Here is a 57,671-nt window from a genome sequence, read left to right on the forward strand (position 1 = left end):
GGTCGGCGCCGTCGCCGCGTCCATGAGCAGCCGCCAGCGCAGGCCTGGGGCTTCCGGCGAAAAGGGCCGGATGGACGGCGTGAAAGGGTGTGAACGGCTCACACCCGGCGCGTGGACCGCTGCCGCGTCACCAGAGGTGCGCGGGGACCAGCGAGGGCGCGTCCGGCACGGCAGGCCGGCCGGTCGTCTCGGACGAGGGTTTTCGCCTCGGGGGCGCACTGGGGAGAGCGGGCGCATGAAAGCGCCCCGTTCGCTGCCATTCCCAGAAACGCGGTAAAAGGGAATGCATCCCTCCGCCCCCCCGTGTTCTCAAGAAAGTGCGCCATGCAAAGATTTTTTCGGCGGGCGTCCTACTTGACGACGCCCCCACTTTGCGCTTCGCAGGCTACTGCCGGCCGGGTGGACGCCGCAAGACAAAGGCCGAATGTTGCCCGCGGGGCCGGGAAAATACCGTGCGACTGCTGTTGTCCCCGGGAATTCACCAGGTCACCGGGAGGCGGAAGAGGCCGTTGATCGGTGCGTGGAGCTTGAACGGGAGTTCGGACTCGGGCATGGCCAGGCGGAGGCCGGGGACCCGGCGCAGCAGCGTCTCGAAGATGATCTGAAGCTCGATCCGGGCCAGCGGCGCGCCCAGGCACTGGTGGACGCCGAAGCCGAAGGCGAGATGGTCGCGGGCGGCGCGGTGGATGTCGAACCGGTCCGGGTCCGGATAGTGGTCGCCGTCCCGGTTCCCGGAGAGGTTCAGCGGGATGATCGCCTCGCCGGCCGGGATGGTGGTGCCGCCGATCTCGATGTCCTCCTTGGCCACCCGGACGATGATCAGGTGGACGATGCCGAGGTAGCGCAGCAGTTCCTCGACCGCGCCCGGCACCAGCTCCGGCCGGGCGGCCAACTCGGCGCGCTGCTCCGGATGCTGAAGCAGGGTCAGCACGCCGAGCGAGGTCATGTTGGCGGTGGTCTCGTGCCCGGCGACCAGCAGGGTGATGCCGGCGTTCAGGACGGCCTCCTCCGGGATGGTCCCCGCCCGGACGGCGGCGACCAGCTGGCCGAGGATGTCGTCGCCGGGGTCCGCCAGCCTCCCCTTCGCCGCCACCAGCTCGCCGAGGTAGTCGTGCAGCCGGCGGCGGGCGGCGGAGGCGGCCTCCGCCGCGCCCGGCCGGTCCGGGTCGCCGCCGCCCAGCAGCTCCTCCGAGGCCCGGTTGAAGAACGGCCGGTCCTCGCTGGGCACGCCCATGATCCAGGCCAGCACCGTGGACGGGATCGGCAGCGCGAACGCGTCGACCAGGTCCACCGGGCGGTCGGTGCGGGCCAGCATGGCGTCCAGGGTCTCGTCGACCAGTGCCTGGATCCGCGGGCGCAGTGCCTCGGCCCGCCGGATCAGGAAGTTCTTCCGGAGCAGCCGGCGGAAGACGGTGTGCTGCGGCGGGTCGGTACGCAGGAAGGAGAGCTGCTCCGGGGGGATCGGGGGGAGGTCGAGCCAGGGGTAGCCGGGCAGGCTGCCGTCCGAGCTGGCCCGCGGGTCCGCGAGCACCGCGCGGACGTCGTCGTAGCGGGTGACCAGCCAGCCGGGCCGGCCACCGGTCAGGGTGACCCGGCGTACCGGCTCCTCGGCGCGCAGCCAGGAGTACACCGCGGGCGGGTCGATCGGCGGGCGCGGCCAGGGGAAGGGCGCGTCCAGGTCCTGGGCGGGCCGGCGCAGCGGCGGCTGGGGGAGCTGGGCTTCCGTACTCATCCGGGCACCTCGTCCTGATCGGGCCGTCCGGCCGTCGGGCCATCGGGCCGTCGTGGGTGGCCACCGTCCCGGGCGGGCCCCGGACGCCACGGCCGCCAACATGACGCATCCGGAGCCCCCGCGCAACGGCCCCCCGTCCCGACCGCCACGTTCCAGCCGCCCTGCGGGGACGCCCGCTCGCGGGCGTGCCGGCCGGAGGTCGGCCACGCGGGGGGGAGGAGGACGCCGCCGGCTCGGCCGGCTCAGGCGCCGCCGCTCGCGAGGGCCTGGACGAGGCGGTCGACGAACTCCGCCTGCGCGGGGTTCAGCCGCCGCCCGGCCTCCGCCGGGTCGAACCACTCCGCGCGGTCCACCTCGGGGAACTCCCTGGTGGTGCCGGACCTCGGCGGCCACTCCATGGTGAAGGTGTTGCTCTTCAGCGCGGAGACGTCGAACTCACCCTCGGCGGCCCAGGCGGTCACCAGCTTGCCTCCGCGGAGCCTGATCGTCCCGAGCTCCAGGAGGCCGTCGCCTCCCACCCGGGCCCCGGTCTCCTCCTCGAACTCCCGAAGCGCCGCCGCGAGGGGATCGTCGCCCTCCTCGTACTCGCCCTTGGGGATCGACCACGCGCCGGCGTCCTTCTTCGCCCAGAAGGGGCCGCCGGGATGCACCAGCAGCACCCGTGGCCCGGCGCCGTCCTGGACCCGGTACAGCAGGATTCCGGCACTGCGTTTCGGCACGTCCGCGTCCTTTCCTCGGCGCCCCCGCGGTTCTCCTCGGCCCGCCCCGAGGGGATGGTATCGGCGCGACCCGGTAATTCGGTTGCGCCGCCGCGAGGGGCGGATAGGGTCGGCACGTCCTCGCAGTGGACGAGAGTGGACGAGAGAGAGGGGGGTGAGTCGCATGGTCGCCGCCGACACGCGGCGCGCCCCGGTGTGCGCGCCAGACGACTTCCCTCTTCCTCAGCCCACCGGCTGACCTCGTCGTACGCGGTGGGCCCATTCGCAGGAGACCGCCGCAGTGCGAGAGTTCGACCGTGAGAGCGACAGTTTCACCCGTATCCGGCCCAAGGGCGGCGACCGTCGGGAGGGCGGCAGCGGCCGCGGGGAGGCGGCGCTGGACGACGCGTTCGCCGAGTACGCCGCGCAGTTCTGGCCGCAGGCCGCCGAAGAGGCGGTGACCGCCCCCGAGGTGCTGCCGGACGGCGTCCGCTGGACCACCTGGGACCAGTCGTCCCCCACCGAGCGCGGCCCGCTGCCGCACCCCGACTGGGTGATCACCGAACTGGGCGCCCAGGACACCGAGTTGGGGATCGTGAAGACCGGCAAGGAGGCGGACGTCTTCCTGCTGGAGCGGGCCGTCCCCGGCACCGGCCGCCGCACCCTGCTGGCCGCCAAGCGCTACCGGGACGGTCAGCACCGGATGTTCCACCGCGACGCCGGCTATCTGGAGGGCCGCCGGCACAAGGAGTCGCGGGTCAGCCGAGCGATGGAGAAGCGCACCGCCTTCGGCCGGCAGGCGATCGCCGGGCAGTGGGCGGCGGCCGAGTTCGGCGCGCTGTGCGGCCTGTACGAGGCGGGCGCGGCGGTGCCGTACCCGGTGCAGATCGTCGGCACCGAGATCCTGATGGAGTTCATCGGGGACGAGGACGGCACCGCCGCGCCGCGGCTCGCCCAGCTGCGCCCCGAGCCGGACGAACTGGAGGACCTGTGGTGGCAGTTGGGCGCGAGCCTGTCGGTGCTGGCCCGGGCCGGCCACGCCCATGGCGACCTGTCCGCCTACAACATCCTGGTCGACCAAGGCCGGCTGGTGCTGATCGACGTCCCGCAGATCGTGGACGTGATCGCCAATCCGCAGGGCCGCGGCTTCCTGGAGCGCGACGTGCGCAACGTCGGCGCCTGGTTCCGCTCCCGCGGTCTGCACCCGGACCGGGTGGCCGGACTGCTGGCGGATCTGGCCCTGGACGCCGGCCTCGACTGACCGGGGCCTTTGGTAAAATGCCTGGTCAGTCGCCGTAAAGCCGCTCTGGAAGGATCGCCGCTCGTGAGTGCGACGTTGGTGGCCAAGGATCTCGCCGCGGGCCACGGCGAGCGGGTGCTCTTCTCCGGACTGGACCTGGTGGTCGCACCGGGCGAGGTGGTCGGCCTGGTGGGCGCGAACGGCGCGGGCAAGTCCAGCCTGCTGCGGCTGCTGGCCGGGGTGGACGCCCCCGAGGACGGCACGGTCCGGCTCAGCCCGCCCACCGCCACGGTCGGCTATCTGCCGCAGGAGCCCGAGCGCCGCGAGGGCGAGAGCGTACGGGAGTTCCTGGCCCGCCGCACCGGCGTGGCGGCCGCCCAGCGCGAGCTGGACGCCGCCACCCAGGGCCTGGTGGACGGCGCTCCGGGCGCGGACGACGCGTACGCCTCCGCGCTGGACCGCTGGCTGGACCTGGGCGGGGCGGACCTGGACGAGCGCGTCGAGGAGGTCGCCGGGCAGCTCGGTCTCGGAGTGGACCTCGGACTGCCGATGACCGCGCTGTCCGGCGGTCAGGCCGCCCGCGCCGGCCTGGCCTCCCTCCTCCTCAGCCGCTACGACGTCTTCCTCCTCGACGAGCCGACCAACGACCTGGACCTGGACGGGCTGGAGCGGCTGGAGGCGTTCGTCGCCGGCCTCCGCGCCGGGACCGTCCTGGTCAGCCACGACCGCGAGTTCCTGACCAGGACGGTCGACCGGGTGCTCGAACTCGACCTGGCCCAGCAGCAGGTGAACCTCTACGGCGGCGGCTACGCCTCCTATCTGGAGGAGCGCGAGCGGGCCCGTCGGCACGCCCGCGAGGAGTACGAGGAGTACGCGGACACCCGGGCCGGCCTGGAGGCGCGGGCCCGCACCCAGCGCAACTGGATGGAGCACGGGGTGCGCAACGCCCGCCGCAAGGCGAAGTCCGGCACCGACAGTGACAAGCTCGGCCGCGCGACCCGGCTGGAGTCCACCGAGAAGCAGGCCGCGAAGGCCCGGCAGACCCAGCGGATGATCGAGCGGCTGGAGGTGGTCGAGGAGCCGCGCAAGGAGTGGGAGCTGCGGATGGAGATCGCCGCGGCCCCGCGTTCCGGCGCCGTCGTCGCCACCCTTCGCGGAGCGGTGGTCCGCCGCGGCGACTTCACCCTGGGACCGGTCGACCTGCAGATCGACTGGGCCGACCGGGTCGCCGTCACCGGCGCCAACGGTTCGGGAAAGTCCACCCTGCTGGCCGCGCTCCTCGGGCGGCTGCCGCTGGACGAGGGCTCGGCGGCGCTCGGCCCCGGCGTGCTGGTCGGCGAGGTCGACCAGGCGCGCGGCCACTTCCTGGGCGACGCCCCGCTGGCCGACGCCTTCCAGGCCGCCGCCCCGGCGCTCGAACCGGCCGACGTCCGCACCCTGCTGGCGAAGTTCGGCCTGAAGGCCCAGCACGTCCTCCGCCCGGCCGGCTCCCTCTCACCCGGCGAGCGCACCCGCGCGGCCCTGGCGCTCCTCCAGGCCCGGGGCGTCAACCTGCTGGTCCTGGACGAGCCCACCAACCACCTCGACCTGCCCGCCATCGAGCAGCTGGAGTCCGCCCTCGACTCCTATCCCGGCACGCTGCTGCTGGTCACCCACGACCGCCGGATGCTGAACGCGGTCCACCTCACCCGGCACCTGACGATCGAGGCGGGCCGGGTCGGCAGCTGAGTGCGGCGGGCACCGCCTGCTTCCGCCGAGGGCATTCGGCGCCATATCCGTGGTGCGATGGGCCGAGGCGGCCGGAATTCCGGTGGCCGCCGGTTGTAGGTTCGCATGAATCGCGGTCGGAGCCCGGGCGCCGCCTTGACCGGTGGAGCCGTCGCGGCCTAGCTTCTAGCGCACCGGCTCGGGAGTTGCCGAAAGGGGGCGAAGTCGGATGTCCACCATCTCCGACCTGCATCGCCTCGCCCAGCTCACCGTCTGGGTCCCGGGCCGGGTGGCCCACGGCCGCTGAGCGGCCCGCCCGGAGCGCCCCTTCGCGGTCCCGGCACCGCCGGTATCCGCGTTATCCGGTATACCCGGTATATCGGGTGTGCCGATGTCCAGGCGCTTCTCCGATGTCCTGAATTCCGAATTCCCGGCGGGCTGCGCCGCCGAAACAGAAGGCACCTGAAATGGCGACTAGGACAGGTATGTCGATCGCGCCCGGAAACGAGGCCCGGCCATGGTAGCGGCGCGCATCGCGGTCAACGGCGAGGAGACGCCGATCTCCCCGGCCGCGCCCCACACCTCGCTGCTGGACTTCCTCCGCGAGCGGGGCCTCACCGCCACCAAGGAGGGCTGCGCCGAGGGGGAGTGCGGCGCCTGCTCGGTCCTGGTGGCCCGCCCCGGGGTGGACAGCCCCACCGACTGGGTGGCGGTCAACGCCTGCCTGGTCCCGGTCGCGGCGCTGGACGGCCAGGAGGTCGTCACCGCCGAGGGCCTGGCCACCGCCGGCGAGCCCGGCAGCCCGCCCGCCCTCCATCCGGTGCAGCGGGAGATGGCGGTCCGCGGCGGCTCCCAGTGCGGCTACTGCACACCCGGCTTCGTCTGCAGCATGGCCGCCGAGTACTACCGGCCGGACCGCTGCCCCCGTCCGGCAGGGGCCGACGGCGCCGACCCCGAGCACGGCCCGAACGGTTTCGACCTCCACGCGCTGAGCGGCAACCTCTGCCGCTGCACCGGCTACCGCCCGATCCGCGACGCCGCGTACGCCGTCGGCGCGCCCACCGAGGACGACCCCCTGGCGCGGCGCCGTGAGCAGTCCCCGCCGGAGCCGGTCGCCACCCACTACGCCCAGGGCGGCGGGGAGTTCCGCCGGCCCGGCACCCTCTCCGAGGCGCTGGGACTGCTGGGCGAGCGGCCCGACGCGGTGGTGGTGGCCGGCTCCACGGACTACGGGGTCGAGGTCAACATCCGCTCCCGGCGGGCCCCCTGCGTGATCGCCGTCGACCGGCTGCCCGAACTGCGGGAGCTGCGGGCCGAGTCGGACTCGGTCGTGATCGGGGCGGCGCTGACCCTCACCGAGATCGAGCGGCGCCTGGACGGCTCCGTCCCGCTGCTGGCCGAGCTGTTCCCGCAGTTCGCGTCCCGGCTGATCCGCAACAGTGCGACCCTGGGCGGCAACCTGGGGACCGGCTCGCCCATCGGCGACAGCCCGCCGGTCCTCCTCGCGCTGGAGGCGTCGGTGCTGCTGGCCGGCCCCGAAGGGGAGCGCGAGGTGCCGCTGGCCGACTACTTCACCGGCTACCGGCAGAGCGTGCGCCGGCCCGGCGAGCTGATCCGCGCGGTGCGGATCCCGCTGCCGCTGTCGCCGGTCACGGCCTTCCACAAGATCGCCAAGCGGCGCTTCGACGACATCTCCAGCGTGGCCGTCGCCTTCGCGCTCGACATCGGGGACCCGGGGGAGGGGCCGGCCGGGGAGGCCGGCATCGTCCGCAGGGCGCGGATCGGCCTCGGCGGCGTGGCCGCCACCCCCATCCGGGCCCTCGACGCCGAGGCGGCCCTGGAGGGCAGGCCGTGGACCGAGGAGACGGTCCGGGCCGCGGCCCGGGCGCTGCGGGCCCAGGGCACGCCGATGAGCGACCACCGCGCCAGCGCCGAGTACCGCTCCGCGATGCTCGGCCAGAGCCTGTTGAAGCTGTACGCGCAGACCACCGAGGCGGTGTCGGCATGAGCCATCTGTCCGAGCGTCCCGAGAGGCCCGTTGTCGGCCTCTCCATGCCGCACGAGAGCGCGAGCCTCCACGTCACCGGCGCCGCGCTGTACACCGACGACCTGGTCCACCGCACCAAGGACGTGCTCCACGCCCACCCCGTCCAGGTGATGAGGGCGCACGGCAGGATCACCGCGCTGCGCACCGCGCCCGCCCTCGCCGTGCCCGGCGTGGTCCGCGTGCTGACCGGCGCCGACGTCCCCGGCGTGAACGACGCCGGAATGAAGCGCGACGAACCGCTCTTCCCCGACGAGGTGATGTTCCACGGCCACGCCGTCGCCTGGGTGCTCGGCGAGACGCCGGAGGCGGCCCGGCTCGGCGCCGCCGCGGTGGAGGTGGAACTCGACGAACTCCCCTCCCTGATCACCCTGCGGGACGCGATCGAGGCCGGCAGCTACCACGGCGCCCAGCCCGTGATGCTCCACGGCGACCCCGAGGCCGGCTTCGCCGAGTCCGCGCACGTGTTCACCGGCGAGTTCACCTTCTCCGGGCAGGAGCACTTCTACCTGGAGACCCACGCCTCGCTGGCCCAGGTGGACGAGAACGGCCAGGTGTTCATCCAGAGCAGCACCCAGCACCCCTCGGAGACCCAGGAGATCGTCGCGCATGTGCTGGGCGTGCCGAGCAACGAGGTGACCGTCCAGTGCCTGCGGATGGGCGGCGGCTTCGGCGGCAAGGAGATGCAGCCGCACGGCTTCGCGGCCGTCGCCGCGCTGGGCGCCAAGCTGACCGGCCGCCCCGTCCGGTTCCGGCTCAACCGGACCCAGGACCTGACCATGTCCGGCAAGCGCCACGGCTTCCACGCCGGTTGGCGGATCGGCTTCGACGCGGACGGCCGCATCCAGGCCCTGGACGCCACCCTGACCGCCGACGGCGGCTGGAGCCTGGACCTCTCCGAGCCGGTGCTGGCCCGCGCGCTGTGCCACATCGACAACACCTACTGGATCCCCAACGCCCGCGTCGCCGGCCGCATCGCCAGGACCAACACCGTCTCCAACACCGCCTTCCGCGGCTTCGGCGGCCCGCAGGGGATGCTGGTCATCGAGGACATCCTGGGCCGCTGCGCCCCTCGACTCGGCCTGGACCCGATGGAGTTGCGGGAGCGCAACTTCTACCGCCCGGGCCAGGGCCAGACCACCCCGTACGGGCAGCCGGTCACCCAGCCCGAGCGGATCTCCACCGTCTGGCGGCAGGTCCAGGAGAACGCCGGCGTCGCCGACCGCCGGCGCGAGATCGCCGCGTTCAACGCCGCCCACCCGCACACCAAGCGGGCGCTGGCGCTGACCGGCGTCAAGTTCGGCATCTCCTTCAACCTCACCGCCTTCAACCAGGGCGGCGCGCTGGTGCTGATCTACAAGGACGGCTCGGTCCTGATCAACCACGGCGGCACCGAGATGGGCCAGGGCCTCCACACCAAGATGCTGCAGGTGGCCGCGACCACCCTGGGCATTCCGCCGCACCGGGTGCGACTGGCCCCGACCCGGACCGACAAGGTGCCCAACACCTCGGCCACCGCCGCGAGTTCCGGCGCCGACCTGAACGGCGGGGCGGTGAAGAACGCCTGCGAGCAGTTGCGCGAGCGGCTGCTGCGGGTCGCCGCCGGCCGGCTGGGCGCGAACCCCTCGGACGTCCGGATCGTCGAGGGCGTGGCGCGGGCCCTGGGCGGGGAGGAGGAGCTGGGCTGGGACGAGCTGGTGCGCACCGCGTACTTCCAGCGGGTCCAGCTGTCGGCCGCCGGCTTCTACCGGACCGAGGGGCTGCACTGGGACGCCCGGTCCTTCCGGGGCTCCCCGTTCAAGTACTTCGCCCACGGCGCCGCCGCGACCGAGGTGGAGGTGGACGGCTTCACCGGCGCGTACCGCATCCGGCGGGTGGACATCGTCCACGACGTCGGCGACAGCCTGTCCCCGATGATCGACATCGGCCAGGTCGAGGGCGGGTTCGTGCAGGGCGCGGGCTGGCTGACGCTGGAGGACCTCCGCTGGGACACCGGCGAGGGCCCGCACCGCGGCCGGCTGCTCACCCAGGCCGCCAGCACCTACAAGTTGCCGAGCTTCTCCGAGATGCCCGAGGAGTTCACCGTCACCCTGCTGGAGAACGCCACCGAGGAGGGCGCGGTCTACGGGTCCAAGGCGGTCGGCGAGCCCCCGCTGATGCTGGCCTTCTCGGTACGGGAGGCCCTGCGGCAGGCCGCCGCCGCGTTCGGCCCCGCCGGGGTCGAGGTGGAACTCGCCTCCCCGGCCACGCCGGAGGCGGTGTACTGGGCGATCGAGGCGGCCCGCGGCGCCGCCGCCGAACCCCCCTCCGGGGCGGGGGCGCGGGGAACCGGCGCGAACGCCCTGAGCAATGCGTGACCTGACCGGGGTGGGGCCTGACCTGACCTGGGCGGGCCCTGACCTGACCTGGGTGGGCGCGGTCGCCCGGTTGCGGGCCCGCCGGGAGCCCGGCGTGCTGGTGACCGTCGCGACCGTGCGCGGCCACGCCCCCCGCCGGGCCGGCGCCAAGCTCGTCGTGGGGCGGACGGAGAGCTGGGGCTCGATCGGCGGCGGCAACATCGAGGCCGCCGCGACCGACCGGGCCCGCGAGCTGATCGGCAGGGCCGGAGCGGAGCCGGAACTGATGGAGTTCGCCCTCAACGACAAGGCCGCCAACCGGCACGGCGTGCAGTGCTGCGGCGGAGCCGTCACCGTCCTGCTGGAACCGCTGCTGGTGGTCGAGGCGGTGGCGGTCTTCGGCGTCGGCCACGTCGGGCTGGAACTGGCGCGCATCCTGGCCCGGCAGGACCTCGACCTCCACCTGGTGGACACCCGCGCGGAGGTGCTCACCGAGGAGCGGCTCGGCGTCCTCGCGGACGCCGTGGCGCGGATCCACGTCCGCCACACTCCGCTGCTGCCGGAGGAGGTGCTCGCGGAACTGCCGCCGGGCGCCCACGTCCTGATCATGACCCACGATCACGCGGAGGACGCGGCGCTGTGCGACGCCGCGCTGCGCACCGAGGGCCTCGGCTCGATCGGACTGATCGGTTCGGCCGCCAAATGGGCGCGCTTCCGCAAGCGCCTGGCCGAGGAGGGCGGCCACGACGCCGCCGCCATCGACCGGATCAAGACCCCGATCGGCATGCCCGAGATCACCGGCAAGGAGCCGGCGACGATCGCCCTGAGCGTCGCCGCCGACCTCCTCAGAACCTTCGAGGCCGCCGCCTCGTAGGCGCCCTTCACCTCATATCGAACCGGGAGGACCCCACCCATGACCACCACCACGCCCGGCCCCGGCGTCCAGGAGTTCGAACTCGCCTCCATGGCCGCCGCGATCGACCTGGCCTGCGCGAGCGTCGCACGTGGAGGCGGACCGTTCGGCGCCATGATCATCAGGGGCGGCGAGGTCGTGGCCCGCGGCAACAACCAGGTCACCGCGAACCTCGACCCCTCCGCCCACGCCGAGGTCAGCGCCATCCGCGCGGCCTGTCAGCAACTGCGGACCTTCTCCCTGGAGGGGTGCACCCTCATCACCTCCTGCGAGCCCTGCCCGATGTGCCTGGCCACCGCTCTGTGGGCGCGGGTCGACCGGCTCGTCTTCTCGGCCGACCGCCACGACGCCGCCGTGGCCGGCTTCGACGACCGCAGGTTCTACGACCTCTTCGAGAAGCGGCCCCAGGAGATGTGGCCGATGGCCGTCGAGCACCTCGACCTCCCCAACCGCACGGCACCCTTCGACGCCTGGGTGGCCAAGGCAGATCGCGTCCACTACTGAGTGCTGGGGCGGCGATGGGGGCCGCGCCGGACCGTGCCGGGCGGTGCCGGGCGCTCTCGGCGCTGCCGGGCGCTGCCGGGCACGGCCGGGTACTGCTTGGCACGGTCGGGTACTGCTTGGCACGGGTGGGCACTGCCGGGCCCGGTGGCCCGGTGCTTTGGTGCTTCGGTGCTTCGGTGGCCCGGTGGCCCGGTGCCGGGTACGGGACGCCGCCGGTCAGGCGTAACGCGGGGTGGGCGGGATCGGGCGGCCGGCGCGGACCGCGTCCACCACCCGCCGGGCATCGGCGAGGCGGTACTCCTCGCCGTAGACCGCGCCCTCCCGCCGCGGTGCCTCCATCACCGCGCAGTCGGCGGTGCCGCCCAGATCCACCGGGACGAACCCGGCGTCCTCGATCAGTGCGGCCACCGTCGCCTTCGCGTCCGGGTCGTCCCCGCACAGCCACTGGACGACCCGCTCGGCACCGGTACGCCCGGCGGCCTGCGCCTGGAAGGCGGCGGTGAGGGTGTTGAACGACTTCGTGTACCGCGCCCCGGGCAGCCGGCCGGCATTGAAGTGCGCCGCCGTCTCACCCGGGGACGGCAGCGGCGGGCCGCCGAACTGGTTGGTGGTGTCGATCACGATCCTGCCGCGCAGCAGTGGCCCGATCCGCTCCAGGACGCCGGGCAGCTCGTCCCACGGGACGGAGACCACCACCACCTCGCCGAAGGCCGCCGCGTCGGCCGGCGAGCCGGTCGTGTGCGAGGGGCCCAGTTCGGCGGCCAACTTCTCCAGCCGCTCGGGATCGCGGCTGAACGACACCATGATCTGGTGACCCGCGTCGGCCAGCTGCCGGGCGATCCCACTGCCGATCCGCCCGGCGCCGACGATTCCGATCCGCACCGTCCCGCCCCCTTCGAGAGCCCGAAACCCTTCTGGGTACACGGTCGCCGCCCGGGCTGCGGGGGACAAGTTCCCGCACCCGAAATGACGTCGGGCGTTCCTCATCGACGCGACGCGGCGCCGTGTGGTGCGGCGTGGTGCCGCGCGGCCCGACGCGCCGGCTCAGTCCGCCAGGTCGACGCGCACCGTCAGCAGATTGTTCCCCATCGCCCGCACCGCCGAGCTGTTCATCCGGGGCAGCGCGCGTAGCCGGGCCTTGGGGTCGTCGTCCGGAAGCAGGTGGGCCGTCCCCGTGTGCCACCGCCCCTTGAGGCGGACCCGCACCGCCGGGTCCGCCTGGATGTTGCGGACGTACTGCGACTTCTCCCCGAACTCCGACACCAGCCAGAAGGAGCCGCCCACCCGGCGGCCCCCCACCGGTGTCAGCCGGGGCAGCCCGGTCTTCCGCCCGGTCGTCTCCAGCAGCGTCTGCAGCGGCAGGCGGCGGGAGAAGGGGTTGGCGACATGGCGCTGGAAGGCCGTGACGATCCGGTGCTTGCGGTCGGTGCGTCCTGACATCGATCAAACCCCCCGCTGGGTATCGGTGTGCGCTTCGAGGCGAAATCCTAGTCAGTCGCCCACCGATCCGCCGGGACGCGGCCGTCCGGCGGGTGCGCGCGGGCACCCGCCGGACGGCCTCCTGAGCACGAGGCTGCCAGGTCAGCCGCTCTGCTCGGCGGTGAGGACCCGGACGGAGGCGGCGCTCGCGTACAGGTCGACCGGGCCGCTGCCGCCGGTGCGCACCTGGAGGTGGGTCGAGGCGCCCGGGGCGACCGCGCCCTCCACCGTCAACGTCTGCGGAGTGCCGGTCAGTTGGACGGTCTGGCTGGTCAGGTCCTGGCTGCCGTTCCAGAAGTCCAGGTAGACCGTGCCGGTCCCCTCCAAGGTGACGGAGGCCCGGTAGCTCTGGCCGCCGGCCAGCGGGGACGGCGGGTCCACCCAGATCCAGGTGTTGGGAGCCGCGTCGGCCTCCGTCCAGTGCACCGCGCTCGCGCCCTCCGGGGTGGTCGCGCTCGACACGCTGCCGGGCACCGAGCCGACCCCGTTCTCCACCGGCCCGGACCAGTTCAATTGGCCGGTCGGGGTGTCACCGAGGAGGTTGGGCCCGGTCGGAGTGAGGATCACCGGCTTGCGTCCCGGCGGGAACCGCAGCGTCCCGGACGGGTAGGACGGCGGGGCGTCGGCGGCGGCCGCCGCCCAGCCGGTGTCCGGGGTGTCGGACAGGGTGAACGCGAGCCGGGTGGTGGCGGGCTGCCCCTGCGGGGCGTCCGTGCCGGTCAGCAGCGAAGCGTCCAGCCAGGCCGGCGCCCAGGACTTTCCGTCCACGGCCAGGCTGTGGACGTACGCGCTGGTGGAGGCGCCCGGCGCGGTCAGGTCCAGCTGGTGGCCGCCGGGCAGGGTGAGCAGCGCGCGGGAGAAGATCGGCGCGCCGAGGGCCAGCACCGGAGTGCCCGGGGTCGCCGGATACATGCCGAGGCTGGACCACACGTACCAGGAGCTCATCGAGCCCAGGTCGTCGTTGCCGGGCTCGCCGCCCGGCGTGGCCGCGTAGACGGAGTCCAGCAGCCGGTGGACGGTCGCGGTCGTCTTGTACGGCTCGCCCGCGTAGTCGTAGATCCACGGGGTGCCGAAGGCGGGCTCGTTGCCGGCCCACTCGTAGGGGAGGTTGGGGCCGGCCTGGAGCTGGGTGAAGTAGTCGTCCAGCCGGCTGATCGCGGCGGCGTCGCCGCCCATGGCGGTGATCAGCCCGCCGATGTTCTGCGGCACCGACCAGGTGTACTGGGCGGCGTTCCCCTCCTGGAAACCGGACTGGCCGAAGGCGCCCATGCCGTCCGTGGTCGGGCCGAACTCGGGGAACTGCCCCTGGGCGTCCCGAGGTTGGATGTAACCGGTCGCCGTGTTGAAGATGTTCGTCCAGTTCTGCGACCGGTCCAGGAAGGTGCGGTAGGTGGAGGTGTCGCCGAGCGCCTTGGCGACCTGCGCGATGCCGAAGTCGGCGGTGGCGTACTCGATGGTCTCGGAGGCGCCGTTCGGCTCCGGCGAGAGCGAGCTCTGCGTCGTGTTCGGTATGTAGCCGAGCTGCTGGTAGGCGTCCAGCTGCGGCCGCTCCACGTACCAGCCCTGGCCCTTCTGGGCGTCCGTGGGGACCGTGGTCGCGCCCTTGACCATCGCGGCCAGCGCCGCCTTGGCGTCGAAGTCGCGCGCGCCCAGGGCGTAGGCCTCGGCGATGATCGAGTCGGCGGCGTCGCCGTTCATCACGTCGGTGTAGTCGTTGGCGAAGCCCCACTTGGGCAGCCAGCCGCCCTGGGCCTGGTCGTTGAGGAGCGAGGTGACCATCTGGCTGGTCTCCTCCGGGGCGACCACGGCCAGCAGGGGGATCTCGGAGCGGTAGATGTCCCAGCCGGAGAAGTTGGCGTACTGCGCCTTGCCGGGGGCGGTGCGGTGGACCTGGTCGTCGAAGCCCGGGTACTGGCCGTTCGCGTCCGAGAAGACGCTCGGTTCGAGCATCGTGTGGTAGAGCGCGGTGTAGAACTCCTTGCGCTGGTCCGCGGTGCCGCCCCCGATCCGGATCCGGGAGAGCAGCGCGTCCCACTGCGCGCGGGTGCGCTCGGCGACCGCGCCGACGCTCCAACCCGGGTCCTCGGCACGGAGGTTGGCGGCCGCGTTCGACTCACCCACGTAGGACAGCGCGACCTTCATGGTCACCTGCCGCTGCACGGCGGTGTCGAAGGTGACCCAGGCCCCGGACTGGAGCCCCTGCGTCTCCGCGACCTGGGTGCGCGACTGCGCCCCCTTGGCCTCGGTGCCGCGCGGGGCGACCGGGGTGCGGGTGCGGCCGGCGGGCTTGCCGTCGGGGCCGGCCGGCACCCGCTGCGCCCCGGGACCCCGGGTGCTCGCCTGGGTGCTGCCGGCGGTCTTCACCACGGCGTCCTTGCGCAGCGACACGGCGGAGGCCACCAGGTCGACCGGGCCGTCGCCGGCGGTGCGGACCTGGAACTGGGGGGTGCCGATGGAGCCGGTCGGAATCCCGGCGTCGAGGGTGAGGGTGACCGGGGTGGAGGTCAGCTTGACCGGCTTGCCGCCGACGTCCTGGGTGCCGTTGTAGAAGTTGAGGTAGACGTAGCCGGTGCCCTGGAGGGTGACGCTGGCCTGGTAGGTGGCGCCCTGCGCGAGGGTGGGCGGCGTGGCCTGGATCCAGGTGTTCGCGAGGGCCTCGGACTGCTTCCAGGAGACGGCGCTGGAGCCGTCGGAGGTGGTGGTGGGGGAGATGGCGGCCGTGGTGCCGCCACTGGCCACCTCGTGGTAGCTCCACGGCAGTGAGCCGGTGGGCTGGGTGAAGAGGTTGGGGCCGGTCGGGGCGGTCTGCCAGGTCCCGTAGGAGGAGAACGGGCGGGAGAAGGTGGCCACGAAGTGCACCGGGTAGGTGCCGGGCGAACCGCAGAACTGTCCGGCCGTCTCGGTGCCGACCACCTCGTTGTCGCCGACCACCTTGACGTCGGCGGCCTGGTTGCCGGACTGGGCGTCGCCCATCTTGAAGAGGAGGTTCGCGGCGGAGCTGCTGCCGCTGCTGCTGGGATACGTGAAGGTCCCGATGCCGGTGCGGGTGGTCGCCGCCAGGTCGGCCTGGACGGACTGCGCCGGGGTGGACGGGTTGAGCTTCACCGAGTACGAGCCGGGGGAGGCGTGCTCGTCGCTGTGCGAGAAGGAGTCGGTGGTGTTCACCGGGTCGTCGCCGATGGCTCCGACGGTCGGCAGGACGGGGAAGTCGCCGAAGGCGCCGCAGCCCGGCCCCGACATGTGGGTGAGGCTGAAGCCGGTGGTGGACGAGTCGTCGTAGTTGTAGCCGCCGCCGTCCGGCCGGGAGGGCGTGTCCGGGCTGAAGGACATCATCCCGAACGGCGCGGAGGCTCCCGGGTAGGTGTCCACCTGGCCGACGGTGGCCCCGCCCGACCCGGTGCCGATCAGCGGGTCGACGAGCGCGGCCGGATCACCGACCAGGGCGTCGCCCGCGGCCGGCCCGGCGAGGGTGGGCACGCCGGCCGCCGAGGCCATCCCCCCGCCGGCGAGCAGCCCCGCCGAGGCGGCGGCGACCACGACGGTCCGCAGCCACCGTCGTCTGAATTCGTCTCGAAGGCGCATCTGAGGCGACTCCTCTTCTGACAACGTTATCGAGGAGCGTTCTACAGTTCCGCGCCACCACCCCACAAGCCCCCGGACGCAACCAAATCCCCGACATTCCCCCCAACCGCCCCCGCCATCCCCGAACCAGGCCCTCACGCGCGCGCGGCTCGCAGGCGTCGCCACGCCGGCACCGTGCTCAGCGGTGCACGCCGTGGACGAAGGCCAACTAGATGCCGGCACCGAGGGATCCGGCTACGGATGTCTCCGTGCCGGAACTGGAGCAGGACCCCCAGGCTCTGGCAGCGGGGGATATCGGCACACCACCGACGAGGGCGAGGGCGCCTTCCTCGAACCGTGCCTGCGCACCTGGTACTCCGACGATCCCGCGTGACGACCCCGCAACGGGCGCGCACGCCGCCAGTAACCTGTAACCGAGCCCGGCGCCGCCACGGACGACACCCGGCTGATCGCCTCCCGGCAGGCTGGAAGCCAGTGACCGCCGGGACCGGGGCTGCACTCGACGCTGGTCCGGCCCAGCCGGGCGGCGCGTCCTATAGGAGGGCAGTTCCGCACCGGCAGTTGCTCAGCGTTCGGGATCGTGTCGCGGGGTGCGGCGCCTTGGGGAACGCTGTCGCTGGCGGGACGCAGCACTGTCCGGAAGAGGCGGGGGCGAAGGCAGGAGGGGTTGTACGGGCGGGCGTTCCTGGCTGTCGAGGTTCTCGAGCGTGGGCAGCACGGCGTCGTCAGTGGTGGGCCGGGGGGCTCGCGCTCGGAGTGGTGGCGCGAGAATGTGGCGGCGCGTCAGTTCTGCGACGTCGATCAGCGGCCGCGACAGTGCTCGTTCGAGCAGAATGCCCTGCTCCGACTCGATGGCGGTGAGGTGGGCGAGGGCGCTGAGGATCTCTACCAGCTCGTTACTCCACTCCGGAAGCCAGTGTTCGCTGTGCACGCGGTCCAGCGGGCTGCCGATCCGGCCTCGGGGGTGGGCACTCCGGGCGGTGAGCCAGCTGTCCAGGACGTTGCGGCCGCCGACCTCGTAAGACCGCATCCGCTCGGTGACACCGGTGAAAACACCGGCGCCGACGCGAAGGAGCCCGGATTGCGGATCGTGGCTGTGATCTGCGGGCAGGGAGCGTGGATCGACCTCGCTGGTGTAACGGATCTCTGGATGCGCCTGTTGCCACAGGCCTCGTCTGCCCGGCGGTCTTCCGTCGGTGGCGTCCGCACAGCGGCGGCCGAAGGTGGAGGCCCAGATGACATGCCTTCCCAGCCGGGCCGCTTCCTCCCATATCTCCCGATCGGCGGTGAGTGGAATGTGCACTCCGGGCGTGTTCAGCTCATCCGAGAAGTGATCGGTGAAGCTGGGATGGCCGGTGATTCCAGCGATGTAGGCAATCAGATCCTCGACGGAGATCCTTTGAAGACCGTATGAGTTGGCGAGATGTTCAAGCAGGCCCGGCGCAGTGTTCGCTGTACCGTCGGAATGCTTCATGGGCAGCACTCGGCCGCCGTTGCCATTGAAGTAGTGAACGTCGGGTACTGCCGAGGAGAAGAGGAGCGCCGGCCCGGAAGTGATGGGTTGGCGGTGCTGTTCGACCAGGAAGACTTGCCCTTCCTGCTGGGCTGCGCGCCAAAGGGGACGCCGTGGGAAGTCGACGACCCGGCTGTCAGGAATGAGCCACTGCCGGTCGAAGGCCCGGCGAGCGATCTGGATCGGAACCGGACACGGTCCGTGTTCCGCGTCGAGGAGGGCGGAAGAACGATCCATTCCTGGGAATGGAGCCGGATCGCTGGTCAGTGTTCGATCCCTTGTCGTCTTGAGAAGCGACGCTTTCGCTTGCGGGTCGGGCTCACGGACCAGACGGTCCCAACGCGTGTTCAAGACCTTGGGATCCGGGTGCACCACCCAGGTTCGGTTGGGGGTGACCCCGGGGCTGTACCAGGGCAGGAGGGCATCCAGGGCGGGGAAGCCCTCCCAGTCACTGGTGGTGGCCGGCGTGAAGGGCGCGAGGGGGTCTGCGTGTGTGATACGCCATTCCGGTCCGCCGATCTTCAGCCGCGAGAGTTGGAGCTGCTTCTCCTCGCGCGTGCCGGTGACTGCGGCGTAATGGACGGGCGCGGACGCGTGGGGATCGGCATCTTCTCGGCGGACGAATAGGGCCACAGCCATCTCCTGCTGAACGCCCGGGAAGAAGCGGCTGTTCTGGGGTGGCCGTTTCCGTTCTGGGGTCAGATCGACGATCCAGCCTTCGCTGCAGGTGCGTCGCAGATAGGCGCGCATCCCACTGAAACCCGGCCCTCGAATGAAGCCCGCTGCGCTGAGGAAACACACCACGCCGTGTTGGTGATCGTCGTGAAGCTCGAAGACCTTGTGTGTGGCCCAGCGCCAGAAGTAGACATATAGATTCTTCAGCTTGTTCTCGAATCGTGCGAACTCGCCACCGAGGCGGAAGTCGTCCAGGGGCGAGGGACCTTGGCCTTCGCCCCTCTCCTCGATCCAACCGCCCTCGCCTCGGGCGCGCTCGCGCGTCGGGGGGTTGCCGATCACCACGGTGATCCGTTCTTCACGTTTGATGAGGCTGGCGGCCTCCGCGTCCTCACGTAGGGGATCGAAAGACGATCCGGGATCGTCGAACAACGTGCTCGGCTGCCACGGATCCGCCAGTGTGTCCGTCACGTGCAAGCGCATGTCAGGGAGGCGAAGCCGGGCATTCAGTCCACGCAAAGTTTGCGCGATGCGCATCTGCGCAACAGCGAATGCGCCCATCTGGCGCTCGAATCCCATGAGCCGGCGAGCGAGCTCCTCGACCGCTTCGGCACGAAAACCGAGGTTGCCGTCGGAGCTGCGCCGCTCAGCCACCAGTTCCACGATGGCGGACAAGAAAGTGCCAGTGCCCATGGCCGGGTCGATGATCGCCACTGCGGGGTCTGCGAAACCATCGGGGCAATGCAATTTGTCGATTAGTACCTCGTCGACGAGGCGGATCATCTCCTGGACGAGGCTGGCTGGGGTGTAGTAGGTTCCCGAAGCCCGACGGAGGTCTGGGTCGTACTCCTGCAGAAAATGCTCATACAAGTAGACGTGGACGCCGGGCTCTCGCGTCCGCACAGACACCCAGTCGACTGCGTCCGCGACCCGCACGATCATGTCGAGGCTGTCCCGGAATGGCTCTTCGACGTGATCGGTGAGGAGTTGGAGCGTGCGTCCCATCACCGAGTGCTCAATGCTCAGTTTTCGGCCGACCTCGTGCAGACTCTGGCCACTGAGCGGGATGTCCTCGGAGCCGGCCAGCAGCAGGGCGAAGGTGACAGTCTGGGCGTACCGATCTGCGAACGCTGAGTTCTCCTCGCGTTCGTCGGTCGAGGGGAAAACGCTACGCTCCAAGGCACGCGCGAGGCGCGTGAAAGGACGCCGACCTCGGGAAGCCATCGCCTCCGCGGCGAGACGATCTTCGACTTGCTCGCGCAGGAATCGGCACAGCGGAGCGATGGATGCGACGACCTCCCGCATTGTGGTGAGCGGCTGGGGCTGCCAGATGAAGAAGGCGCGAAGCAGGGCTTCAAATGCGTCCTCCAGCCCAGCGAGCACGCGTAGTCGGCTTCCGGACCGGTAGAGATCGCCCTCGAAATATATTGTTTTGCCCTTTTGCTGGCCGAAGCGGTATAGGATCCACGTTCGGCCGTTGGTGTAGATGAGGTTGGGCAGTTTGGACATGCCCTCCCACTGCTTGCGGTCGCGCCCCGACAGGCCGCCAGGTGTGATATCCGCCTTGCGCGGGCCCTTGAGCTCGACATAGCCCACGATGTTGCGACGTAGGCTGCCGACTCGCGCCGCTAGGTCGGGGCGGATTCGGTACTCCCGCACGGGAGTCTCGGCGTGAAGGTACACCTCTAAGCCGATCTCGTCGGCGGCGGCGAGGAGTAGGTCCTCCACTGCCCTGCGGATTCCGGCTTCGTCTTGACCGTGTGCCAGGGCATCCTTGCAGGCGACTCCGAATTGACTGACTATCCGTGCGATCCAGCCTGTACCCGTCATGGCGCCCCCGGGGCTGATGACTGGCCCTAGATATGCCAGAGTCATCACGTTAGATGATCGCGCGTGGGCCGTCGAGAGGGCGGTTGGCGCCAAGTTGCGCTGACGGGAGCTGGACAGGTTTTCGATCACTGGCTGACGCAAACGTTGCCGAGGGAGGCTGGAGCGGCCCCGGAGTACTTGACTACTGACTTTCAAAGCGTGGTGTCGTGAGGCTGACGGTTGGTGATCGCTGCGGTATGCCGTCTGTGTGAGGTATGCGCAAGGTGGCGGGCTGACCGCTGAGCGGCGGGCCTTTCGCGAGCGGGTGCGAAGGGAGGCGGCCGAGCGGTTCGCCCGGGGCGAGGAGAACGCGGTCATCGCGCATGACCTGCGGGTGAGCGTGCGCTCGGTGCAGCGGTGGCACCGGGCCTGGGCCGAGGGCGGCGCATCCGCGCTGGCCTCCAAGGGGCCGGCATCGCTGCCGCTGTTGAGCGAGGAGCTGTTCGCGGTCTTGGAGCGGGAGTTGGACAAGGGTCCGCTCGCCCATGGCTGGCCGGACCCGACCTGGACGCTGTCGCGGATCAAGACCGTGATCGGCCGCCGGTTCCACAAGAGCTACACCGTCCAGGGGGTGGCCGCCCTGCTCAAGCGGCACGGCTGGTCCTGCCAGATGCCGGCGGGCCGGGCCATCGAGCGGGACGAGGCGGCGGTGGCCGGCTGGGTGAGGGAGACCTGGCCGCGCGTGGAAGGACGGCGGCGGCGCTCGGGGCCTGGCTCGTCTTCGAGGACGAGGCCGGCTTCTCGATGACGCCGCCCACCTGCCGCACCTGGGCCCGCCGCGGGCGCACCCCCGTGGTGCGGGTCAGGGGCCGTTCCCGCCGCCGGCTGTCGATCGCCGCGCTGGCCTGCTACCGGCCCGGCCGAGCTTCCCGGTTGCTGTTCCGGCCGAGCGCCGACGCCCGCCCCGACGGGCGCAAGAGCTTCGCCTGGACCGACTACCGGGACCTGATCCGGGCTGCCCACACCCAACTCGGCGGACCGATCGTGCTGGTCTGGGACAACCTCAACACGCACCTGACCGCGGGGATGCGCCGGTGGAGTGCCGGACAGGACTGGCTGACGATCTACCAACTCCCCGCCTACGCACCGGACCTGAACCCGGTGGAGGGAATCTGGTCGGTACTGCGCCGCACGACGCTGGCCAACCGGGCCTTCGCCGACCCCCAGGACCTGATCACCGCCGTCCGGCGGGGCCTGCGCCAACTCCAATACCGCCACGATGTGCTCGACGGTTGCCTTACCGGGACCGGCCTCGTCCCGACCCCACCATGACGACATCACGCTTTCAACGTCAGTAGTGCTCGTGTCCTGGAACGGGCCGCAGTCGCCGTCGTCTCGTCGATGCGTCGGTCACTCTGAGCAGCGGCCCGAGTTGAGTGCAATGACCGGTAGTTTTACAGATCATCTGAACATTGAAGAGCCGGTCGGTTTGGCCACGAAACGTGTGGTACGTTCCGTGCCGTTCCCAGAACTGAAAAGAGTGACCCCGGCGGTGCTACCAACACCCCGGGGTCCGGCACAAGGAGCAGGACCTCCTCATGCACATTCATCGTAGCGCGCCCAAGCGCGCCTTCACGGTGTTGCCCAACCAAGCCCTCCAGGACCGACGGCTGTCCTACACCGCGCGCGGCCTGCTGGCCAACCTCCTGTCCCGCCCAGACGGCTGGCGTGAGGACGGCCGCCGCATGGCGGACACCAGTCCGCAGGGCCGCTGCGCCGTCGCCAAGGCGCTGCGCGAGCTGGCCAGGGCCGGGTACTACCACGTCGTGAAGATCCGCCGCCCGGACGGGACCTTCCGAACCGAGACCCACGTGTACGACACCCCCACGGCAGCCGCAACGGGCGAGCCGCCGAACACACCACGCCCACCGGCTCCCGCCATCCCGGGACCCGGCGAGTCGCCTACCGGTCGTCCGGTCGGCCAACCAGAACAGAACCGGAAGAAAGGAACCACCCTCCCGGCCGCCTCCCCTGAGCTCAGCCACGCCGCACGCGTCCTCGCCCGCATCGTCGGCCCGGAGCCCCGCCTCCCACTTGGTGCCAGCGAGTCCTTGGCCCTCGCGCCGCTGGTGGATGAATGGCTCCAGGGCGCCCGATCCGAAGGGCAGTTGGCATCCGCCCTTCTCTGCGGCCTGCCCGCCCGGGTCCACTCTCCGATGGCGTTCCTCAGCAATCGCCTCGTCCGAAAGCGCCCCGTTACGCCGGCCGAACCCCCGCCTCCGCGTTGGACGGAATGTCCCACCTGCGGAGACCCGGTCGCCCTTCAGGGGCCTTGCCGCTCCTGCGCCGGACTCCACCCCAGCCCGGCTCCCGGGTCGGCGGCTTCCGCCGATGCCACCGCCCGCGGCTTGACCCGGGTCCGGGCCGCGCTTCGCGGCCCCAGCCGCGCCGCGGCGGCCTGATGGATCGGCCACCGCATTGCCGCCAGGCGTCCAACCACGCCGGGATCCAGGTACGTTGACCGGGACCGTCGACAAGACGGCCGATTCCTTCCCCCGGGCGGACGCCGTGAACCTGGGCGGCGTCTGGCGGTGGCTCCCGGGCGGCCAACCGGCAGCCGTCGGCCGAACCGCGTCGTCCGGCCCAACGGTGCCCGCGTCGTCATCCGGCGAACCCCGGTGAGAAGAGGAATGCGCTGCTCCAGGGGCTGTGAGTTGTATCACCTGAAAGGGGGAGTCCGCTTTTGGGTACTGACGCGAGCGAGAGCCGCGGCCGACAGTGAACCCGCTGGTCAAAGCCGACGCAGCGTCACCAAGCGGGCGGCCAGCGGTGGTTGGGATCAAGTTGGGGGCTGGGGCAGCCGGGGCCCGAGTGACCTTTTGTTCGGTCCTGAGAATGCACGGAACGCCCTCGGCGGACGCCGTAGAGGCACAGGATGCACCAGCGTCCTGGCGGGGACCCGAGGACCCCGGCCGCCGAACGAAGGATCAACCACCCCGTGAGTCATCACCTCGATGCCCTGGCGGTAACCGCCCTGGCAGTACGAGTACTGGTGCGCGACCTGGTCGCGCTGCTTCGCCGGTTCGCCGCTGCGGGAGTCCGGACGGGCCTGCGCGAACTCCGCAGTACCGCGGACGTGGAGCTGGGAGAGCGCCGGTGAGTGAGGAGTCCCTGGCCCCGTCATCCCCCTCCGACTCGCCCTCGGAGGTCGTCGCGTCCGCAGAGATCGGCGCCGACCCGGTGACGTCGATGCCGCTCGACCTTTCGGCCTTCCACCAGTACCACCGCACCGAGTACGTCCAGTACGCCGAGCGACAGCTGGGCTGCCGCAGTGACGCTGAGGAGGCGGTCGACCAGCTCTTCGAGCAGCTGGCCCGCACCTGGGCCGAGGTGCTGCGCAAGGAGAACGTCGCCGCCTACGTCTGGCAGGCCCTCAAGCACCGCGTGATCGACCTCGCCCGGGCGCGCAACCGGCGCCCGCGGCTCTGCGAGGCCCAGGTCTTCGACACGGTGGGCGTGGTCGCCGCAGAGGACCCGATCGCGGCTGTGGAGAACGCCCTCGCCGTCCGGCAGGCCCTCAGGGCCCTGTCCGAACGCCAGCGGGACGTCGCCCACCTCCGCTACTTCGAGGGGTACAGCACCGCCGAGACCGCCTCCCTCCTGGGCATCAGCCCTGCCGGCGTTCGTTCCATAGAGCGCTATGCCCTCCGCCACCTCCGCCGGCTCCTGGACCCGGAACACGAAGGAGAGACCCCCTGATGGCATCCCTGGAGAGCCTGCTGGCAGACCTCCGCCTGATTCCCACCGCCCCCTACACCAACGAGGACATCGCAGCCGCGGAGGCTCGGATAAACGCCCGCCTGGCGCGGTGGGTAGCTGCTCCCGAGTCCAAGGCGGAGCCCGAGCCGGCGGCCCCCGTCCGCTCGGAGACCGGCCGGCCGGGGGGCCGCCGCGAGGACGCGGAGCTGGATCTCGCGGAGCTCTGCCATACCTTCCTCACCAGCCCGGGCAGTCGCAGAGAGCTTCGGGTGTTCATCGACGACGCCCTGCCCGACTCGGGTGGCGCCCGCATGCTCGGCTGCGTCCTCGCGCTCACCGGTGGACTGGACGGCGCCCGCTTCTGGTGGCAGTACGCCGCCGGCGCGGGCGACCGGCCGGCCGCCTACTGCCTTGCCCTCTACCACCGCGCGCACGGGGAGGAGCGCGAGGCGGACTGGTGGAACACATGGAACAGGCAGTACCCGGCCCCGGCCGAGTCCACCGGCGGCGATCTGGAGCAGGCGCGCGCCGACGCCCGGCAACAGCTCCGGCGGGCGCTGCTCGAACTCGGCATACAGAACGTGCAGAAGCCGCCGACGACCGGCTCGCTGCTACGCGTCCTGCGTCGGCTGCGCGAGCCAGGGCAACTGCCCGCACGGGGCGCCGTGGCGGCGCTGGTCGCCTACGTTCCCGCTGCGGTGGGCTACCGGGACGAGGACGTCGAACTGCCGCTCCCCGACCCGGACTTCCTCGAACGCGTCGAGCAGCTCCTGCTCATCGACGAGGCCGAGGAGGTCCCCGCACCCCCAGAGGGCGACACCCCCGAGCCGCTGCCTGAGCGTCCCGTCCAGCGCCGCCCGGCGGTCTGCGGACGATGAGATGTGGTCGGCCCCGCAAGCGCCGGCCTCGGCATCAAGGGCATCGGCGAGATCGGCATCGTCGGCGCTGCCGCTGCCGCTGCCGTCGCCAGCGCCGCCTGGCACGCCAACGGCGTCCGCCGCCGGCACCTTCCACTGCGTCCCGACCGCATCTCGCAGGCGACCGAATCAGCCCCGAACGCTCGAGCACTCAGGCGAGTTGAACCCGAACGGCCCGAGCCGCCGGCGTGGACGGTTCGCCGCCCGTCGGCGGCCGCTGTCACATTCCGAGGGTGTCGGACGTCTTCTGACCGAGCGGGCGTTGCATCGACCGGCGCCTCGAGCTTGGTGGCGCAACAAGGAGTTGACCCAGTGCAGGCAGCAGACAGTACGCGCAGGCGGTGGCTGGTCCTCGCCGTGATCGCGCTCGCGCAGCTGATGGTCGTGCTCGATCTGACCGTGATGAACCTCGCCCTGCCCTCGGCGCAGACCGCGCTGGGGTTCAGCAGTACCGACCGGCAGTGGGTGGTCACCGCCTACGCCCTCTCCTTCGGCGGGCTGCTGCTCTTCTTCGGCCGGCTTGCCGATCTGATCGGCCGCAAGACGACCTTCCTGACCGGACTGATCGGCTTCGCCGCCGCCTCAGCCGTCGGCGGAGCCGCGGTCGACTTCCCGATGCTGGTCTCGGCCCGCGCCTGCCAGGGGGTCTTCGGGGCACTGCTGGCACCGTCCGCGCTGTCACTGCTGGCCACCACCTTCCGCGAACCGAAGGAACGGGCCAGGGCCTTCGGGGTGTACGGTGCGGTCGCGGCAGCGGGCGGGGGTCTCGGGCTGCTGGTTGGTGGGGCGCTGACCTCCTACCTCTCCTGGCGTTGGTGCATGTACATCAATGTCGCTGTAGCAGCCGTCGCGGTTGTGGGTGGCGCACTACTGGTCGACCGTCAGCAGCGGGTGTCCGGCGGACGCCTGGACCTCCCCGGGGTGTGTCTGGTCTCCAGTGGGATGTTCGCCTTGGTCTACGGCTTCGCCAACGCCGCCTCACACGGCTGGAGCACCCCATCGACGGTGGGCTTCCTCGCGGCCGGTGCCGTACTGCTGCTGGCCTTCGCGCTGTGGCAATTCCGGGCGGCGCAACCACTCCTGCCACCCCGGTTGGTGCTGGACCGCAACCGCGCCGGCGCGTATCTCACCGTGCTGGTCCTGGGCGCCGGAACCTTCGGTGTCTTCCTCTTCCTGGTCTACTTCATGCAGTCGACGCTGGGCTACTCGCCGATCCGCTCGGGCATCGCGCTGCTGCCGATGGTGGTAGTCAGCGGCATCATCGCCACCCTGGGCAACACCAGGCTGCTGCCCAGGTTCGGCCCCAAGCCGATGGTGATCGCAGGTCTGCTGCTGGATTCGGCCGGGATGGTCTGGCTGACCCGGATCGGCGTGCACTCCGGCTATGCCGGGGCGCTGCTCGGCCCGATCCTGGTGACCGGCGCCGGAATGGGCCTGGTCTTCGGCGTGATCGCTGCCACCGGCACCTACGGCGTGGAGCCGCGGGACGCCGGAGTCGCCTCGGCGAGCATCAACACCGGGCAGCAGCTGGGCGGTTCGATCGGTACCGCCCTGCTCAACACCATCGCCGCAGGCGCCGCGGGCGGCTATCTGGTCGCCCACGTGCACGGCCGTCCGACCCCGCAGCTCCTGCAGGCCGCGGCCGTGCACAGCTACACCACGGTCTTCTGGTGGTGCGCCGCGATCTTCGCGGCGGGCGCGATCCTCTGCGGCGCCCTCCTTCGCCGGGGGCCGTTGACCGGCCCGGCCCCGCTGCCCGCGGGGCAGGCCACCCCCACGGTTCAGCCGACCGGGCGCCCGGTCAGAAGGTAGTGGGTTCAGGGTGGCCTGCCGGTGAGCCGCGGCTCGGTGAAGCCGACGTGGGCGCGGTGCACCGGCGCTCCGCCGCACAGCACTTCGCGTTGGAAATGGGCGCGGCCCCGGTGGTGGTGGCCGGCAGGAGGACCGGACCGAGACCCAAGCCATTCGACGCGTCGCCGAGGCCCGCACGCCACGGGAGCCAACCGTGGAGCAAAGGAAAGTGTCCGAGGTGGGAGTCGACCAGTAAGCCCACCTGCTGGCGCGGCAGACGACGCTGCGGGTCGGGGCCTGATCGGTGAACTTGTCGTCGTCGGCACCGTGTCAGGGGAGGGTGGTGTCCAGAGACGGGCATGTGTCGCAGGTTCCTCAAGACTGGTTCTGGATCACTTTTGGTGCCAGGGCCACGGAGCGTCACTGCAACCGAGATCATGAACGGTCGTGGCTCACGCTCTCCTCCGCGACCTCTGGTTCCACCACACCGACGACGTCGCACTCCGCACCATCACCCCGCGTGGAGTATGCGGATGGAGGAGGCCGGCGGCGAACGTGTGCAATGCCGGGACCTGGTCTCTCTGGACCGCGGCGATCCACGCCGTCGTGGGCGCCGACTCGCGCGGCTTCGACGGCGGCAAGGAGATCAATGGCCGCAAGCGCCACCTGGTCGTCGACTGCCTCGGCCTGCTGCTCGCCGTGCTGGTCACCCCCGCCTCGACCACCGACCGCGACGCCGCGCACGCCATGCTGCCACCCCTGCGCGCCCGGTTCTTCCGCTTGAAGCTCATCTGGGCGGACGGCAGCTACAGCGGGGCTCTGGTGGACTGGGCCGCCACCGCACTGCGGCTGGCGCTTCGGGTCGTCAAGCGCACGGAGGCCACGGCGGGTTTCCAGGTGCTGCCGCGTCGTTGGGTGATCGAACGCACCAACGGGTGGCTGATGCGCACCCGCCGGCTGGCCCGCGACTACGAGCGCACCACCGCGACAGCCGAGGCGATGATCTACTGGTCGATGACCGCGCTCATGATCCGCCGCCTGGCCCGACGCGCGCGCTGAAGCGGCCGTCCGGCTCCTTGACCAGCCAGTCCCGCTCGGTCATCCGCCGCGACTTGGCGCGCACCCGCTCCACCCGGGCCGCGGTGGTCTCCCAGCCCAGCCGGGCAGCGATCTGACGGCAGTTCGGCGGCCCGACCCCCTCCCTCGCCACCGCCTCGAGCGCCCCGATGATCCGCTGGTAGTCCGGGGCGAGCACCGCCGGCTCCACGCCGGGCCGCCGCTGGGGCACGGTCGTGCCCGGCGCTGCGGCAGCAACCGCCCCCGCGCCCTGCGACGGCGGAGCATCCTTCGTCTGGGCCTCGGCCAGCGCCGCCGAGAACTCCTCCTTGGCGATCACCGCCCGCTCGCAGGCCCGCTCGGCCTCTGCCAGTGCTGCAGCGGCACGCTCCGCCTCCTCGCGGCACTCCTCCAGGCGCCGACGCGCACCCAGCTCCCGCTCCTCCAGCAGTCCCATGGGCGACGGCATCCGGTCCTCCACCAGCGCGGCGACACAACGCCGTCATTTCTGACACCCGACCACCCGCACCATGCCTGACCTGCAGAAATCAAGAGACCATGTCCGAATTGATAACGGCCTCTGACCCCGTGCACCTCATCCGGACCCTGAGACGCAGCGCCCGCGAGATCCAGTACCGCAGCGACCTCATCGACGGCTGCCTCGCCGAAACAGGACTCGCCATCACGACATCACGACCGCAAGGTCAGTAACCCGAGGCTGATACAGGTCATGGGCATTGCTCTGACCCTGTTTTGTCGCAGGCGTGTTCGGGGTGCGTCGTCAGGGGCTGCTGATGCGCAGTACGACGGAATGTCCGGTGACGCGCAGGAGTTCCAGTCGCACGCCAGGGGCGTAGCCGAGGTCGCCGTAGGTCTGGCCCATGATCAGCCAGCCGTCGTGGGCGATGCTGCCGTCGGTGTCGAACTCGTCGTAGATCAGGGACGGGTTTGGTGGGGTGAGGTTCACCGAGGTGATTCGAATGCCGCTCACGCCCCCGGTCCCACCGAGCGGGATCTGGGCCGGGCCGGCGACGGCGACCTCACAGTGCGCGTCGGCGCAGGCACGGTAGTCCGTCCTGTCGGCGGCAGGCGGACCGTCGCTGAGAGTGGGGGTGTCCGACGTCGGCACCGAGACTGGGGCCGTGGAATGTGCTGAGGCTGAGCAGCCCGTGAGCGCGAGGGCGCCCAGGAGCAGCGCCCAGGGTGGAGGCGGCCGGTGGCCCCGGGGGCGAGGATCGCTCATGCGCCAGGGGGTGGGAGGCGTGAGCGCCAGCGGGGCAGGCCTTCCGCGTCCAGCGGAACGTGGGCTTCCCCGGCGTGCCCAGCGAGTACGACGGCGTCTCCGCCGGGGTCGGCTGCGGTCTCGGGGGCGGATTTCGCTGCCGGCGTTACCTGCACCTGCTCCACGGGGACGGAGCTGATCCGCGGGTGTTCGCGTTCGGCGGAGTCGGACTCAGCCACCCATACCCGGTCCCCGTCCAGCACCAGGCAGGTCACCCGGGCATTGTCCTGGCCGGAGCGGCGGGTGGCGAGCACGTCCTCGGGCAGTACGCCGAACTCATGCGACCAGGCCACCCGGAAGAGCGGCGCGGACGGGGCCTTGGGCAATGGCGTGACCTCCAGCCCGCCCTCCGGCATCGCGCCGTCCGGGGCGGTCACCAGCGCGCCGATGTCCAGGGCCACGGCCTCCACGAGATCCGCCAAGTCCGCTTCGGCCCCTTCCGGGGCGCCCGGGGAGAGCACCACGCCCCAGGAGGCCCGTGCGCCGGGCCGCCACGGGACGTAGCTCACCACCGCCTGGACGCCTGCGACCTCGACGCGGCGGTGGCACATCGGCATGGCGAGCAAGCTGCTGCGCAGAGCCGCGCGCACCGCACCGGTGGTGCCGCGGTTCTCGCCGATCGCCACCCGTTCCCCGTCGCTCAAGGTGATGTCGAGCGCGCCGCCGTGCACCAGAGAAGCGATCCGGGTCAGACCGATCTGTCGCACCTCGGCCGCGCCCGTGGCGACGTACAGTCGGCGTTCGCCCATCATCAGCCCGGCGGTCCCGCCGTCCGGCAGTCGCCCGACGTCCCTGGCCAACAGCCTCTCACCGGCGGTCAGATGAGCACGGAAACGCCGCTGAAGGATACGCAACCCCAGCCCCATGAAACCCACCATAGACGACATCGGAGCAATGATCTCCAGTGGACCTGAACCCGCGTCAGAACGGGGCCTCGCAGGTTGGAGCTGTCTTCGACATTAGGGCCGGGTTTCCAGCCGCGCCAGGTGCCGATTCCGTCCAGGCCGTCTCGGGTCTGCGTAAGAGGTCGTTTCATCCTTCTGTTTCATCCCTGAATATGGCTTTCATGTGCTGGTGTCGGGTCGCGTCAGGAGATGGTGTTCTCGCCGGTAAGGCGGCGGGCCATGAGGTCGGTCATGGCAAGATGGATCATGGCTTCGGAGCGGGTGGGGAGGGTTTCGTAGTCGCGGGCCAGGCGGCGGTGCAGCATCAGCCAGCCGTAGGTCCGCTCGACCGTCCAGCGTTTCGGGATCGGGGTGAATCCTCTTGTTTCGGGGACGCGTTGAACGATTTCGAGGTCGATGCCGAGGGTGGCGGCGTAATCGATGAAGTGCTTGCGGTAGCCGCCGTCGACCCAGACCTTGCGCAGACCGGGATGGTCGGTGGCGGCCTGCTCGAGCAGGGTGCGGCCGGCGGTGAAGTCCTGCACGCTGGCCGCGGTGACCAGCACGGCCAGCAGCAGCCCGAGCGTGTCGGTGAGGATGCTGCGCCTGGGGCCCACGATTTTCTTGCCCGCGTCGTTGCCCTGGCTCACGGTGGGGACGCTAGTGGAGGTCTTGACGCTCTGCGTGTCGATGACGCAGGCCGACGGGTGGCGGTGCCTGCCCTCCCGTAGGCGCACCAGCTCCGGCAGCAGGCCGCCCAACTGGGCGAAGACGCCGTCCTTCTGCCACCGAGCGAAGTAGCCGTAGACGCTTTGATGCGGCGGGAAGTCGTGCGGGAGATAGGCCCACTGGCAGCCGGTGCGGTCCACATGCAGGATCGCGTTCATGATCTCGCGCAGGTCATGCCTCGGCGGCCGGCCGAAGTCCAGGGCCCGCCCGCGGCGCTCAAAGCGCCACGCGGACAGCACCGGCTCGATCAACTCCCTGCGGGCATCGGACAGATCACTCGGATACGCGCGTCGTTCCGTCATGCCCTGGGCATATCGCCGCCCGGGGGCGTGCGCCCAGGCGCGCATCGCACCTTCTCGAAGCACAGGACAGAGCCGGGCGTCCTGGAATGAGACAGGCGCAAGCCGACGCCCGCCCCAGCTGCCACAAACACCGTACTAGCTGTATTGCCCACCAGCGTTGTTGACGGTGAGCTGTCCCGAGTTTCGTAGAGTCCGGTGGTGGTGGTTCAGGCGGACTGCGGGGTTTGCTCCTTGCTCTGCCAGAAGGCTTGCTCGTACTCGGCGGGGGGCACGTAGTCGAGCGCGGAGTGGAGGCGTTCTTCGTTATACCACGTGACCCACTGGAAGATCGCCCGCTCGACCTGGGCGACGTCTTTCCATGGGCCCTGCATCTCGATCAGTTCGGCCTTGAACGTGCCGTTCAGCGCCTCGGCCATCGCGTTGTCGTAGCTGTCCGCGACGGAACCGACCGAGGCGGAGGCCCCGATGTCGGCAAGCCGGTCGGTGTACCGAATTGATACATATTGAGGCCCTCTGTCGCTGTGGTGGACGAGCCCGGAGTCCTTCTTGATCCTCCGCCGCCACAGCGCCATCTCCAGCGCGTCCAGCGGCAGTTCGGTCCGCATGTGGTTCGAGACCTGCCAACCGACGATCATCCTGGAATGCACGTCCAGCACGAACGCCACATACGCCCACCCGGACCAAGTGCGCACATACGTCATGTCCGCCACCCACAGCCGGTCCGGGCCGGCCGCGGGGAAGTGGCGGTCGACCAGGTCCGGCGGACGCGGCTCCGACGGCTCCGGCACCGTGGTACGTCGCCGCTGCCCGCGGATGACCCCTTGTATGCTCAGCTCGGCCATCAGCCGCTCGACGGTGCAGCGGGCCGCGGCCACGCCCCGGCGCCCGAGCGCGCGGGTGATCCGCCGGGCCCCATAGGTGCCGCCGGATTCCGCGTGGATCTCCTCGATCAGCGGCAGCAGCTGCTCGTCGCGCAGTCGGCGGGCCGACTTCGGCCGGCTCTTGCGGGCGAAATACGTCGAGGGCGACAGGTCCAGCACCCGGCAGACGGGATCGACCCCGAGGCCCTTCTCACGCAGGTGGTCGATCACCTGCTCGGCCTCGTCCGGGGACGGTCGATCTCCTGGGCAAAAAACACCGAGGCGGCTTTCAGGATCTCGTTCGCCCGCCTCAACTCGGCGTTCTCCACCCGCGTCAGCCTCGGCCGGGCGGACCCAGTTGCGCAGGGCCTCCTTGTGGATGCCCAGGTCGCGGGCGACGTGCGCAACGGGACGGCCGGTGGAGCGGACCTCGCGGATCGCGCGCTCCCGCAGCTCGTCCGGGTACTTTCGTGGTGCTGGCACAGCTCGTGGATCTCCTCACGCCAAGATCATAGACCTGGCTTCGAGGACTCTACGAAACCGAAACAGCTCAGTGTGACGGTCTATCGGGGGGTGTCTATGCGGGCCAGGAGGTGGCGGAGCCGTCGGCGGACCAGATTCCGGCGACGCGAGGGGTGCCAGTGGACAGGCCAGTGATGCCTGCGGTGTAGGCGCGGGTGACGAACGCTTGGATGCGGAAGCCGAACACGACGCTGGCGCCGATCTCGGGGGCGTGGCCGGTGGGGTGGAGCTGGCCGTAGTAGTCGATGGCCTGCGCCGGGGGCAAGGTGGCATCCAGCAGGGTGGCCCCGTCGGGGTCGTGGCCGACGGCGGCCTGGACCTGGTAGGGCGGGAAGACGGGGTCGACGTACATTCCGCCGCCGAAGCAGTAGGCGCGTCCGCCGTGGTGGTGGCTGACTTCGCTGAGGTAGCAGACGGCGGGGAGTTCGGGAAGATCGCTCACAGCATGCCAGGGGGTGGTGCCGGTCAGGGCGTGCCCGGGCTCGACCTGCGTGGCACCGGCGGAGGCGAGGGCGGCGAGTGTCTCGGTGGAGGTGGTGCCGGGTGCGTTGATCTGGATGTCTGTGCGGCCGTGGTCGCGGAGTCGGTTTGCGGTCTTCTCCAAGGTGGTGAGGTTGTGGGTGCGGCGCACGGTGCGGGAGTCGCGGTCGAAGAGAAGGGCGGGGAAGGTGGTGATTCCGGCGAAATGGGCCGAGCCGAGTGCGTCGAATTGGTCGGCGACGGCGAGGACGTCGCCGGCGGAGAAGCCGCCTTCGTGGCCGGAGTAGAACTCATCGCCCTCCGCGTGCACACGCGCCAGCAGCGACTGGTCGCGCCCGGTGGCAGCAGCCGCCTTGGCCGCCTCACGCGCCTTGTCGTGGTTGAAGACGGTCCAGTAATCCGGGTGCATCGCCGCGGCGGCACCGGCCTCGGCTCGCGGTACCTGTACGAGGTGGCCGAGGTGGCCCAGGCGCATGCCGGCTCGGGTGGTGGCGCGGGCGCATTCCATGTCGACCGCAACGCTGGCCTGGATGCCGCCTGCGGTGATCGCGCGGCAGGCGTCGGGGTTGCGGCCGATCTGCTTGGTCATCGCGAAGGGGGTCAGGCCGAGCCGGGTGGCCTCGGTAGAGAGGGATCGGGCATTCGCGGTGATCGCATCGAGATCGAGGACGTAGGTGTTGGCCGGCAGTTGGCCCTGCTGGTGCAGGGTGATGGCGGCGTCGATCAGTGCGGGGTTGCGGCGGCGAAGCAGGTCGAGAAACACGGTGGTACTCCGATCAAGATGATTCAGATCGTGGCGGTGGCGGGATGACAGCGGAATCAGTGGGTGAGGGTGACCTTGTTCAGTCCGGCGGGCTGGTCGGGGTTGATGCCGAGCAAGGAGGCGGTGGCGAGGGCGAGTTGCTGGCCGCGCACGGTGGCCAGTAGGCACTCGCCCATGTGTCCGAGCACAGGCCATCCGGCGTCGGTACTGGTTCGGGTGCCGATCAGGTTGACCTGTACTGCGCGGCGGGTGAGTTCGCTGCGCAGGGCGCGGGTGTCGTCATCGGCGGGGCCGGATCCGGCAAGCAGCACGGCTCGGGAGCCGGGTCCGCAGGTGGCGATGGGGCCGTGGCGGAAGTCGGCCGTGGAGAAGCCGTGGGCCATGATGCGGGTGGTCTCCTGCAGCTTCAGGGCTGTTTCCAGCGCGGCCGGGTAGCACGGGCCGCGGCCGACGACGGCGATCTGGTGGTGTTCGGTGAGCCTTTCGGCAGTCCGTTCGATGGATTCGCTGTTGGCGAGGATGCCGCTGACGTGGCCCGGGAGTTGCGCGGCGTCCGCCGCGGTCAGGCCACCGGGTCCCAGGCCGCTGGCGATCGCGAGGACGGCGAGCATCTGGCTTGTCACGGTTTTCGTCGCGGGCACCGCCTGCTCGGGTCCCGCCGTGAGGTCGATGGTCCGGTGTGCGATGCGGGCCAGCGGGGAGGCCGGGGCGTTGGTGACCGCGATGACCGATGCGCCACAGGTTGCGTAGCGTCCGGCGATGTCGACGATCTCTGGCGTCTGTCCCGACTGGGACAGAGCGACCAGGAGCCAGCCCTTGAACTGCTCCGGCGCCCGCCGGTAGGCGGTGGCGATACTCGGCGCCACCAGGCAGGTCGGCAGCCCGCTCTGGTGCTCGATGGCATACCGCCCGAGCAGGGCGGCGTGGTCCGAGGACCCTCGGGCGAGGAATGCGACCCCGACGACCCGGCCCATGGCCTCGGCGAGGGCACTGACCTGCGAAGAGATCATCGCGAACCGGTCAGCAAGGCCGCCGAGGACCTCGGGTTGCTGGCTCATCTCGGCGCGCATGTGCTGGCCGAGTAGGGCGGTGCTCACTGTGTGCCTCCGGTCTGCAGGTCGGATCGGTCGGGGGTGGGCGTCTCGTCGTCGGTGTCCCGCACGCCGCGATCCGTCTGCTCGGCTATCTCGGTGCCCGTTTCTGTGTCGGATTCGAAGACGTGGCCCATGGCGGAGACCAGGGCTGGGCGCCTGGCGCTCAGGAAGAGCAGGTAGCCGGCGCCGATGACCATCCAGGCGGCAATGAGGTAGGGCACGAGGTTGTTCGGCCACGCGGGCATCGGATGGATCTGGCCCCAAATCGGCAGCAGCATCAAGATGGCGGTGGCCGCCGGGAGAACTCCGAGGCGGATCCAGCGGAACTCGGTGGGGTGCTCGCGCCGGTAGAAGCGGATGACCGCGAGGCTGATCAGGATGTAGATGATGATCATGCCCAGGCCCAGGACCGTGCCGGCGAAGCTGTACACGCCCAGCGGTCCGAACTTCGCTCCCATCAGGAAGGTGAAGGCGAAGGAGAACAGCATGTAGGCGCCGAGGGCGATGTGTGGGATGTGGCGGCGGCTGGTCCGTCCGAGCGCCTTGGGCAGGATCCCTTCGCGGCCCATCGCGAACAGCACTCGTACGAAGGAGTTGGAGCCGGAGACGAAGTTGGCGAACTGGCTGGCGATCACCGTGAGCATCAGGGCCCAGGTGATGCCCCAGTACCGCTGGGCAAGCGTCGTCCACGGGGAGGCATCGGCGGCGAATGTCTTTGCGTGGTTCGGGCCGTAGCCGATGGCCGCGCTGTAGGCGGTCAGCACGTAGAACGCGCCGATCACGATGACCGCGCTGAACAGGGCGATCGGGATGGTGCGCTTGGCCGTCTTGGCTTCCTCACCCAAGGTGGCCACCGACTCGAACCCGATGAACATCAACACTCCCCACAGCATCCCGGTGCCCAGACCGGAGGTGCCGCCCAGCGAGTGGCTGGGGCGGAACGGGGCAAGGCTCAGGCCGTGGTCGCCGCCCTTGCCGAGAACGGTCAGAGCCAGCCCGAGCATGATGCCGACTTCCAGGACGAGGAAGACCATCGCGACCTTGGCCGAGTCGGAGACGCCGAGCGCGTTGATGCCCCACACGATCAGCCCGAACAGCAAGGTCATCAGCTGCCATGCGATGTGCACGTGGAGCTGCGTGGCGAGGAACTGGGAGGTGTAGGTGCCGATCGCGGCCAGCAGCATCGGAGCGACCATGCCGTAGCTGAGCAGCAGCAGCCAGCCGGACAGGAAGCCACCCGCGGGCCCGAAGCCGTGCGTGTTGAAGGTGTACGCGAAACCGGCGGCAGGGATCTTGCGGGCGAATGCGGCGATGGTATTCGCGACCAGCAGACACGCAACCAGCGCTAGCAGGATCGCCAGCGGCAGCGCGTACCCCGCGCCTGCGGCGGCTGGCGGGGTGTTGAAGGCCACGCTCGTGGCCGGGCCCATGAAGGCCATGCACATCGCCACGGATCCGGCGATGGACAAGGTGTTGCGCCGCAACGCGTGGCGCGTGGTGGAGTCGCTCATCAGCCGGAGTCCTTACAGGCGAAGCGGTTATTGAAGACCATGTCCGCAGGGAAGGCCGTCGGGGCGGATCTTTCCTCCGCCGGGCCCGGGCGATCGCCTGCCATGTGGTCCAGGGCGAGCGCGACCGCACCGTGGAGCGAGGCGTCCTGCATGAAGTGTGCGGTAAGCACCTGCGGTGCAAAGGGCACGGCCCGGGCGAGATGCGCGGCCAGATTTGGCAAGATCACATCGGTGGAGGCCATCATGCCGCCACCCACCACGATCCGTTCCGGATCAACGAACACTGCGATGTTGGCGATGGCGGCACCCAGCACATTGAGGGCCTCGCGTACGATCTTCCGAGCTGGCGGGTCGGTCCGCTCGAACAGCTCCGCCGCAGTCAGCTCGATGCCGAGCAGCTCACTCGCCCGAGCGCCGAGCGCCTTACCGCCAACGATCTCCTCCAGCGGCGCACGCCCATCGGCGAAGCTCGCTGCAGAAGTGCCACCAGGATTGAGGTATCCGATCTCACCCGCGGCCTGATGAGCGCCGCCCAGCACCGTGCCGCCGACCGTCAAGGCCGCGGCGATTCCCGTTCCCAAACTGACGTAGACGCCCGGATCGACGCCCCGCAACGCCCCGAAGCGCGCCTCAGCCAAGGCTCCCGCGCGTACGTCGTTGCACACCGCCGGCGCATGCTCAATCTCCAGCTCCTGCTGGAGCCGCCGCGCCAGAGCGAGGCTGTCCCAGCCCGGCAGGTTCGGCGTCAGCAGGATCCGATCAGCCTGGATAACGCCAGGAGCCACTGCCGCGTACGCGCGAACCGGCGCACCGTAGGCATCCATCGCCCGACGCTCCAGGTGCCGAACGGCCGCAGCGGCCCGCGCCAATGCCTGGTCAGGGCCCTGCTCGGCCCGGGTTTGCATGCGCACCCGCTCCAGCAGCGTGCCAGTGCTGGATGCCAAGGCGATCTCGATGTTCGTCCCGCCGAAGTCGATGCCGACCGCTGCCGGCCCGCTCCGCCGTTGGCGGTCCTCGTATCCTTGGAACATGATGAAGAGTCTTTATTAAAGAGTCTTTAGCGTCAAGCCTCTCATCGTGATCAGCACAACAGCCCGGCTCTACACTGTTTGATCGACAACTCTCCGAGGTGAGCGATGGTCCACTCCGAGCAGTCCCCCGGCCCCCTGAGCGCCGCGGTGGCTCCATCGCTGCTGCGTCAGATGAACCAGCGACTGCTCCTCGACCGGCTCTTCATCCACGGCCCGGCCGTCCGTCCCCAGCTCGCTCGCGACACCGGCTTGTCCCTACCCACTGTGATTGCAGCTCTACGTGGTCTAGAGCAAGCCGGCCTGGTACGGGCCGCTGGACGCCTCGAAGCCGCTCAGGGCCGGCCGGCTGCCGCCTACGAGGCAGACCCGACCGCCGGGAGCGTCGTCGGCGTGGACATTGGGCGTGAGAAGCTGCGCCTGCTCGTCACCGACCTCGCAGGCCAGCCGCTCAGCCAACTCGAAGTCCGCAATACGGCCCGCACCGCAGGGGCCCTTGTCGACCTAGTCGAGCAAGCCGTCACCGACGCAACCACGCAAGCCGGTCTCGACGCCTCGACCGTGACCCATACCGTGATCGGCTCGCCCGGCGTGTTCGATCCCCGCCGGGGACGCATCATGTACGCGGCCAACCTCCCCGGCTGGCAACGCGCCGGCCTCGCCGAAACACTCGCCGAACGGCTGGGGACCGCGCTTACCATCGACAACGACGCCAACCTCGCCGCCCTGGGCGAGCACACCTACGGCGCCGCACGCGGCATGAGCCACGTCGCCTACCTCACCATCGGCACCGGAGTCGGCGTCGGCCTCGTCCTCGACGGCCGTCTCTACCGCGGACGCAGTGGCGCCGCCGGCGAGATCGGCTACCTCCCCATCGGCGACGCAACTCCCGACGATCACCCCGGCCGTCCGCGACGCGGCATGCTCGAAGAAGCCATCGCCGCCGACGCATTCGTACGGCATGCCATCGCCGAGGGCATGACGGGCCCCCTGACCGCCGAGTCCATATTCGTCTCGGCCAGAGACGGCGACCTCCGTGCGCAGCGAGCCGTGGCACGCGTGGCACAACACCTCGCCCAACTCGTCGCCAGCATCCTCGCCTTCCTCGATCCAGAACTCATCGTCGTCGGCGGCGGCGTAGGGCAAAACCTTGACCTCCTGGAACCCCACATCAAAGAAGCCCTCGTCCCGATCACACCCATGCGCCCAACTATGATTGCCAGCCCTCTCGGAAGCGAAGCTGTCGTCCGCGGTGCCATCGCAACCGGTATCACCATCGCCCGAGAAGCTGTATTCAACGCTCGCACACAGTCCAGTTGAGTAAAGGACTGGAAGAAATTGCAGGGTCATGTCAACCCAGTCTTCTCTTCTGAAGTCCCAGGTCAGAGCGATGCTGTGATGACTGACGGACGGGTCTGCCCCGAATACTTCCCGACCGGCTGGCCTGCGGCGGGCGCGGACTCTGGGAGGGGCGAAGGCTGGGACGTTGCCGTCACGGGAATCGCACGGACCCCGGATGCCGGAACACCTTCGATCCTGAGACGCTGGCCGAGGTCGTTGCTGCGACCGTCGATGGACTCTCGCCGCCCCTTACCCGATATAGCTCCCTGCAGCGCACGTTTACCTCATTCGATCCCTTGCCGGGCGACCGGTTGTTCGGTCGCGCGCCCTGCCTCCAGGAGACTGCATTTGGACTCGCCCTTGGCCCCTGAGCACACGGTCGGCGAACTCATCGACCAGCTGCCTGCGTTCGACCGCGACACTCGTGTCCGTCTGGCGATCAATCCGCTGTCCCCCATGGCGCACCGTCTCGGTGGTGTGCTGGGTTCGACGGACGAGCGCGGCGACCCGGTGGTCTATGTCGCCGAATCCGAGGCGGCCGAGCAATTCGGGTACCTGCCGCCTGACGTCGCCGTCGCGCTGGCCTGGCAGCCGCCGAGCGACCCTCCGCCTCGGCGGCGTCGAGCTGCGCTCCCCGACGGCCCTTGACCGTTCCGTATGACCCCGAGGAGGAGCCTCTGAACTCGCCCGATCCTGATGGGACTTCACACCCGCTGCCGCCCTACTGGGTTGCCCCGCGTCACCTCGCAGGTGACGACGGTGCGCTGGCCGAGCGTACCGGAGAGGCGCTGGGCCACCTGGGCTGGCGCATGTGGCCGACGGCCCGGGGCACCTGCGGACTCGGCGTTGGTGGAGTGGACCGCCTACTTCACCGAGGGAGTCCCGCACGAGTCCCTCGCTGACCTGTTGATCGCTCTCGACGCGCGCGAACTTCCTCATACGCGGAGTGGCTCTTCTCCGACGCTGACCCGCGAGGACATCCGCGAGATGATCGGGAGCATGGACGATGTGCTCCGCACCGTCCGTGGTGCTGATTCGGACGCCAAGCTGGAGGTCTATCGCGCCCTCGGACTGCGGCTGACCTTCGATGATGAAACGCAAACGGTGCTGGCCGAAACTCGGCCAGCACCGCCTGTGTACCTAGTGAACGTGTCCGAGGGGGGACTTGAACCCCCACGCCCGATAAAGGGCACTAGCACCTCAAGCTAGCGCGTCTGCCATTCCGCCACCCGGACCTGTGTCGTTCGCGCTGTCGGTGACCGGGTTCGCTCGGGGCCGTTGCGCTGACGTGGAAAAACATATCATGCAAGATCGTCGCAGCTCACCGCGGTCGGGGCCGGTCTTGCGGGCGTGATCGGCGTGGGTCGGCGGGAACCGGCCGGGGGACCCGGGACAATGGACGGATGTCCGATCCTTCCCCGCGTCCCGCGCCGGACGGCGACTCCAAGTCGTCGGCTGATGGTGCGGGTTCGGAGTCTCCCGCCGACACCGGCCCGGTCTGCTCCGCGTCCGCCCCCGGCCCAAGCGCGGAGCCCGAGGCCCAGCCCGAACCCGAGGCGCAGCCCCAGCCCGAGGCGCAGCCCGAGCCCGAGGCCAAGCCCGGCCCTGACGCCAAGGCCAAGACCAAGGCCGAGCCCAAGCCTGCCCCCGCCCCCGCCGCCAGCTCGACCTGCACCTCCGCCCCCGCGCCCCAACCCCCCCTCCGCGCCCGCCTCTCCGGCCAGACCGCCTGTGGCGACAGCATGCGGCGCACCCCCCTGCGCGAGTTCATGCGGACCGAGACCGGCAGCGCCGCCGTGCTGCTCGCCGGGGTCGTCGTCGCGCTGCTCTGGGCGAACCTCGGACCGGGCGGGTACGAGGAGTTCTGGAGCACCCGTTTCTCCCTCTCCCTCGGCTCCCACGGCATCCGCCTGGAGCTGCGGGAGTGGGTGAACAGCGGGCTGATGGCCCTCTTCTTCTTCGTGGTCGGCCTGGAGGCCCGCCGCGAGTTCGACATGGGCGAGCTGCGCGAGCGCAAGCGGGTCGCGCTCCCCGTCCTCTCCGGGCTCTGCGGCATGGTGGTCCCGATCGTCCTCTACCTGGCGGTCACGGCCGGGCACGGCGACGCCACCCGCGGCTGGGGCGCCGCTATGTCCACCGACACCGCCTTCGCCCTCGGCCTCCTCGCCCTCCTCGGCCGACGCCTCCCCTCCGCCCTGCGCACCTACGTCCTCACCGTCGCCGTCGTCGACGACCTGGTCGCGCTGATCGTGATCGCCGTCGCCTACGGTGGCCGGGTCTCGACCGCCGGGCTGTGCGCGGCCGTCGGGCTCTTCCTCCTCGCGCTGCTGATGCGCGCCCTGCGGGTGCGGCGCGGCCCGGTGTACGGGGCGATCGGGGTGGCGCTCTGGGTGGCCCTGCTGGAGTCCGGTGTCGACCCGGTGGTCGGCGGCCTCGCGATGGGCCTGATCAGCTACGCCGCCCCGGCCTCCCGCGAGGACCTGGAGCGGGCGACCGACCTCTTCCGGGACTTCCGCGAGCAGCCCACCCCGGAGTACGAGCGGAACCTCCGTCAGGGCCTCCGCTCCGCGCTCTCCCCGAACGACCGCCTCCAGCAGCTCTTCCACCCCTGGACCAGCTACCTCATCGTCCCGCTCTTCGCCCTGGCCAACGCCGGGATCCAGCTGAGCGGCAGTCAGCTCTCCTCGGCCTTCGGCTCGCCGGTCACCCTCGGCATCATCGCCGGCTACGTCCTGGGCAAGCCGGTCGGCATCGTCGGCACGGCCGCCGTCACCGGCTGGCTCAGCCGCGGCCGGTTGCGCCCGCCGGTCGGCTGGGGAGCGGTGACGGCGGGCGGCACCATCGCCGGGATCGGCTTCACCGTCTCCCTCCTCATCGCCACCCTGGCCTTCCACGGCCGGCTGCTGGACGAGGCGAAGATCGGCATCCTGACCGCGGTGCTCTGCTCCTTCCTCCTCACCTGGGCCGTCACCGCCGTCATCGGCGCCCTGCCGCGCAGGCTGCGCACCCACGCGCTCCTCGGCACCGACGAGGGCGTCACGGACCTCGCGATCGACGTCGACCCGGCGCACGACCACGTCCGCGGCCCGGCCGGCTCGCTGGTCACCCTGGTCGAGTACGGCGACTTCGAGTGCACCTACTGCGGCCAGGCCGAACCGGTGGTCCGCCAGCTCCTGGCCGGCTACGGCGACATCCGCTACGTCTGGCGCCACCTGCCGCTGACCGACGTCCACCCGCACGCCCAGCTCGCCGCGGAGGGCGCCGAGGCCGCGGCCGACCAGGGCGAGTTCTGGCGGATGCATGACCTCCTCCTCAACCACCAGGGCGCGCTGGGCGGCCGCGACCTGGTCGGCTACGCGGAACGCCTCGGCCTGGACACCGAGCGCTTCCGGCGGCGGCTGATAGAGCACGCGGACGCCCAGCGGGTCGCCGAGGACGTCGAGTCGGCCGACCTCAGCGGCGTCTCCGGCACCCCCACCTTCTTCGTCAACGGCCGCCGGCACGAGGGCGCGTACGACATCACCGGCCTCACCGAGGCGATCGCGGCGGCCCGCAGCCGGGCGGCGCTCCGCCGGAAGGCGAACCGCGCGGGCGGCGAGGCCCGGCTTTTCGCCAAGGGGGTCACCCGTCGGAGGTGAATCCTGAGTCACAGTCGCGTCGAGGCGGCCGGCCGGCCCTTCAGCGAGCACGGCGCGTCCAGCGGCCTGTACCGGTGGGAGGCCCGCTGTCTGGCGGTGGCGGACCGCCGACGGCTCGCGGAGAAGTTCGCCCACCTCGTCGGCCGGGTGGCCGAGGCGATCCACCGCGAGCCGCCGCTGCCGCCGGAGCCGCTGCCGCCGCTCCCACCGCCGGCACCGTCCGACGACCGGCCGAGAAGCGGAGGACGCTCGTGGATCCCCGGCTGCGCGCCGCCGCGGCGCTCGGCGCGGTCGGGTCCATCACGATGCATCACGTATCCATCGCCCAGCGCCGGGTGGAGGAGCTGCTGCTGACGTCCGCCTTCCGGGTGGCCGCGGCCGACCCCGCCGCGCCCGGCGGCGGGCCGCGGGCCACCGGGCCGCCGCCCAGCCGGTGCCGCCCACCCGTCGGGCGGAGATCCTGGCCGCCGCCGTGCCGCTGTTCGCGCGCGACGGGTTCGCCGAGGTCACCAACGGGCAGATCGCGGAGGCGGTGGGGCTGACGCCGTCCGCGATCTACCGGCACTAGGCCCCGCGGCCTGGGGCACGCAGGGCCGCCGTCCCCCCGAAAGGCGCCCCGCGTCGGTATCCCGACGGCTCGGGCCAACCGGCTCGGGCGGGGGCTCGGGGTCCAAGGCTCCAGCCGCCCGAGATGGTCACCACCGCGCGGGTCGGCCGGTGCCTCCGGCCCCTGAGGCTGTAGCCGCGAGGGCCCGGGCCGCAGCAGGCCCGGCCCGCAGCAGGCCCGGCCCGCAGCGCGCCCGCCGGGCACCCGCGCCGGCCCAAGGCCGACGCGAATCGTGCGGCCCGGTTGCCCCGTAATGCGCTCGCCATACCCGCCCGCCCCCTCCGGCCCGCCTGAGCGGAGTGGATGGCTCGTCCGGACCACCAGCGCATGCGAGCCCGAGCCGCCGTGTGGTCGCGTGGTGCGCATGGCAGAGCGACGTACCGGGTCGGCTACGAAGAAGTCCTCGTCCTCGCGCAGCGCGTCCGGCTGGGCGCCCGAGGACGTGGCTCATCGTGCCTGCCGGAGTCTGGAGATACTGCTCACCCACCCCGTCGAGGGCGTTTCGGCCGTGTGCCGGAGCGAGGACGGTTGGCGGGTCCACGTGGATGTGCTCGAAGTCGCGCGCATCCCGGACACCACCAGCCTCCTCGCCACCTACGAGGTGGACCTCGACGGCAGGGGCGAGCTCCTCCAGTACCGCAGGATCCGTCGCTACCGACGCGGATCGGCGGACGACTGACCGCATGCGTCCGCCCGACGCGCTCGAGAGGGCGAGGCCCCATGGGCACCACGACCACCTACAACGAAGAGACCGTATGCGTGCCGCGCGCCGGCACGCTCTACGACGTGCTCGAACTCATCCTCGATCGCGGCATGGTGATCGACGTCTTCATCCGGGTGTCGCTGGTCGGCATCGAGATCCTCAAGATCGACGCCCGGATCGTGGTGGCGAGCGTCGACACCTATCTCCGCTTCGCCGAGGTCTGCAACCGCCTCGACCTGGAGGCCAACACCCGCACCACGACCGTGCCGGAGCTGTTCGGCGGTGGCGGCGGGCTGGCGAAGAGCGCCGGCAAGAAGGGCGTGAAGAAGGCCGTCAGTTCGGTCGGCAGCAAGGTCAAGGAGGCCGTCGGAGCGGGCGACGGGGACGATGACGGCGCCGAGGAGGAAGAGGAGGAGGGCGGCGGCGAGCAGCGGGGGCCCGCGCCCCGCCGCCGAAGCACCGGTGGCTCCGGCCGATCGAGCAGCTCCGGCAGCGGCTCCCGATCCGGATCCGGCAGCCGGTCCCGTACCGCGACCCGCCCGGCCCGACGCAGCACCGGGAGGAACTGACCGATGGCCGCCCACGCCCAAGGCATCTACGTCTACGGCTTCGTCCGCGCCGACCACCGCCTCCGCTCCGGGCAGCGCGGGGTGGGCGCCCCGCCGACCGCGGTCCGCGCGCTGCGCCACGGCGACCTCGCGGCCGTCGTCGGCGACGCGCCCGCCGATCTGCGGGCCCGCCGCCGCGACCTCCTCGCCCACCAGGACCTGCTGCTCTCCCTCGCCGAGTACGGGCCGGTGCTCCCCATGCGGTTCGGCATGGTCGCCCCGGACGAGGAGGTAGTGCTCGCCCAGCTGGACGAGCGCCGGGCCGCATACGCCGAGGCCCTCGAACTCCTCGACGGGCGGGACGAGTTCAACCTCAAGGCGCTGCCCACCGAGGACGCCGTCCCGGCGCTCCTCGGCCAGGACGGCCGGGTCCGGCGGATGCGCGACGAAGTGCGGCGCAGCCCCGGGTACGAGGCGTCGGTCCGGCTCGGCGAGGCCGTGGCGGCGGGCCTCGCCCGGTTGGCCGGCGAGGCCGCTGAGCAGGTGGTGCGCGAGCTGGCCCCGTTGGCGGACCGCTGGGTGCGCGGTCCGGAGGTGGCCGGGTACGCGGCGAATGTGTCGTTCCTGGTCGCCGACGGTGCGCAGGAGGACTTCCGGACGGCCGTCGAACGGTTCGCCGCCGCCCACCGGGACCGGGTGGAGCTGCGGCTGAGCGGGCCGATCCCCTGCTACAGCTTCACCGCGCCCGCTTCCGCGTCCGCGCCCGCTTCCGCGTCCGCGCGCCTGTCGGCCAGGGTCTGAGATGGGCCTCCTCAGCGGGGTACTGCTGCTGCCACTGGCGCCCGTGCGCGGGGTGGCCTGGGTCGCGGAGCGACTCGGCGACGCCGCCGACCGCGAACTCCGCGACCCGGCCGTCGTACGGGCGCGGTTGCGCGCGCTCAACGACGCGCTCGAGGCGGGGGAGATCGGCACCGAGCGGTTCGAGCGCGAGGAGGAGCGACTGCTGGACCTCCTCGAAGCCGAACCACACCATCCGGCCGGACCGGTGGATCGCTGACGGCCGACGGCCGCACAGGGCCGCAAAGACGAGGACAAAGCGCAAGGGGAAGAGACGGATGGACGACAGCAGCAAGGCCGCACTGGCGGCTGCCGTGGCCGGCGGTTATCTGCTCGGCCGAACGAAGAAGGCGAGGTTCACGCTGGCGCTGGCCTCAGTGCTGGCGGGGCGGAGGCTCCGGCTCTCGCCGCAGGAACTGCTCGCCGAAGGGGCTCGCAAACTCGTGGCCTCCCCGCAGTTCGCGCAGCTGGGCGACCAGGTGCGCGCGGAACTGCTGCCGGCCGGCCGCGCCGCGCTGTCCTCGGTGGCCAACGCCCGCCTCGACTCCTTCGCCGACGTGCTCCAGGACCGCGCGAGCGCGTTCGGCGCGTCCGCGGAGCCGGAGGAAGAGGAGGGCGACGAGGAGGAGTACGACGAGGACGATCGCTACGACGACGACGAGGACGACTACGAGGACGAAGACGACTACGACGAGGACGAGGACGAGGGCCCGTCCGACGAGGGCGAGGACGAGGGCGAGTCCGACGAGGAGGAGCCGGCGCCCGAGCGCCGCAGGCCCGCCAGGCGTCCCGCCGGCCGGCGCGCGGAGAGCAGGCCGGCCAAGAAGGCGCCGCCCGCGAAGAAGGCCGCGGCGAAGCGGCCCGCGGCCAGGCGCCCGGCCGAGAAGACGGCTCAGCAGGCCACCAAGCAGTCGCGGTCAGGCAGCCGTCCGCCGGCGAAGAAGGTCGCCAAAAAGGCAGCGATGAAGTCCGCCGCGCAGCCGTCGCCGAAGCCCGCCGCGAAGAGGACGGCCGCCAAGAAGGCGGCACCCGCGAAGAGCGCCGCGAAGAAGTCGGCGCCGAGGAAGACCAGCCCCCAGAAGTCCGCCGCCAAGAAGACGCCCGCCAAGAAGTCCACGCCGCGCAAGACGGCCTCCGGACGGTCCGCCTCCGGGCGATCGGCCTCCGGGCGGTCCGCTGCCGGCCGCAACCGGAGCCGGGGGTAGACGACCATGGCCAGCAAGGATCAGCGCGACAACGCGCAGGACGGCGGCTCGGCCCTCGACCGCGTGCGCGAAGGAATCGTCAGCTACCTGGGCGCGGGCGCCCAGCATCTGACCGACAAGGCCGGCGACAAGGTCTCTGACCTCGCCGACCGGCTCACCGACGCCGCCGACAACGGCGGGGTCCTCGGCGGCGCCGGAGGCCGCATCCTGCGCGGCGACTCGCCGTTGAAGGCGCTCGTCTCGGAGCAGGCGAAGAGCATCAAGGACCCGATCGTCGAGAAGACCAAGGGGCTCTTCGGCGGAGGCGGCAACGGCGGCGACGGCGGCGGCGGGAACGGAGGCGGTGGCGGCGGGGGCAAGGGCCAGTCCGGCGACACCAAGGTGACGAACATCGTCGAGACCGTCGACATCGGCCTGCCGGTCCGTACGGTGTACGACCACTGGACGCAGTACGAGAAGTTCAGCACCTTCACCAAGGGCGTCCGAAGCGTGTCGCAGAGCGACGAGACCGAGTCGGACTGGAAGGTCAAGGTCGGTCCCTCCACCCGGGGTTGGAAGGCCACGGTCCAGGAGCAGGTCCCCGACGAGCGGATCGTCTGGACGTCCGAGGGGGCCAAGGGGAGCACGCGCGGATCCATCACCTTCCACGAGCTGGCGCCCAATCTGACCCGCATCGTGGTGGTCGTCGAGTACTACCCGGCCGGGTTCTTCGAGAAGACCGGCAACCTCTGGCGCGCGCAGGGCCGCCGCCTGCGCCTCGACCTCAAGCACTTCGCCCGCTATGTGACCCTCGGCGCCGACGAGGAGGTGGAGGGCTGGCGCGGCGAGATCCGCGACGGTGAGGTCGTCCGCAGCCACGAGGAGGCCATGGAGGACGAGGAGTCCGAAGCCGAGGAGGACGAGGAGCCCGAAGAGGACGAGGACGAAGAGGACGAGGGCGAGGAAGACGAGTACGACGACGAGTACGGCGACGAAGAGGACCCGGACGAGTACGACGAGGACGAGTACGACGAGGAGGCCGAGGACGACGACGAGTACGGCGACGAGTACGGCGACGAAGAGGACCCGGACGACTACGACGAGGACGAGTACGACGAGGAGGCCGAGGACGAGGGCGAGGACGACGAGGAAGACGAGGAAGACGCGGACGCGGAGGAGTACGACGACGAGGAAGAAGAGGAGTGAGGCGCACCCATGATGGAGCCTGACGCCTTCTCCGCCCCCGGCGCGGCCCCCGCCTACGCCTCGGAGCGAAGCTTCGGGCCGACCACCACCAACCTCGCCGACCTTCTCGAACGCGTGCTGGACAAGGGCATCGTCATCGCGGGCGACATCAAGATCGACCTGCTGGACATCGAGTTGCTCACCATCCGGCTGCGCCTCTTCGTCGCCTCCGTGGACACCGCGCGCAAGGCGGGCATCGACTGGTGGGAGACGGACCCCGCGCTCTCCTCCCGCGCCGCCCGCAACGCCCTGGCTGAGGAGAACGCCCGCCTGCGCGAGGCTCTCGCCGCCCACGAGAACGGCGACTCGGCCTCGGAACAGCACAGTTGAAGGAGCCTGAGCCAACGATGAACGCCAGCACGTCGCCCGCTCCGGAGCCCTCCCCCACCGCGACCGCCGCTGCCACCGCGACCGCGACCGCCGCCACCGCAGCCCAGGGGACCGCCACCTACGTCTTCGCGGTGAGCCGGGACTGCGTCCCCGGCATCGCCGCCGGACTCGTCGGCCACGCGACGGGCGGTGGCGGCCCCGTCCGCCTGCTCGCCGCCGGCTCGCTCCAGGCGATCGTGCAGGACGTCCCGTACGGCGAGTTCTGCGAGGAGGCGCTGCGCGAACGCCTCGCCGACCCCGAGGAGCTGGAACGCTGCACCCGCGCCCACCACGCCGTGGTCGACGCGGTCAGCCGGCGGGGATGCGCGGTGCCGCTGCCGCTCGCCACCCTCTACCTCGGCGACGACCGCGCCCGGGCGGCTCTCGCCGCCCACGAGGAGCGCTTCCATGCCTCGCTGGACCGGGTGGCCGGGCGGTCCGAGTGGGGGGTCAAGGTCCACGTCCCGACGGCGGACGGCCCCGTCATCACCGCCGAGTCCAGCCCCTCCGCCCACGCCTCCGCCCACGCCGGCTCAGGCCGTGCGTACCTGGACCGGATCCGCGGGCGTCAGCAGGCGCGCGACCGGCGCTGGGAGGCGTCCCGCCAGGCGGGGGAGACGGTGGACGAGTGCCTGCGGGAGATCGCGGTGGCTGCCCGCCGGCTGCGTCCGCACGGCGCCCGGGTCACCGGCGCGGCGCGCCCGCAGGTGCTCAACGGCGCCTATCTGGTGGACCGCGAGCGCGAGGACGAGCTGGCGGCGGCGGTGGAACGCCTGCGCCGCGACCCGCGTCTGGCCGGGATCGGGATCGACGTCTCCGGCCCGTGGCCGCCGTACTCCTTCGTCTCCGCCGACGGGGGAGGAGGCGAGCGCGATGGCCGGGCGTGAGGTGGTGCCGTGGACGGGCCCCGAGGCGGAGGCGCCGATCGGCGTCCCGCTGGTCGACCTGCTGGACCGGGTGCTCGCGACCGGCGTGGTGGTCAGCGGCGACCTGGTGATCGCCATCGCCGACGTCCCGCTGATCAGGCTCTCGCTGCACGCCCTGCTGTCCTCGGTGAGCGAGCGGGTGCCGGCGCCGTGGGCGGACGGGGGGCCGCTGTGAGCGAGGGGAGGATCGACATCGATCCGGAGAGCGCGGCCCGCGATCTGGCGGCCCTCGTCCTCACCGTGGTCGAGCTGCTACGGCAACTGATGGAGCGTCAGGCGGTTCGCCGCTTCGACCAGGGCGACCTCACCGACGCCCAGACCGAGCAGGTGGGCCGCACCCTGATGCTCCTCGACCAGCGGATGGACGAACTCTGCGGCCGGCACGGCCTGAGCCGCGCCGACCTCAACCTCGACCTCGGCCCGCTGGGCAGCCTCCTGCCGTACGAATGACGGGGGCTGTGCCCGGCGTCAGTCGTCGGGGAGGAGCAGCCAGAGCGCCAGATAGACGAGGAACTGCGGGCCGGGCAGCAGGCAGGAGAGCAGGAACAACCCCCGCACGGTCCACGGTTCGAGGCCGAACCGGCGGGCGATTCCGGCGCAGACCCCGCCGAGGACGCGGCCGGAACGGGGGCGGGAGAGGGTGCGCGGCGCGGACGAGTAGTTCGACATGGTGGGCCTCCTGGCGGCGGGTCGAGTGAGCTGGACTGCCGGCGGCGGTGCGGGAGGTTCTGCCGTCCCCGCGTCCTCACCGTCCGACTCCTCAAGCCTCCCCGCCCGGCGGCCGCACGGCGTCGCGCTGCCTGATGAATCCGCCCCCGCCCTTCCCCTTCCCGGGGCGGACCGGTTCCTCGGGGTCCTCTCAGGGTCCGACCCTGGTACCGCTCATCCGAACCTGCGGACGGCGATGGGCTTTCCCGCGTAGTACGGGTCCGACAGGTTCGAGACCTTGACCACGTCGCCGGTCTTCGGCGCCTGGACGAACTCCCCCTGGCCGATGTAGATGCCGATGTGGTCGTAGTCGCCGGGGGAGAGCTGGAAGGCGATCACGTCGCCGACCTGGATCCGGTCCGGTTCCACCGGCCGGCCCAGGGTGGCCTGCTCCTCGCTGGAGTGCGGCAGCACGACCCGTCCCGCCGAGGCCTCGTAGACGGCGTACCGCACGAGCCCCGAGCAGTCGAAGCCCATGATCCCGGCGCCCTCGCCGACGCCGTAGGTCGGCCCGGCGAGGCCGCCCCCGCCCCAGCTGTACGGGGTCCCCCGGTACCGCAGGGCGGCGGCCGCGACGGCGGCCCCGAACGCGCTCCCGCTCTGCCCGCCCCCACTCTCGCCGCTCTGCCCGCCCCCGCCCCGCGCGGGCGCGGCGTACGAGGCGGTCTTGGCGAGGATGCCCTCCACGTACTGCTGGGTCTCCTGGTAGGGCGGAATGCCGCGGTAGGTCTCGACCGCCCCCACCCCGGCGTTGTAGGCGGCGAGGGTGAGTGCCAGCGGGTCGCCGGAGACGCGGCGGCTGTCGACGAGTCGCCGCACCTCGGCGGCGAGGGCGCAGTCGTACCGGGCCTGGGTCAGGATGGCGTCGGCCGGGTCGAAGGGGTCCGCGGCGGCGTGGTCGAGCGGCTGCGCGTTCACCTTCCAGGTGGCCCAGGTGCTCGGGAGGAACTGGGCCAGCCCCTCGGCGCCGGCGGCGCTGCGGGCCATCGGGTTCCACGCCGACTCGCTGTCGATCTGGGCGGCCAGCACGGGAGCGGTGACGGTGGCACAGGTCCTGGCGGCGGCCTCGATCCAGGGCTGGTATGCGGCCGGTACCCGGTGCGGGGCGAGGCCGGGCCGGGTCGCCGCGGCGGCCGGCTGGCCGATCCCGCCCGGCGACGCCGCGATCAGCACCAGCGGCCCGGCGACGGCCAGGCCGAGGCCGGCGCAGACGGCGAGCCCCTTGTTCATCATCACCACACGACGGCACAACGGACGTCCGCCGCCGGCGGTTCGGCGAGATCCGCCGGCGATCCGGTCGAACTGCGGACCGGGGTTCATCCGTAGCTGACCAGTAGACGATCGGCCCGCGGGCGGGGGACGTGCGAAAGGCAGGGCGAGATGAGTGAGAGCGGCCTGGAGGAGCGGGCGCTGACCGCGGACGCGTTCACGCATGCCGCGGCCTCGCGCGGGAACCTGACCCGGCGGCCGCTTCAGCCGCTTCAGCCGGTTCAGCCGCTTCGACCGGTTCAGTCGCTCCAACCGGTTCAGCCGCTTCAGCCGCCTTCGGCCCGCCCGCGCGCCGGGGCCCGGGCCGAAGCCCGGGCCGGAGCCGAGCCGACGTCCGCTTCCGGCCGGGGCCTTCCGCAACCGGCCGCAGCGGCGCCGGTGGCCCGTGACTGGTGGGGCGGGCTGCGCCGGCTGAGCGGGGGCCTGTTCGGTCCGGCCGCCGGCAAGCAGAAGGCGGCGCACGCGGAGGCGGTGGCCCGCATCCGGGCCGACTTCTCCGGCCCCCGGCTGATCGTGTTCGCCAACCCCGGCCCCGGCGCCGCCACCACCACGGCCACCCTGATGGCCGCCCGCACCTTCGGGGCGTACCGCGGTGGGGGAGTGGCCACCTGGGACGCGGCCCAGGCGGCGGCCGGCCTGCGCGGGCTGCCGGACGACCCGACCGGGGCGCCCGTCCTCGCACTGGTCGACAGCGGGAGCGACGCGCGGGCGGAGGACTGGCGCGCCGCGCTCGCCGCCGCGGACCTGGTCGTCGTCACCGCGACCGTCCGGCAGGACTCGGCGGAGTCGGCGCTGTGGATGCTCGACACCCTGGAGCGGCAGCTGTACGGACCGGGCCGCCTGAAGCCGAAGGCGGTCACCCTCCTCACCCCTCCGGCGCCGGGTTACGACCAGCGGCTGCGGGCGACGATGGAGAGCATCTTCGGCGGCCGGACCCGCGCGGTGCTGCCGATCCCCTACGACCCGGCGCTGGCCGAGGGCGGCCGGACCGACCGCCGCGGCCTCGCCCTCGACCGCGTCTCCGCCCGCTCCAGAGCCGCCTGGCTCCAGGCGTGCGCGGCCATGGCCGCGGCGCTGTGACCCTCATCGGCCGTGCCGACCAGTGCGGCCCTGGAAACCAACGGAACCATCAGCCGGAAAGGGCCGACGGTGCAGCACCTGACCAGCCACGTATTCATCCTCGCCGCGGGGCTCAACCCGTTCGACGGGGTGAGCCCCAGCTTCGGGCCGTTCCAGCCGATCCTCGGTTCCAGAATCGGCATGTTCCTCGCCCTGGCCTGGGCGCTCTGCTTCGTCTACACCGCATACCAGTTGATGGTCTCCGTAGCGAAGCTGGCGAAGGCCCGGCGCGGCGGCTACGGCGACGATCTCCACGACGTGCGGACCGATGTCATGAAGGCGGCCGGGGCGACGATCGGGCTGGTGGCACTGCCGGCCGTGTACGGCGTCCTCGCCTCGTAACCGCTGGGAGGGGCCCGAAGTGGGTGTGGAGATCGACTATCAGCCGTCCGGCGGCCGGCCGCCGCGCAAGCGGAGAGGCAATGACCTCCGGCTGCTCGCCGTCCTGGGCGCGGGCGCGGTGGTGGCGCTCGTGGCGGTGGTGACGGTGCACGGCGGCGGCCGGCGCGGGGCGCCGGCCGCCACGGCCCCGTCCGCTGGGCCGACCGCGCCGCCCTCCCCGGCGGCGGCCGCCGACTCGCCGCCGGCCGCCCTCCAGGGGGGAGGCGCCGTCCAGGCCGGCGGCCTGGACGGATCGCGCCGGGTCGCCGGCATCCCGAGGGGCTTCCCGCACACCGAGGGCGGAGCGGTGGAGGCCGCCTCGACCGTAGCCGCCAACGAGTACAACGTGCAGCGGATGGCGGAGGCGGACCGGAAGGCGTTCCTGGCCTCGGCGTTCGTCACGGTCCCGGCCGGGGAGGACGCCCAGGCGAAGGCGTTCCAGCGGGAGTACCACCTCAACGCGCAGGGGCAGCTGACCGATCCGGGCAGCGGCCGGCCGGCCGCCGGCAAACAGTTCACCTCGCTCTGCCACCCGGAGCTCGGGGCGTACCGCGTCGAGTCGGCCGCCTCCGGCGAGGTCACCGTCGACGTGTGGCAGCCCTGTCTCCAAGGGGTCGTCGACACCGCCCTCTTCCAGCCCTCGGGCAAGCTCTCCGAGCGCTGGACGGTGAGCCGCTTCACCATGGTGTGGTCGGGTGGCGACTGGCAGGTCGCGCGGACCTCCGCCCCGGGCGGTCTCGGCTCCGTGCCGGCGCCCTCGCCCGCCGGAACGCTGGTCACCACCTACGCAGAGCGCGCGCGGCTGCTGGCCGGCCATGGATCGGGCTGGAAGCTGTACGCGGACGCGACCGAGCAGGCCCCGTCCGAGCTGGGGAGCGCGCTGTGAGCGCGGCCCGGCGCGGGTTGCGCGCCGTGCTGCTGACGCTGCCGGCCGCCCTCGTGGTGCTCGCCCTCATGGTGCTCCTGGCGGCCGCCCCGGCAGCGGCCTCGGCGGGGGGCTGCGACCACGGCCTGGTCGCCTCCCTCTGCCAGGCCCCGCACGCCGTGGCCGGCACCGCCGGGGGCCAGGCCGGCCCGGGCGGCGCGGGCGGCGGGACCGGAGCCGCCGGGGTGGCCGCCGCCGCCCGGGCCGCGACTCACGCGGTGGACGGCCTGGACCCGCAGAACTTCCTGGAGTCCTGGGCCCAGGGACTGGCCCACGCGGTCGTCTTCGAACTGTCCTTCATCCAGACGACCGTGGAGAAGCTGGGCACACCGGCCTTCGACCGGTCGTGGTGGATCGAGCAGTACGCGGTCTCCTTCGGTCTGGCCATGCTCGTGCTGCCGTTCCTGCTGGCCGGCATCACGGCCCGGACGGCGGGGCCGGAGGGCGGCGTGACAGGGGTCGCGCTGCTGCGCCGGAGCGGCTGGCGGATGGTGTTCGTGGTGCCGGCCTGCGCGATGGCGCCGGCCGTGCTGTACAGCGTCACCCAGCTGGCGACCGGACTGGAGCGGACCTTCAGCACACCGGCCGCCGGGCAGGGCGACGGCGCGGTGGGCGGGCTGCTGCGGATGATCCAGGAGTCCGCGGGCAAGGGCTGGTCGGACATCGGCGGCACGGTGATGGCGATCCTGATGTTCGCGCTGATCCTGGCCCTGGGCACGGTGCTGGTGGTCGAGGTGTTCGTCGCGGAGTGGGGGGTGCTGCTGATCGGACTGCTGCTGCCGCTCGCCCTGGTGGCCGCGGTCTATCCGCCCTGGGGGCGGCTGCTGCGGCGGATCTGCGGGCTGCTCGGCTCCCTGCTCTTCCTGCCGGCCGTGATCCTCTTCTTCTTCTGGACGCTCTGGGCCGGGTTCAACGCGATGGTGAGCCGGCAGGGCGGGGCGGACGGCTCCTTCACCGAACTCATCTTCCTGCTGGTCGCGCTGCTGGTGGTGGACGTGGTGCCGATCCTGGCGTTCCGGCTGCTGGGCGCGTCCGGGACGGAGGCGGGGCGGCTGGACGCCCGGGCGCGTACCGCGGCACCGCAGTCCTCGGCCGGCGACGTCCATGAGGCGGCCTTCGCCAAGCTGGAACCGCGGTGGAGCGGCGGCCCGGAGGGGCACGAGGAGGCCACTGCCACCGCCGGGAGCGGCGAGGACAAGGGCATCGTGCCCTTCGGCGCCCCGGCCGGCGCTCATGCCCCGACCGGCGCCGGCGCGCCCGCCGCACAGGCGCCCGGCCTGCCTCCGTCCACCCAGGCGCCCGCCCCGCCGCCGTCCTCCCTGTCTCCGTCCATCCCGCGGCAGCCCGCCCCCCAGCAGCCCGCCCCCCAGCAGTCCACCCGGCACGACCGTCCCGGGAGCGCCGCCGACGAGGCCGCGGTGCGGCCGGGAGGTGTCCGATGAAGGCGACCGGAGACGAGCGGACCTACGTCCTCGGCGGTGAGACCAGGGCGCGGCGGCTCTTCGAGGGGGTGTCGCGGGGGCAACTGCTCGCGCTCGGCCTGTTCGTGGTGGTGTGGCTGCTGGTGCTGCTCGCCACCCACTCGCTGCTGGTGCTGCTGGCCGGCGTGGTCGTCCTGGCGGGCGCGGCGGCGCTGGCCCGCCGGCGGACGGCGGTGGGGGAGTCCTGGGCCGCCGCGCTGCGGGACCGGCTCACCTTCCGGCTCCGCGGCGGGCGGCGGCGGGCGCCGGACTTCGTCCCGGGGCGCACCCTGCCCCGCGAGGTGGGCGAGATCCGCGTGCTGGCCTACGCCCCGCCGTCGGCCCCCAGCGCGGCGATGGCGATCGTCCACCACAAGGACCACCGGCGCGGCAGCTGGAGCAGCGGGCATCTGACGGCCACCTTCGAGATCCAGGGCGCGGGCGACGGCCTGCTGCCGCCGCGGGCGATCAACACCGCCGGGCTGCTCTTCGAGCGGCTGCTGGGCGGTCTGGCGAGCGCCGACATCCCGGTGGACCAGCTCGACCTCGCGACCAGGGTGCTGCCGGTGCCTCCGCAGGCCTACCGCGAGGAGATGGACCGGCTCGTGGTCGACCATGTGCCGGAGCGGCTCCGGCGGTCGATGCGCGAGCTGTCCTCCTTCGCGGCCGGCAACACCGAGGAGTACCGGTCCTTCGCGACGGTGCGGATCCCGCTGGCGCGGCTGGTGGCCGGCTTCGCCGGGCCGCCCGACGTGGAGCGGGTCTGCCAGGAGACCTTCGAGACGGTCGGCGAGGTGGTCCGCAGGGTCGACGCGGCCGGATACCGGCTGCGGGCGGTTCTGGGGCCGAAGCGGCTGGGCGCGCTGATCCGGCATCTCCACGATCCGGACATGGACATCGACACCCTGGACGGGATCGACTCGGTGGCCGACGGCTGGGGCCAGGTGCGGCACCGGCAGCCGCGGTTCGTCCGGGTCGAGGGGGCCGCGCGGGACTGGTACCACGCGGTGGCGCAGGTCCCGCGGGACGCCTGGCCGACCCAGCCGGTCGACGCCCGCTTCATGGAGCACCTGGTGACGCGGGTCAACCCGGCGACCATCCGCACCGTCCAGTGCCAGTTCAGGCTGGTGCCGAGGACCGCGGCCCGGGACATCGCCCGGCTGGGGCTGACCTACGACACGGCCCGGCAGATCGGCGCACGGAACAAGGGCCAGGTCAGCACAGGCGAGACCGAGGCGTCGATGAGCGCTTCCCGGCGCACCCTGCTGGACCTGCTGCGCCCGGTGGTCGCCGGCACCTATCCGGCGGTGCGGGTGATGGTGTCCGCCCCGGCCGAGGACCTCCTCACCGCGGGGCGCCGCCGGATCACCTCCGCCGCGGAGGACGGCGGCATCACGCGTCTCGACTGGCAGGACTACAAGCACCACCAGGCACTGATCACGGCATTGCCGATGGCACGAGGAGTGAGGGCATGAGCGGTGCGCCGCGGCCGCCCGTCGAGGAGTGGACCAGATCGGTGGCGGAGGCGCCACCGCCGCCCGCGCTGCGGTGGGAGCCGACCGCGCCCCCGTCGCGGCGGCGCCGCCACCGCCTCCCCCGCGGCGCCGAGACGGAGACGATCTTCACCTCCACCCGGCAGGCGGGCGCGCTCAACCCGGCCATCGTCAGCACCCATCCGCCGCTGGCGGGGCCGATCACCGGCATCGACATGGACACCGGCCAGCCGGTCTCCACCGACCCCCACGAGCTGTACGAGCAGGGCCGGGTGAGCTCGCCCAACGTGCTGATCATGGGCGACATCTCCTCGGCCAAGTCCTCGCTGGCCAAGACGCAGTACTGCGTACGGCCGGTCGCCCTCGGCCGCCAGGTGGCCGTCTTCGACCGCAAGGACCAGCAGGGCCGGGGCGAGTACATGCGGGCCGCCGAGACCGTCGGCGTGCCGGTGATCCGGTTCGCCCGCAGCGGCGGGACCAGCATCAACCTGCTGGACCCGCGGATCTCCGCCACCTCGCTGGACGACGCGGGGGACGAGCGGGTGGGCCAGGACAGGCTGCTGCTGATGGTGGCCGAGCACGCCCACGGCCGGCTCTCCGCCACCGAGCACTACGCACTGCGGGCGGCGCACCGGGTCGCCCTGGAGAAGGCCCGCGGCGAGCGGCGCGCGGCCACCCTCCACGACGTGGTGGACGCCCTCTACGACCCCGGCGAGTCGGCGATCCCCCGCCCCCACCTGGCCCGCCGGGGGATCGTCACGACGGAGCGGGTCACCGAGTGGGCCCTGGAACTCGCCATGGACCTGGAGCGGTTCATCGACGGCGACCTCTCCGGCCTGATCGACCGCGAGACCAGCGAGGACCTCGACCTGGCGGCGCCGCTGCTGGTCTTCGACACTTCCGCGCTCCCCGAGGACTCGCCGGCGCTCGCCCTGGTGATGGCGCTGGTCTCGTCGTTCCTGGCGGCGGTGTGGGCGCAGCGGCCGGGGCGGCGGATCATCATCCTGGAGGAGGGGTACCACACCACCCGGCTGCGGTCCCCGGGCACCACCTCGGTGGCCACCGTGCTGCGCTCGCTCGCCAAGCGCGGGCGCGGCATCGGGCTGTCCTTCGTCACCGTCATCCACCACATCAGCGACGTCCCGCCGGACTCGGACGCGATGTCGCTGATCCGCGAGGCCGACATCGTCCACGTCTACCAGCAGTCCCGGGCGGACGACGCGGAGCAGGCCGTCGCCCAGTTCCGGCTGCCGCCCAGCGTCTTCACCACGCTGGGGACGCTGGAGAAGGGCTGCCACATCCTCAGGATCGGCCGGGAGGCACCCCGCCGGGTGCGGCACATCCGCACCCGGCTGGAGACCTGGATGACCGATACCGACGAGGCCATGACCGGCCGGCGGGTGGCGGCGCCGGAGGACGCCTCCTCCGAATGAACCCGCCGCCCGCCGGGGCCGTGGTTGCCAGTGCAGCGAATCGAAAGGCATCGCCCATGACCTTCCTGACCTCCATGAGCAGACGCTCCCTCTACACCCTGGTGGCCTTCTTACTGGCGATCGCCGGTGTCTCGGCCACCGTCCTCGCCCTCGGGCCGGGGCACGGCGCCGGTACCCGGATCAGCGGCGAGCCGGCCGCCGACGCCGCCGGTGCCGACCACACCGTGACCCTGCAGAACAACACGAGCAGCCGGATCTGGATCGGCAGTGTGGTG

Annotated in this window: 48 protein-coding genes, 1 tRNA gene and 3 pseudogenes (1 of these 52 running past the window's edge); 34 read left to right on the forward strand and 18 right to left on the reverse strand. The window is 71.6% G+C overall.

Annotated features, from left to right (window positions below; genetic code table 11):
- Positions 1-478 precede the first annotated feature (478 nt).
- Entirely contained in the window at positions 479-1,732 is a 1,254-nt protein-coding gene (locus BS73_RS33120) for a cytochrome P450 (RefSeq protein WP_037578045.1), read from the reverse strand.
- 242 nt (positions 1,733-1,974) lie between these two features.
- Entirely contained in the window at positions 1,975-2,451 is a 477-nt protein-coding gene (locus BS73_RS33125; protein ID WP_037578046.1) for an NUDIX domain-containing protein, read from the reverse strand.
- A gap of 280 nt (positions 2,452-2,731) precedes the next feature.
- Between BS73_RS33125 and BS73_RS33130 the strand changes: the two genes are divergently transcribed.
- From BS73_RS33130 to BS73_RS33155, 6 genes are all read left to right on the forward strand, one after another.
- Positions 2,732-3,691 (forward strand): serine protein kinase RIO, encoded by a 960-nt coding sequence (locus BS73_RS33130; RefSeq protein ID WP_037578047.1) that lies wholly within the window; start codon positions 2,732-2,734, stop codon positions 3,689-3,691.
- A gap of 63 nt (positions 3,692-3,754) precedes the next feature.
- On the forward strand, positions 3,755-5,398 hold the full coding sequence (locus BS73_RS33135) for an ABC-F family ATP-binding cassette domain-containing protein (protein WP_037578049.1): 1,644 nt from the start codon (positions 3,755-3,757) through the stop codon (positions 5,396-5,398).
- Between the two features lie 496 nt (positions 5,399-5,894).
- The gene (locus BS73_RS33140; protein ID WP_037578050.1) at positions 5,895-7,385 is read left to right on the forward strand and encodes a xanthine dehydrogenase small subunit; all 1,491 of its coding nucleotides are present in this window, start codon (positions 5,895-5,897) and stop codon (positions 7,383-7,385) included.
- Complete coding sequence (gene xdhB / locus BS73_RS33145) at positions 7,382-9,778, forward strand: xanthine dehydrogenase molybdopterin binding subunit (RefSeq protein WP_037578051.1); 2,397 nt, start codon at positions 7,382-7,384, stop codon at positions 9,776-9,778. The genes BS73_RS33140 and xdhB overlap by 4 nt, the downstream gene beginning before the upstream one ends.
- A gap of 43 nt (positions 9,779-9,821) precedes the next feature.
- Positions 9,822-10,631 carry a xanthine dehydrogenase accessory protein XdhC gene (gene xdhC, locus BS73_RS33150; protein WP_037582344.1) on the forward strand — a complete coding sequence of 270 codons (810 nt, stop codon included), beginning with the start codon at positions 9,822-9,824 and terminating at the stop codon, positions 10,629-10,631.
- A 39-nt stretch (positions 10,632-10,670) separates the two neighbouring features.
- Positions 10,671-11,174, forward strand: a complete 504-nt coding sequence (locus tag BS73_RS33155) for a nucleoside deaminase (RefSeq protein ID WP_037578052.1) — start codon at positions 10,671-10,673, stop codon at positions 11,172-11,174.
- 216 nt (positions 11,175-11,390) lie between these two features.
- Here the strand turns inward: BS73_RS33155 and BS73_RS33160 are convergent, their stop codons facing one another.
- The 4 genes from BS73_RS33160 to BS73_RS33175 form a co-directional block, all read right to left on the reverse strand.
- Entirely contained in the window at positions 11,391-12,056 is a 666-nt protein-coding gene (locus BS73_RS33160; protein ID WP_051941277.1) for an NADPH-dependent F420 reductase, read from the reverse strand.
- Positions 12,057-12,218: 162 nt separating this feature from the next.
- Complete coding sequence (locus BS73_RS33165) at positions 12,219-12,614, reverse strand: nitroreductase family deazaflavin-dependent oxidoreductase (protein ID WP_037578053.1); 396 nt, start codon at positions 12,612-12,614, stop codon at positions 12,219-12,221.
- A 141-nt stretch (positions 12,615-12,755) separates the two neighbouring features.
- Complete coding sequence (locus BS73_RS35355; protein ID WP_084704542.1) at positions 12,756-16,235, reverse strand: GH92 family glycosyl hydrolase; 3,480 nt, start codon at positions 16,233-16,235, stop codon at positions 12,756-12,758.
- 565 nt (positions 16,236-16,800) lie between these two features.
- Positions 16,801-20,298 carry a type ISP restriction/modification enzyme gene (locus tag BS73_RS33175; RefSeq protein ID WP_161789730.1) on the reverse strand — a complete coding sequence of 1,166 codons (3,498 nt, stop codon included), beginning with the start codon at positions 20,296-20,298 and terminating at the stop codon, positions 16,801-16,803.
- 202 nt (positions 20,299-20,500) lie between these two features.
- Between BS73_RS33175 and BS73_RS41120 the strand changes: the two genes are divergently transcribed.
- From BS73_RS41120 to BS73_RS33205, 6 genes are all read left to right on the forward strand, one after another.
- Positions 20,501-21,564, forward strand: a protein-coding gene (locus BS73_RS41120) for an IS630 family transposase (RefSeq protein WP_456153930.1) whose coding sequence is annotated in 2 segments (ribosomal slippage) — positions 20,501-20,944 and positions 20,947-21,564 — 1,062 coding nt in all. Because the reading frame shifts where the segments join, the coding sequence is not laid out codon by codon here.
- Between the two features lie 1,666 nt (positions 21,565-23,230).
- Positions 23,231-23,392, forward strand: coding sequence for a hypothetical protein (locus BS73_RS39015; RefSeq protein ID WP_200886756.1), 162 nt, complete (start codon positions 23,231-23,233; stop codon positions 23,390-23,392).
- Positions 23,389-23,991, forward strand: coding sequence for an RNA polymerase sigma factor (locus BS73_RS33190; protein ID WP_235215610.1), 603 nt, complete (start codon positions 23,389-23,391; stop codon positions 23,989-23,991). The genes BS73_RS39015 and BS73_RS33190 overlap by 4 nt, the downstream gene beginning before the upstream one ends.
- Complete coding sequence (locus BS73_RS33195; RefSeq protein ID WP_051941280.1) at positions 23,991-24,869, forward strand: hypothetical protein; 879 nt, start codon at positions 23,991-23,993, stop codon at positions 24,867-24,869. Before BS73_RS33190 ends, BS73_RS33195 begins: the two co-directional genes overlap by 1 nt.
- A gap of 351 nt (positions 24,870-25,220) precedes the next feature.
- Positions 25,221-26,720: an MFS transporter gene (locus tag BS73_RS33200; RefSeq protein ID WP_235215611.1), complete on the forward strand. Its 1,500-nt coding sequence runs from the start codon at positions 25,221-25,223 to the stop codon at positions 26,718-26,720.
- Between the two features lie 534 nt (positions 26,721-27,254).
- The gene (locus BS73_RS33205) at positions 27,255-27,758 is read left to right on the forward strand and encodes an IS5/IS1182 family transposase (RefSeq protein ID WP_051941281.1); all 504 of its coding nucleotides are present in this window, start codon (positions 27,255-27,257) and stop codon (positions 27,756-27,758) included.
- Here BS73_RS33205 and BS73_RS33210 read toward each other — a convergent pair.
- The gene (locus BS73_RS33210; protein WP_037582358.1) at positions 27,724-28,224 is read right to left on the reverse strand and encodes a hypothetical protein; all 501 of its coding nucleotides are present in this window, start codon (positions 28,222-28,224) and stop codon (positions 27,724-27,726) included. The two genes, BS73_RS33205 and BS73_RS33210, sit on opposite strands and share 35 nt — an antisense overlap.
- Before the next feature lie 110 nt (positions 28,225-28,334).
- Here BS73_RS33210 and BS73_RS41125 point away from each other — a divergent pair.
- Positions 28,335-28,466 (forward strand): annotated as a pseudogene (locus BS73_RS41125) (IS630 family transposase); the annotation flags it as partial.
- A gap of 70 nt (positions 28,467-28,536) precedes the next feature.
- Here BS73_RS41125 and BS73_RS33215 read toward each other — a convergent pair.
- The 8 genes and pseudogenes from BS73_RS33215 to BS73_RS33255 all read right to left on the reverse strand — a co-directional run bounded on the left by BS73_RS33215 (position 28,537) and on the right by BS73_RS33255 (position 37,213).
- Positions 28,537-28,746, reverse strand: coding sequence for a hypothetical protein (locus BS73_RS33215; protein ID WP_152617812.1), 210 nt, complete (start codon positions 28,744-28,746; stop codon positions 28,537-28,539).
- A 248-nt stretch (positions 28,747-28,994) separates the two neighbouring features.
- Positions 28,995-29,915, reverse strand: coding sequence for a hypothetical protein (locus BS73_RS33220; RefSeq protein WP_152617813.1), 921 nt, complete (start codon positions 29,913-29,915; stop codon positions 28,995-28,997).
- A gap of 209 nt (positions 29,916-30,124) precedes the next feature.
- Positions 30,125-30,952, reverse strand: a complete 828-nt coding sequence (locus BS73_RS33225; protein WP_037582360.1) for an IS5 family transposase — start codon at positions 30,950-30,952, stop codon at positions 30,125-30,127.
- Between the two features lie 206 nt (positions 30,953-31,158).
- Positions 31,159-32,295: pseudogene (locus BS73_RS33230) on the reverse strand (IS3 family transposase).
- A gap of 94 nt (positions 32,296-32,389) precedes the next feature.
- Positions 32,390-33,577, reverse strand: coding sequence for an alanine racemase (locus tag BS73_RS33240; RefSeq protein ID WP_037578059.1), 1,188 nt, complete (start codon positions 33,575-33,577; stop codon positions 32,390-32,392).
- 56 nt (positions 33,578-33,633) lie between these two features.
- Complete coding sequence (locus tag BS73_RS33245; RefSeq protein ID WP_037582361.1) at positions 33,634-34,647, reverse strand: SIS domain-containing protein; 1,014 nt, start codon at positions 34,645-34,647, stop codon at positions 33,634-33,636.
- 23 nt (positions 34,648-34,670) lie between these two features.
- The gene (locus BS73_RS33250) at positions 34,671-36,182 is read right to left on the reverse strand and encodes an APC family permease (protein ID WP_063837117.1); all 1,512 of its coding nucleotides are present in this window, start codon (positions 36,180-36,182) and stop codon (positions 34,671-34,673) included.
- On the reverse strand, positions 36,182-37,213 hold the full coding sequence (locus BS73_RS33255) for an ROK family protein (protein ID WP_063837118.1): 1,032 nt from the start codon (positions 37,211-37,213) through the stop codon (positions 36,182-36,184). Before BS73_RS33255 ends, BS73_RS33250 begins: the two co-directional genes overlap by 1 nt.
- A 105-nt stretch (positions 37,214-37,318) precedes the next feature.
- Here BS73_RS33255 and BS73_RS33260 point away from each other — a divergent pair, with 105 nt between their 5' ends.
- Together BS73_RS33260 and BS73_RS33265 are read left to right on the forward strand one after the other, a co-directional pair.
- The gene (locus BS73_RS33260; protein WP_051941284.1) at positions 37,319-38,530 is read left to right on the forward strand and encodes an ROK family transcriptional regulator; all 1,212 of its coding nucleotides are present in this window, start codon (positions 37,319-37,321) and stop codon (positions 38,528-38,530) included.
- Between the two features lie 369 nt (positions 38,531-38,899).
- A complete protein-coding gene (locus BS73_RS33265; RefSeq protein WP_407675109.1) occupies positions 38,900-39,199 on the forward strand; it encodes a hypothetical protein in 300 nt (99 codons plus the stop codon).
- Positions 39,200-39,701: 502 nt separating this feature from the next.
- Here BS73_RS33265 and BS73_RS33270 read toward each other — a convergent pair.
- Positions 39,702-39,786 (reverse strand) — tRNA-Leu (locus BS73_RS33270).
- Positions 39,787-40,293: 507 nt separating this feature from the next.
- On the opposite strand from BS73_RS33270, the gene nhaA reads away from it, so the two are divergent.
- The 12 genes and pseudogenes from nhaA (at position 40,294) to BS73_RS33330 (ending at position 49,058) form a co-directional block, all read left to right on the forward strand.
- The gene (gene nhaA, locus BS73_RS33275; protein ID WP_051941644.1) at positions 40,294-42,189 is read left to right on the forward strand and encodes a Na+/H+ antiporter NhaA; all 1,896 of its coding nucleotides are present in this window, start codon (positions 40,294-40,296) and stop codon (positions 42,187-42,189) included.
- A 48-nt stretch (positions 42,190-42,237) separates the two neighbouring features.
- Positions 42,238-42,754 (forward strand): annotated as a pseudogene (locus tag BS73_RS39020) (helix-turn-helix domain-containing protein); the annotation flags it as partial.
- A 406-nt stretch (positions 42,755-43,160) separates the two neighbouring features.
- Complete coding sequence (locus BS73_RS33285; protein WP_037582376.1) at positions 43,161-43,475, forward strand: gas vesicle protein GvpO; 315 nt, start codon at positions 43,161-43,163, stop codon at positions 43,473-43,475.
- A 41-nt stretch (positions 43,476-43,516) separates the two neighbouring features.
- Positions 43,517-44,068: a gas vesicle protein GvpJ gene (gene gvpJ / locus BS73_RS33290; RefSeq protein ID WP_037578060.1), complete on the forward strand. Its 552-nt coding sequence runs from the start codon at positions 43,517-43,519 to the stop codon at positions 44,066-44,068.
- A 3-nt stretch (positions 44,069-44,071) separates the two neighbouring features.
- The gene (locus BS73_RS33295; RefSeq protein ID WP_037578061.1) at positions 44,072-44,848 is read left to right on the forward strand and encodes a GvpL/GvpF family gas vesicle protein; all 777 of its coding nucleotides are present in this window, start codon (positions 44,072-44,074) and stop codon (positions 44,846-44,848) included.
- A gap of 1 nt (position 44,849) precedes the next feature.
- The gene (locus BS73_RS33300; protein ID WP_051941286.1) at positions 44,850-45,104 is read left to right on the forward strand and encodes a gas vesicle protein GvpG; all 255 of its coding nucleotides are present in this window, start codon (positions 44,850-44,852) and stop codon (positions 45,102-45,104) included.
- Between the two features lie 58 nt (positions 45,105-45,162).
- Positions 45,163-46,089: a hypothetical protein gene (locus BS73_RS38530; RefSeq protein ID WP_037578062.1), complete on the forward strand. Its 927-nt coding sequence runs from the start codon at positions 45,163-45,165 to the stop codon at positions 46,087-46,089.
- 6 nt (positions 46,090-46,095) lie between these two features.
- Positions 46,096-47,274: an SRPBCC family protein gene (locus BS73_RS33310; protein ID WP_037578063.1), complete on the forward strand. Its 1,179-nt coding sequence runs from the start codon at positions 46,096-46,098 to the stop codon at positions 47,272-47,274.
- A 9-nt stretch (positions 47,275-47,283) separates the two neighbouring features.
- Positions 47,284-47,643 (forward strand): gas vesicle protein, encoded by a 360-nt coding sequence (locus tag BS73_RS33315; protein WP_051941287.1) that lies wholly within the window; start codon positions 47,284-47,286, stop codon positions 47,641-47,643.
- A gap of 17 nt (positions 47,644-47,660) precedes the next feature.
- Entirely contained in the window at positions 47,661-48,569 is a 909-nt protein-coding gene (locus BS73_RS33320) for a GvpL/GvpF family gas vesicle protein (protein WP_084704547.1), read from the forward strand.
- Positions 48,556-48,783 (forward strand): gas vesicle protein, encoded by a 228-nt coding sequence (locus tag BS73_RS33325; RefSeq protein WP_037578065.1) that lies wholly within the window; start codon positions 48,556-48,558, stop codon positions 48,781-48,783. The genes BS73_RS33320 and BS73_RS33325 overlap by 14 nt, the downstream gene beginning before the upstream one ends.
- Positions 48,780-49,058, forward strand: a complete 279-nt coding sequence (locus tag BS73_RS33330; protein ID WP_037578066.1) for a gas vesicle protein K — start codon at positions 48,780-48,782, stop codon at positions 49,056-49,058. Before BS73_RS33325 ends, BS73_RS33330 begins: the two co-directional genes overlap by 4 nt.
- Before the next feature lie 18 nt (positions 49,059-49,076).
- Here BS73_RS33330 and BS73_RS33335 read toward each other — a convergent pair whose 3' ends face one another.
- Complete coding sequence (locus tag BS73_RS33335) at positions 49,077-49,277, reverse strand: PspC domain-containing protein (RefSeq protein WP_037578067.1); 201 nt, start codon at positions 49,275-49,277, stop codon at positions 49,077-49,079.
- Positions 49,278-49,490: 213 nt separating this feature from the next.
- Entirely contained in the window at positions 49,491-50,549 is a 1,059-nt protein-coding gene (locus BS73_RS33340) for a C40 family peptidase (RefSeq protein ID WP_235215763.1), read from the reverse strand.
- Positions 50,550-50,963: 414 nt separating this feature from the next.
- Between BS73_RS33340 and BS73_RS33345 the strand changes: the two genes are divergently transcribed.
- The 7 genes from BS73_RS33345 to BS73_RS33375 all read left to right on the forward strand — a co-directional run.
- Positions 50,964-51,665, forward strand: coding sequence for a hypothetical protein (locus tag BS73_RS33345; RefSeq protein WP_037578069.1), 702 nt, complete (start codon positions 50,964-50,966; stop codon positions 51,663-51,665).
- A 12-nt stretch (positions 51,666-51,677) separates the two neighbouring features.
- Positions 51,678-52,046: a hypothetical protein gene (locus BS73_RS33350; RefSeq protein ID WP_152617816.1), complete on the forward strand. Its 369-nt coding sequence runs from the start codon at positions 51,678-51,680 to the stop codon at positions 52,044-52,046.
- 19 nt (positions 52,047-52,065) lie between these two features.
- Positions 52,066-52,971: a hypothetical protein gene (locus BS73_RS33355; RefSeq protein ID WP_152617817.1), complete on the forward strand. Its 906-nt coding sequence runs from the start codon at positions 52,066-52,068 to the stop codon at positions 52,969-52,971.
- Positions 52,968-54,452 carry a hypothetical protein gene (locus BS73_RS33360; protein ID WP_037578072.1) on the forward strand — a complete coding sequence of 495 codons (1,485 nt, stop codon included), beginning with the start codon at positions 52,968-52,970 and terminating at the stop codon, positions 54,450-54,452. Before BS73_RS33355 ends, BS73_RS33360 begins: the two co-directional genes overlap by 4 nt.
- Complete coding sequence (locus BS73_RS33365) at positions 54,449-55,945, forward strand: hypothetical protein (protein ID WP_037578073.1); 1,497 nt, start codon at positions 54,449-54,451, stop codon at positions 55,943-55,945. Before BS73_RS33360 ends, BS73_RS33365 begins: the two co-directional genes overlap by 4 nt.
- Complete coding sequence (locus tag BS73_RS33370) at positions 55,942-57,396, forward strand: hypothetical protein (protein ID WP_051941289.1); 1,455 nt, start codon at positions 55,942-55,944, stop codon at positions 57,394-57,396. Before BS73_RS33365 ends, BS73_RS33370 begins: the two co-directional genes overlap by 4 nt.
- Before the next feature lie 74 nt (positions 57,397-57,470).
- On the forward strand, positions 57,471-57,671 hold the 5' end (the start) of the coding sequence (locus BS73_RS33375; protein WP_152617818.1) for a glycosyl hydrolase. The gene runs 1,434 nt beyond the window's last position; 201 of the gene's 1,635 nt are visible here — the first part of the coding sequence; the start codon lies at positions 57,471-57,473; the stop codon falls past the right edge of the window.

The organism is Phaeacidiphilus oryzae TH49 (genome assembly GCF_000744815.1).
Taxonomy (GTDB): domain Bacteria; phylum Actinomycetota; class Actinomycetes; order Streptomycetales; family Streptomycetaceae; genus Phaeacidiphilus; species Phaeacidiphilus oryzae.

Bases quoted from the DNA above. Each gene is read 5' to 3' on its own strand.
- BS73_RS33255 (WP_063837118.1), bottom strand. From the start codon at position 37,213: ATGTTCCAAGGATACGAGGACCGCCAACGGCGGAGCGGGCCGGCAGCG.
- BS73_RS33140 (WP_037578050.1), top strand. From the start codon at position 5,895: ATGGTAGCGGCGCGCATCGCGGTCAACGGCGAGGAGACGCCGATCTCC.
- BS73_RS33210 (WP_037582358.1), bottom strand. From the start codon at position 28,224: ATGCCGTCGCCCATGGGACTGCTGGAGGAGCGGGAGCTGGGTGCGCGT.
- BS73_RS33295 (WP_037578061.1), top strand. From the start codon at position 44,072: ATGGCCGCCCACGCCCAAGGCATCTACGTCTACGGCTTCGTCCGCGCC.
- BS73_RS38530 (WP_037578062.1), top strand. From the start codon at position 45,163: ATGGACGACAGCAGCAAGGCCGCACTGGCGGCTGCCGTGGCCGGCGGT.
- BS73_RS33335 (WP_037578067.1), bottom strand. From the start codon at position 49,277: ATGTCGAACTACTCGTCCGCGCCGCGCACCCTCTCCCGCCCCCGTTCC.
- BS73_RS33165 (WP_037578053.1), bottom strand. From the start codon at position 12,614: ATGTCAGGACGCACCGACCGCAAGCACCGGATCGTCACGGCCTTCCAG.
- BS73_RS33175 (WP_161789730.1), bottom strand. From the start codon at position 20,298: ATGACTCTGGCATATCTAGGGCCAGTCATCAGCCCCGGGGGCGCCATG.
- BS73_RS33260 (WP_051941284.1), top strand. From the start codon at position 37,319: ATGGTCCACTCCGAGCAGTCCCCCGGCCCCCTGAGCGCCGCGGTGGCT.
- BS73_RS33120 (WP_037578045.1), bottom strand. From the start codon at position 1,732: ATGAGTACGGAAGCCCAGCTCCCCCAGCCGCCGCTGCGCCGGCCCGCC.
- BS73_RS33315 (WP_051941287.1), top strand. From the start codon at position 47,284: ATGATGGAGCCTGACGCCTTCTCCGCCCCCGGCGCGGCCCCCGCCTAC.
- BS73_RS33300 (WP_051941286.1), top strand. From the start codon at position 44,850: ATGGGCCTCCTCAGCGGGGTACTGCTGCTGCCACTGGCGCCCGTGCGC.
- BS73_RS33365 (WP_037578073.1), top strand. From the start codon at position 54,449: ATGAAGGCGACCGGAGACGAGCGGACCTACGTCCTCGGCGGTGAGACC.
- BS73_RS33195 (WP_051941280.1), top strand. From the start codon at position 23,991: ATGGCATCCCTGGAGAGCCTGCTGGCAGACCTCCGCCTGATTCCCACC.
- gvpJ (WP_037578060.1), top strand. From the start codon at position 43,517: ATGGGCACCACGACCACCTACAACGAAGAGACCGTATGCGTGCCGCGC.
- BS73_RS33225 (WP_037582360.1), bottom strand. From the start codon at position 30,952: ATGACGGAACGACGCGCGTATCCGAGTGATCTGTCCGATGCCCGCAGG.
- BS73_RS33325 (WP_037578065.1), top strand. From the start codon at position 48,556: ATGGCCGGGCGTGAGGTGGTGCCGTGGACGGGCCCCGAGGCGGAGGCG.
- BS73_RS35355 (WP_084704542.1), bottom strand. From the start codon at position 16,235: ATGCGCCTTCGAGACGAATTCAGACGACGGTGGCTGCGGACCGTCGTG.
- BS73_RS33310 (WP_037578063.1), top strand. From the start codon at position 46,096: ATGGCCAGCAAGGATCAGCGCGACAACGCGCAGGACGGCGGCTCGGCC.
- BS73_RS33245 (WP_037582361.1), bottom strand. From the start codon at position 34,647: ATGCGCGCCGAGATGAGCCAGCAACCCGAGGTCCTCGGCGGCCTTGCT.
- BS73_RS33285 (WP_037582376.1), top strand. From the start codon at position 43,161: ATGGCAGAGCGACGTACCGGGTCGGCTACGAAGAAGTCCTCGTCCTCG.
- nhaA (WP_051941644.1), top strand. From the start codon at position 40,294: ATGCGGCGCACCCCCCTGCGCGAGTTCATGCGGACCGAGACCGGCAGC.
- BS73_RS33320 (WP_084704547.1), top strand. From the start codon at position 47,661: ATGAACGCCAGCACGTCGCCCGCTCCGGAGCCCTCCCCCACCGCGACC.
- BS73_RS33155 (WP_037578052.1), top strand. From the start codon at position 10,671: ATGACCACCACCACGCCCGGCCCCGGCGTCCAGGAGTTCGAACTCGCC.
- BS73_RS33250 (WP_063837117.1), bottom strand. From the start codon at position 36,182: ATGAGCGACTCCACCACGCGCCACGCGTTGCGGCGCAACACCTTGTCC.
- BS73_RS33220 (WP_152617813.1), bottom strand. From the start codon at position 29,915: ATGGTGGGTTTCATGGGGCTGGGGTTGCGTATCCTTCAGCGGCGTTTC.
- BS73_RS33370 (WP_051941289.1), top strand. From the start codon at position 55,942: ATGAGCGGTGCGCCGCGGCCGCCCGTCGAGGAGTGGACCAGATCGGTG.
- BS73_RS33340 (WP_235215763.1), bottom strand. From the start codon at position 50,549: ATGATGAACAAGGGGCTCGCCGTCTGCGCCGGCCTCGGCCTGGCCGTC.
- xdhB (WP_037578051.1), top strand. From the start codon at position 7,382: ATGAGCCATCTGTCCGAGCGTCCCGAGAGGCCCGTTGTCGGCCTCTCC.